The organism is Capilliphycus salinus ALCB114379 (genome assembly GCF_047276495.1).
Lineage (GTDB): Bacteria > Cyanobacteriota > Cyanobacteriia > Cyanobacteriales > Microcoleaceae > Capilliphycus > Capilliphycus salinus.
Window position 1 is genome coordinate 4,078,328 of record NZ_CP178543.1, and the last position, 57,671, is coordinate 4,135,998.

The window sequence follows — 57,671 nt, forward strand, 5'->3', positions numbered from 1 at the left end:
CGGCGGCGACATGGGAACCAATTTTCCCCAAACCGACAATTCCCAAGGTTTTTTTATAGACTTCAACCCCGATAAATTTTTTGCGATCCCATTTACCGCTTTTCACCGATTCGTTGGCTTCGGGAATGTGACGAGACATCGATAGCATCATCGCCAAGGCGTGTTCGGCGGCGGCAATGGTATTCCCCTCAGGAGAGTTTACCACGACGATTCCGGCCCGTGTAGCGGCGGCTACATCGACGTTATCAACTCCTACACCGGCTCTGCCGATTATTTTAAGCTGAACGCCCGCTTCGATGATTTCTTGGGTGACGCGAGTCCCGGAACGAATCATTAAAGCATCATATTCTGAAATGATTTTAACTAATTCCTCTGCGGGCAAACCTGTTTTCACATCGACTTGCGCCACTTGGGAAAGGATATCAATTCCAGCTTGATCGATTGAATCGGAAACAAGAACCTTAGGCATAATTATGCAAATAAGTAGCAACAGTAGAGCGGGAGATGCTACCCCGTTCAGGATTGGGGTCTTAACCGTTTGGAGTATCTGTAGAATCAGATCTCGATTTCGGTTTTGATACCGCAGTACGTTATTCTACCTGCTTTTGGGGACTCTATTGGGCTGATTGTTGGAAAAAATTAAGCTTTCTGCTGACCCAAAAATAGGTCTAATACCATTTCTTTCTAATCATGCAACTTTTGATGATCCCCCCCAGCCCCCCTTGTTAAGGGGGGTGGCGTTCGCGGGGGGGATCAATTAGATAGATGCGGCTTCATAAAAAATCGGTCTAACCCCATGCCCACCTCCCGCCCCATGATTGTACTCGGGCCGATCGCCAAAAATCTGACAATGCTATCGAAAAACTTTAATTAAAGAATTCCCCGACAAAATTCTCTCGTTTGAGGGTTGAAATTACCGCTTCTATTCTCCCGGTGATGGCCTGAAATCTGGCGGTTCAACATCATTAATCTTCTGGCTCCTCAATCGGAGAAAATCAGGTAAAATATCACCAGCCTCTATTGTGGCAAGCTGTTTTTTAATCCACAAAACCTAATTTAAATTTTTTTCTGGCATCTATGAACTATCTTGTAGCCGTTTTAAGCGATCGCATCCAAGCTGAAGCCGCCTATGTTGCTTTAGAAAAAGAAGGTTTACCCACCGAGAAAGTTACCATTTTGGGTCAAGGATACAAAAGCGCCGATGAATACGGTTTAATTGACCCCAAAGATGAAGCTTGGAAACAGGTTAAATTTATGGCGTTTTGGCTGATTCCTTTCGGATTTGTGGCGGGTTATGTGTTTAATTTAATTACGGGTTTAGATACTTTTTCTTGGGCGGGAGAATTCGGAAATCATGTGATTGGCGGAATTCTTGGCGCGATTTCCGGTGGTTTGGGAAGTGTGGTCGCCGGCGGAGGTGTTGGTTTGGTTTTGGGCGGCGGCGATGCTTTACCTTATCGCAACCGATTAAATGCCGGAAAATATCTGATTGTTGTTGAAGGTTCGGAAACTTTAACTCGCAAAGCCACCAGTATTTTACGTCAGTTTGAACCCGAAAATATTCAGGGTTATGCCGCACCGAATTAAAACAGTCTTTTACAGTCACCAGTCACCCTCCGGGTTCGCAGTCGCTCCTTGATGGAAGCCACCAAGACCGCGCTGCTCACCAGTCACCAGCGCGTTCCTTGCGACCCGGCGGAATAGTCGGTAGCAAAGTTTGTAAGAGAGTCACCAGTTTTTTCAGTTTACAGTTTACAGTTTTTTCCCAATTACGGGGCGGGTTTAGATTAGTTGTCTGTGGGAGATGATCAATCAAGACCGAACCTGCTTCTACAAGACCGGGGCGGGTTTAGATTAGTTGTCTGTAGGAGATGATAAATCAAGGCAGAACCCGCCCCTACAGCGACCCTTGCCTGTTGCCTTTTCCCTTTTCCCTTTTCCCTTTTTCCTTATAGGATCGGTCAATGCGTTTGCAAACTAAACGGTTAGAATTAATTCCCTATTCTCCTGAAATTATCGAAGCGGCGATTAACGATAAATCTCGGATTGAATCGTTATTAAATCTCAAAGTTCCCGAAGATTGGCCTTGGGAAGAAGTGCTGGATGCTTTCCCGGTTTTTGCGGAATTAGCAAGCGATCCAACTCAACAAAATTGGGGCGCTTGGTTGATTATTCACAGCCTCGATAAAACTATTATTGGAGATTTGGGATTTGGCGGAAAACCCGACGAACAGGGTAAGGTTGAAATGGGTTATAATATTATTCCAAACTATCGCAATCAAGGCTATGGTTTTGAAGCGGTACAAGCCTTAGTGAATTGGGCGATAACACAGCCAAATTTAAAGAAAATCGTTGCGACTTGTCCGGCGGATAATCTTCCCTCAATTCGGATTTTAGAAAAATTGGGAATGCACTGTGTAGAAAAAACACCCGCACTGTTAACTTGGGAAAAAGGAGTTTAATCCGGGAAATTATCCTATTTTTGAGACAAAGTTCGCCGATTTATGCTATCATTAAGATGAAAGGAAAAATTTCAAAACACTAAAAAATTAACCTGTAAAATTAACGAATGCTACCCAGAGAAGAACTTTTAAACAGTGTTGAAAATCGAGATTGTATTGCTCGGGTGATCGATCAAGCCGAACAAGCAATTAAAACCTGGGAAATCACCTACACAGACTTTCTTTCGCCCCCCGAACTTGCAGAAGCACAGCGCATTTTTAGCCGTCTGACTGAGGTACAATTGGTAACAGGAGGCGGTTATCCCCAAGCCGAACGTCAGCGCATTGCGATCGCCCGTTCAGAACTTCCTTTAGATGATTCTAGCGTAGCTGTGGCAGCTATTGATATTTCCGGTAATTTTCTTTTCGATCCCGCCACCCATCGAGACTTTTTGGGGGCGATGTTAGGGACGGGAATAGTTAGGGAAAAAACGGGCGATATTATTGTTTTGGGAGAACGGGGCGCCCAGGCGGTTGTAGTTCCCGAATTAGTCGAATTTTTACAAATGAATTTGACTCAAGTTCGTTCAGTTCCCGTCAAAACTCAACCCATAGAATTAAGCGAGTTAAAGATACGTCCACCCAAGAAAAAAGAAATGACAACCGTTGAAGCTTCCATGCGGTTGGATGCGGTGGCGTCTGCGGGTTTTGGAATGTCTCGCAGCAAAATGGTTAGTTTAATTGATGGCGGAGATGTGCGGGTAAATTGGAAAGAAATTAGCCAAGCAAGCTATCAGGTGAAGTCGGGAGATTTAATTGCAATACGCGGAAAAGGGCGCCTAGAAGTTGGGGAAGTTGCAGTTACCAAAAAAGAACGTTATCGAGTCCAATTAACCCGATATCAATAAAAAAACCCGTTCCCCGTTGGGGCGCAAGGCTTGCGCCCCAATCATGGCTGTGTAAATCTAAAAAAACGCCGATATAAATTAATCTATTTTTATCATAAATACCGAATAACTGTTATTGAAAATTTCAATAAAAACGCCAATATACAGACATCTATTGTTATTGTAAATTCCCGTTGGGCGCAACCAAGGGCGCATGGCAATGCGCCCCTACAAATGTTATTGAAATTTTCAATAAAAACGCCAACATACAGACATCTATTGTTATTGTAAATCAGATTCAAGCTGTCGAAGTTTATCAAGAGGAGATTGGTATTCGTTGGGTTCGTCGGGAGAGAATTCTAAACTAACTTGAATGTCTGTTTTAAGATAATCCCGTTGTTGAACATGGTTATATGATTTGCCAATATATTCATCAGGAAAAAAAGTAACTTTTGTTCTAATTCTCAAATTTCCATTCTTCCAACCTATAGAACCAATTTTTAGAAGTTGACATTCAATATTACCACTACATGAAACCCAGTAACTCTCAGAGATGGAAATTTCCACCTTATTTTCAATACTGTATGCTTCATTGAGTTGTTGAATAACTAAATAATGTCTAGAATTAGAATATCTAGACTCAGAATAACCGGATATGGAATAATAGACTTTACCATTAACTTGTCCTAAAACTAACTCCTTAAACCTTCCCACTGTGTATGTATCCTTCCCAAACAACAAAACATCCTCATCACAGGTGAGAAGTTGAAACCCATCATTAAAATTACCATCCATAACCCGTAATTCCCGAATAACAATTTTGTTGGAAACAGAAACAAAACTGCAACCGTCTCGCTTGGTGGATAATTCTTTCAGCTAAAAAGTGTTCAATCATTTATTAATAAGATTACCACATTAACCCGGTAAATAATCAATTCTGTAGGGGCGGGTTTTTACAGTCACCAGTCACCAGTCACCAGTCACCAGTGATGTAGGGGCGGGTTCCGCAAAAATCTAGATTTATTATCAATAATGTATCTAAACCCGCCCCATCCCCGAAATAATTTTGATGGGTCAAATTCCCAAAAATATTGATGAAATTACCCAATTAACGTTTTGACTCATCCTACTCTTGATGCGTCAATTCTGTAGGGGCGGGTTCAGCAAAAATTCCGAATTTAATCAAGAATTTACATAAACCCGCCCCATCCCCGAAATAATTTTGATGGGTCAAATTTCCAAAACTTATTGATGAAATTACCCAATTAACGTTTTGACCCATCCTACTTTTGATGCTAAACCCGCCCCACCCCCAGAAATAATTTTGATGGGTAAAATTCCCAAAAATATTGATGAAATTACCCAATTAACGTTTTGACCCATCCTACTTTTTATGCGTCAATTCTGTAGGGGCGGGTTCAGCAAAAATTCCGAATTTCATCAATAATATGATATCCGGTAGATTAATGGGTATTCTGGGGGCGGGGCGGGTTTATCTCAATCTTTGAGTAGTAATAAAGATATTGTCGAACCCGCCCCTACAGTACGCTTATTGATTAGTCAGACATGATATAATGTATCTAAACCCGCCCCCACCCCAAAACGAATTTTATTTGATAATGATCACAACAACAAATTTCGGGCGATATGTTCCCATTCTTCTCGTAAACTTCCCACAAATTCCAGTTTTTGGCTGCGTTTATACCAATATCGCGCATTAGAAATATCCCCTTCCTTGCGATGGAGATAAGCGTGAACCCACGCACTCTCAGCATCGCCTTCATCTTGTACTAAAATATGTGCTTTCTTCCAATCTCCCTGTAAGTCATACCACAGCGCTTTTAACGGAATAGATAAAGCAGACGGACATTGACTAAGTTGAGAAAATGCGATAACGTTAATCATATTTCAAAAATCCTACTAACTGGATACGATACATAAATTTACATCTTTTGCAAGTGTAGTTTGCGGAAAAGCTGTTCGCCTTCAGTCGAAAGTTCAGTTTTCGGATTTTTGATTGATCGGTGTTAAAATTAAACTTCCCTCAAAATCGTTTAACCTCTCATCTTTAGACTCATCAGTTAAACTAAACCGCCAATATTGTTCGTAGTGATTGAGAAAATTCTGACCTAAGATTCCATCCACTTCTAACAAATCTAGTACCGAAGGAGAAGATAAAATTACCGCTTCTAGATTATTCTGTTGATGCTGTTGAATTTTAACCTGTTTTAACGTCGAACGTTCGGCTATTTCCACCCCACAAAACCCGATCACTTGAATCTCTTGACGGGAAGCCTCATCGAGTTGTAAACTTAAACTGAGGGAAGGAGAAATAAAAATTGTATCTGCTCCCGTATCCAACATAAACGTAAACGGCCCTTGACCGTTAATTTCAATTTCCGCCAACATCACTCCCAAGCGACTTTTTAGGGGAATTGATTGTTGAGTTTCTGCGGAATTGAGTTGAGACGGGGAAAAGAGTTGTAACTGTTCAGTTTTGGGGTTTAATTTTAGGTCAAAATGTCGCAAAAAATCCATCCCCAATACTCCCGAAAGTTCGTCAGGAATGAGGGTATTTGTAAACTCCAAACCCCTTAATTCTTCAACCCGCACCCCATCAACGGTTAGAGTCGGAAGTTTGTGAACATTGGCGCTCATTTCGGGACAATCATCCCCCGCAACGGCTGAGGTTAACTGTTCGCTATCGATTTTTTCTCCCACTAACCCCAACTGTTGAACCATTGGCGTTGATAGCATGGTTGTAGAAGCGCCCGTATCTAATAGAAAATCACCCGATATATTTCCCAGGGTTAGTTTAACAGTAAATACTTGGCTTCCTTCTAAACGTTTTAAAGGAATTGTCGCCTGTCCTTGGATGCGAGGTATAGGAAAATTTAATCCTTTGAGTTGAACAATTGCGTTGAGTTGCTGTACAACTGTAGAGTGAGCCATCAGGCGACTAAAGCACGATTCTTTTTGAGGGAGTAAGTTGCTCCCTCTTATTTGAAAAGAATCTGAAATAATGCGACCGCCATAATCGGTTAAAAATTGTTGACCTTGCCGAATCTGAAAGTTGAGGGTATTATTATCAGCATGAACCGGTAATGTTGCTATGGAGACGACTATCGGAAGCAAAAACCGTTGTAGATTCTTTCTCACAGTTGTCGCCTCTCACAACAAAAAACCTGTATCTAAAGGATGATTTAATCGCGCAAAAAGCTTAAGAGTTCACGGTTAACCGTTTGGGGAACTTCTTGTTGAATCCAATGGCCGCAATCTTCGACCAATTGTAGCTTAAAGGGCGCAGCAATTAAACGGTCTAAACCATCTAAAATTTTATGACTAAAAAACGCATCTTCCTTACCCCATAATACCAGAGTTGGGGACTCAACTTTTTGAGGCGATCGCATTGTACTTGAAAGCCAATTCGGTGGCCACAAAAGTTGGCGATAGTAGTTCAACGCCGAGGCGATGACGCCGGGTTTTTCTAATGCAGCTTGATAAATTTTGGTTTCTTCTGCGCTAAATGCACCTTTGCGAATGGCTTGGCCACGAAGTAAATCAATGACAAAGTTATTCAAATTTTGTTGAATTAACCATTCGGGTATATTCGGAACTTGAAACGCCAAAACAAACCAACTCCGTCGCAGTTGGTCGATATTACTCATCAACTCTTGGACAAAGCGATGAGGAGGGGGTGCATTTAAAACCGCCAAACGATTAACATATTGGGGAAATTTCTGAGCCATGTGCCAACCGATGGTACCGCCCCAGTCATGTCCCACAATATGCGCTTTTACATAACCCAAACGCTCAATTAAGCCCTGAATATCGGCACTGAGCGTATCCAAATCATAACCGGTTTCCGGTTTGTCAGAATCGTTGTAGCCGCGCAAATCGGGAACAACGACCTTATAATGACGAGCGAGAGCCGGAATTTGATAACGCCAAGAATACCAAAATTCCGGAAAGCCATGCAGGAGGACAACCAGTTCCCCTTCTCCTTGAGTGACCGAATGTAAACGAATGTTGTTCGTCTCTACAAATAAATGTTGCCACTCAGACTCCAATGTTGTTGCCATATACCGCCTTGTTTCGATACTTAACACCGCTCCAAGCTCGGCCTACTTTGTCAAATAGGCATAACAATTTTTAGCAGTGTCCTTTCTTCCAGGGTAACATTTGGAGAAGTTCTACACCACCTATGAGATCCTATTGACAGTTGAGAAGTTGCAGCCGGGGTAGCTGCTTGGTCAGCCATTCACGCCAGCTTCGGTAACGTCACAGACGGCTGGACGTTATACTTGACTAAATTGGCCAGTTCTTGTAACTGACTGATGGCTTCGGCACCTTCTAACTTCATCAATTCGCGATCATCTCGCATTTCAGTCCAAGTAATTCCATAGTCGGAAACTAAGAAACGAATCAGATGATTTTCTCCCAAACTTACCATGAAGGAAGCGCTATTCATTTGGCCACCACAGGTATAGCAAGAGGCTAAATAGCCTTGACGCTCCAGCACAATGGCCAAAGCTTGGAGATTCATCACGAGATCTTGTACGAATTTACGGTGTTGTTCTGCTAGTCTGAGAAACATAAATCTGCCCTCCCATCACCACACCTAAGATTTATTCAAAAATGTAACACAATCTTAAGATTTTGGTGTTTCAATGTTGGCACAGTATAACTCTAATTGACTGAAAAGATCATCATCATTCTGAACTCTTTTTCCGGAGATCTCAAAAGTCTTCCACCTCGTCACCCCGGACAATAGACTCCTGAAAAACTTGACAGCTATGACTTTCACTTCCCTGAAAACAGAGATTTAACAGCCTGTATCAGCCCCTTTTCAAGCCAGATTAGAATAACTAATAATATAAGTATAGGTTATACTTTGTTCAATTTTTAGAAGTCTTAAACAGTTTTTAATATCAACCCCAGATTTTGCTTTTAATTAACTTATCTTTTCTTTACAAAAAGTTCAGATGAATCAAGGGAATTATCAGTCACCAGTGACTGGTGACTGGTGACTGGTGACTGATAATTCCCTATTCCTTTAAAAATCAGTTAATCAACTTGCCACCAACCAAAAGCCGGGCCAACAAATCGAATCGTTAACCAAAAGACAATCAAAAACCCAATCCCAACCCAGGCCCCTCGGGTTGTCCAGTTGACAAACTGTTCGCTTTGCTTTTTAGTAATTGGGAGCCAAGGCAAGATGTTTTCTTCCTTACCATAATTGTCTCCCATAGCTTCTTTGCGACGCTTGGCATCTCCCATAATTTCTCTGTGTGAGAATCTCACAATTGATAGCAGCTATTTTCCCATTATCGCTTAAAGGGTACTATTTGAGGGATTGGGAAACAAACGTTGACAAGTTAGACTCAAGTCTTCCTGTTGAGTCCATCGAAGTAACCCAGTTGCACTAGAATTAATTATCCCCGACAGGTTGATCGCTTCTCTGGGCGCAGAAGTTGCCAAAGCGATACCCTCGGAAACCGAACACAAACCCCATTTGACCAAATTCTCCACCCCAACCAACAGCGGATGAGTGGTACCGGCGAGGGTGCCATCGGATAAACGAGCGGTTCCGTTTTTGACTTCAATTTGTCGCTCATCCCAAGGATAAACCCCATCGGGTAAACCCAAGGGAGACAAAGCATCGCTGACGAGAAAAACACCCGAAATTTTTCCCGGTTGAGCCAGTTTTCCGCGAGCGCTTTGTAACAACACCTGAAGCATCGTCGGACAGACGTGTTGGCCATCGGCAATCAAACCACAGTAGACGTTGGGATGTGCCAGCGCCGCCCCCAAAAGTCCCGGTTGGCGGTGGTGTAAACTGGGCATGGCATTAAACGCATGAGTCACCATCGTCGCCCCTTGAGAAAAAGCTAAATTGGCTTGTTCGAGGGTGGCTTGAGAATGCCCCAAACTGACGGTAATTCCCAAGTTGCGTAAAAAGGGGATAACTTCGCCTGTGGGGTCTAATTCCGGGGCGAGGGTGATAATTTTAACGATACTGGCATAGTCGCCCAAAACCCGTTTAACGTTATCGAGAGTTAGGGGAAGTAAACAGTCTTGGGGATGGGCGCCCCGTTTTTCCGGGTTGAGAAATGGCCCTTCTAGATGAATCCCCAGAATTTGGGCGCTGTTGTCGGAAGGGGAGGTTTGCATAAATTCGGCTAAGGTCGCCAGACTTCGCCGAATTTGTTCTAAAGTTGTAGTGACAATGGTGGGTAAAAAGCCATCAACGCCTTGATGCCACAAATATTGACTTATTTCCCGCAGTTTGGGGAAATGTTGCGGAGTCACTTCGGGAAAAGCCAACCCCAAACCCCCGTTTATTTGCAGGTCTACTCCCCCAAGAGAAACCCAATCTCCCCCCACATCCAAAACCTCAAAGAACTGTTCCCCATCCCCCGATAACTGGTGACTGGTGACGGGTTCTGAGTGACTGTAAAGCCTCTTGAGCGCTTCAACCCCAACAATCTTACCCCCACGAATTAAAATTTGCTGTAGATTCTCGTCTCCGGGTAAACGAGCGTTGATAATATCTATCGATGCGGCGGTCTGTGTCGCGGTTTGAGTCATAGTAGGTTAGAGTTTCAGCTTTGAGTTCAGTATCAAACACAGAAAATCAGGAGATTGCCCAAATTGGGATTATCATGGGGAGCGATTCCGATTTACCGACGATGGCGGCGGCGATCGCAATTTGCGAAGAGTTTGGGGTAGCCCACGAAGTCGCCATTGTTTCGGCCCACCGCACCCCCGAACGCATGGTAGAGTACGCCCAAAACGCCCATCGGCGGGGGTTAAAGGTGATTATCGCCGGGGCAGGTGGGGCGGCCCATCTGCCGGGGATGGTTGCCTCTTTAACACCATTACCCGTGATTGGGGTTCCGGTGTCAAGCCGTCAGTTGCAAGGGGTGGATTCTCTCTATTCTATTGTGCAGATGCCGAGGGGAATTCCGGTGGCGACGGTGGCGATCGGAAATGCTCAAAATGCGGGGTTGTTGGCGGTGCAAATTTTGGCATCCCATCAACCGAAATTGTTGGATCGAGTGCAAGCCTATCGCCAGACGCTTAAACAGTCGGTTCTAGAGAAGCAACAGCGCCTCGAACAATTGGGCTATTCTCAGTATTTGCAAGAACAATCTGGGCAACATTCGGGATAAAAAACGCCTCCGGCTGAGTTTCTGTAGTTTGGTATACAAACTTTCTGTCCTTCTCCCGCTTTAATCGTGCCAGAGCTTGTATAGGCAGCGATACAGATAAAAATGTAGTCTGCGCTTGCAGAAGTGAACTCAAATCTGTTTGCATGATGATTAACTCTCAATGCAGGGCAAATCTTTCGGTTAAACCGCGTGGGCTTAGTCTGTAATTGTCATTGAAATTACGCCATCAGAAGTGGTATCAAAGGCAATTTTTAGACTCGCATCTCCTCCGATTCTAAACTTTAGAAAAAATTCGTGACTTTTGGGTTGCATTCAAGTAGAGATGCGCCATGTCCTGTCTGTCTGGCATTTTTTCGGCGTATTTGAGGTACGCAATTGATGTGTAGTTGAAATGTTTAAAGCGATGTTTCGTAGAAAAAAATCAACACTGAAAAGTAAGCGTTCGGCTTCTAAGGAAAGTTCTATATCGAGGTCTGTAGCGAGTCGGTTTGCTCGGCTTTATAGACCCAGATGGCTATCTTTAAGTTGGATTGCTTGTATTCCCATAGCGGCTCTGATTGTCGGACTGTGGAGTTTGGCCGCAGTTGCTCAAGAAGATGCTCAACCCCTAACCGCAGAAGATGTTCAGGGCGTTTTAAACACAATTTGGATTGTGATTGCTTCTGTTCTGGTTATTTTTATGAATGCGGGGTTCGGAATGCTCGAAACGGGCTTCTGTCGCCATAAAAATGCGGTTAATATTTTGGCCAAAAACCTGATTGTGTTTGCGATCGCCACCCTGGTTTTTTGGGCTTTTGGATTTTCGGTGATGTTTGGGGGCGAAAATCCGTTTATTGGCGGGGGCGGTTATTTCCTCTCGGGACAATCGGCCACCTACGGACTCGATCCATTTCCCGCAGGTTTACCCGTTAGTGTATTCTTCTTGTTTCAGGTGGCTTTCGCCGCAACGGGTGCAACCATTGTATCGGGTGCTGTCGCCGAACGGATTGAATTTATCGCCTTTTTACTGTTTAGCGTTTTGTTGGTGGGGATTTCCTATCCCATTACAGGACACTGGGTTTGGAGTGGTAGTGGTTGGCTAGGTAACGCGGGTTTTTCCGATTTTGCCGGTTCAACCGTTGTTCACTCGGTTGGCGGTTGGGCGGCTTTAGTGGGTGCTTATCTATTGGGGCCGCGCATGGGTAGATATGACGAAGATGGTACTCCCCGTGCGATTCCCGGTCACAATATGGGGTTTGCCACGCTTGGATGTCTAATTTTGTGGATCGGCTGGTTTGGATTTAACCCCGGTTCGGAATTGGCGGCGAATGAAGCGGTTCCCTATATTGCTGTTACCACAAATTTAGCCGGTGCCGCAGGCGGTGTTGCTGCTACGATTACCTCTTGGGTTAAAGATGGTAAACCCGACTTATCGATGATTATTAACGGGATTCTGGCGGGTTTGGTTGGAATTACCGCAGGTTGTAATGGCGTTGACTATTGGGGCGCCGTGATTATTGGTACGATTGCGGGTGTTTTGGTCGTTTATGCTGTTGGCTTCTTTGATAAGCTCCAGATTGATGACCCCGTTGGTGCGACTTCGGTTCACTTATGTTGTGGGATTTGGGGAACCTTAGCCGTAGGTTTTTTTAATACTGAAACTGGGTTACTCTATGGCGGTGGATTTGATCAACTCGCCGCCCAAATTGTAGGGGTTGTTGCGATTGGTGCGTTTACCGTGCTTCTGAGTACCATTTTCTGGCTCGCACTCAAAGCAACTGTGGGGATTCGGGTTCATCCCGAACAGGAATATGAAGGCCTCGATATCGCCGAACACGGTATGGAAGCTTACAATGGATTCCTCAAAGAAGTTGGTCCTGCCAGTATTGGGGGAACCGAAACCGGAATTCCCAGTAGCGGAACGATTTCCAGCAGTTATTAGGATAAGCTAACAGTCTTATCTGTTTCTTAATTTTCTTACTGCTAAAATTTTCCTTCGTCCTTTCTTCCCTTGATTTTTGGGGAGAGGACGATTTTTTGATCGGGTGTCACCGAGTCGTGATGTCAGGTTTGTAGGGGCGGGTTCGGCAAAAATTCATACTTCCCAGCAAGAACTCGCATAAACCCGCCCCGGAGTTGGGAGTCACCGAGTCACCGAGTCAGTGAACAGTGACCAGTGACCAAGTAGCGTGCAGTTAACAATCAAGAGTAAACACTGATAACTGGTAACTGATAACTGTAAACTGTAAACTGCCTTTTGCATGAGCGCCTCTTGCCTATTCCCCATTCCCTATTCCCTATTCCCTGAAAAGGCGGTCAGAATGTTAAATTTACAGATGAGGTGAGTAATATTCTCGGTGGCATCTCGATCCTGTGTCTATTCGCTTGAAAACGATTCCAACTTGGGTTTTGTTGTCTCTGGTTAGCAACGGAGTGCTTTTGCTTACCGTTATTTTCCTGTTGATGCGGGGTGAAAGCTTACCAGAGAATTCTCCGGCCAATGCTTCGGTGATGACTAACATGGTAGAACTAGAAACCCATCAACTCTCAGAGGTTGATTCGACTTCAACCCCTCCCCCTCAAATTAGTCCGCGTCATCGCTGGACTTACCAAGAGTGGGTCGCTCAGTTAGAACGAGAAGCCGAAGCGGTGGCGGTGAACCCCCCGAAACGCTTAACGGTTCTGGCGGGAGATTCTTTGAGTCTTTGGTTTCCTCCCGATTTATTGCCAACGGGACGAACTTGGCTCAATCAAGGGATTTCCGGCGAGACATCCTCGGGTTTACTGAAGCGACTGAAAGCTTTGGATATGACCGAACCGGAGACGGTTTTTATTATGATTGGCATTAATGACTTGATTCGGGGCATTGATGACCAAACGCTATTAAACAACTATCGGGAAATTGTTCGGGATTTGCGTTGGGTTCACCCCGATACTCAGATTGTGGTACAGTCTATTTTGCCTCACAGCGCAGAACAGGCAACTTGGGAAGGTCGCGCGCGCCTGTTAGCGATTCCCAATTCCCGCATTCGTCAACTGAACCGAGAACTGGAAGCTATTGCGATCGCGGAGGGGGCATTTTATCTCAATTTACATCCTTTATTTACCGATGATCGGGGAAATCTCCGACCCGAACTCAGCACCGATGGTCTTCATCTCAACGATCGAGGATATTTAGTTTGGAACTCGGGAATACAACTGTTCAGCCAGTTGAAATTATCAAGTCGGTGAAGGTTTGAGGGTTGTTGGGCTATTTTTGTTCGGGGTGAGAGGTTTCCGGTGTGGTTGCTCCCAAAGTATTGATGGTAGAAATCAGTTGATACAATCGACCGATATCGAGTTGATTGAAATGCAGGACTAAGCGGGGTAAATGTTCGCTTTCGTCTCCGGCTTCTGGGGCTAGGGCGGGGGATTTCTCGATTTTGCCTTGAACGAGGATATCACCGAACTCGTCATTGAGTTTTTCGACATCCTCATCGGAAAGTTCGGATTTGAGGCGAATCACCAGCAGTTCTTTAACATAGCGACTGGAGTGATAAACGCGATAAAAATCCGAGATGGCTTTACAGGCGGTTTCGATGTTATCGGTAATGGTGTAAATACTGCGATCGTCGGCCGAAATTAACCGTCTTCGCAGCAATTGCTTTTCGATAAAGGCGTGCCAATCATGCCAATAATCCCCGCCGGGATGATCGATTAAAACCAGCGGTGCCGGGCCGAATTTTCCGGTTTGAGCTAACGTTAAGCACTCGAAGGTTTCATCGAGGGTTCCAAATCCCCCCGGAAACATGGCTAGGGCGTCGCTTTCTCGCAGAAAAAACAGTTTGCGGGTAAAAAAGTATTTGAAGTTAATCAGCTTGCGATCGCCTTCGATAAAGGGATTTGAGGTTTGCTCAAAGGGAAGCTGAATATTTAAACCAAAGGAGCGCTCGGGACCGGCCCCTTCATTTCCCGCCTGCATAATTCCGCCCCCGGCTCCGGTTAGGACCATAAAGCCTTGTTGACAGACGCTCCGGGCAAAATTCGCCGCCATTTGATATTCTTCGGCTTCGGGTGAGGTTCGCGCCGATCCAAAGATACAAATTTTGCGAACATGGCGATAGGGATAAAAGATTTGAAACCCTCGCTCCATATCGAGCAGGGAGGCGGAAAGAATTTTCCAGTCGAGGGTGTCAAATTCTTCTGCTGCCATGCGAACCAGGCTAGAGAGCGCGCGCGAAATCCATTTTTCGTGTTTTAAGCCCGGAAGCTGGTCAATTAACCCCTGCATTTCGGCTTGCAGAGAATCAACCTGTGGGTTAGTTCCAGAGGAATCCATACAGTTTTCCAAACAAACAACGATAACGCGCCTTAAACCTATTGTTCCAAGGCGCGACCCCTGTAGCTGTTAAGACTTAGACTTGCTACACCTGAGTGCTACGCGGCTACGAAGCGTAACCCATAGCGTTGAGAAGCCCTCTACCCTGGCTCATGTGCCGTGAGGAGAGGGACTTCTAGGTCTATCAAGTTAAAGGTATTTTTCTATAGTGTTTGCCAATGTCGTTTTCGGAACCGCACCAACCACCATATCCACTCTCTGACCTTCTTTGAAAATCATTAAGGTGGGGATACTGCGAATTCCGTACTGGTTGGCCACGTTTGGATTCTCGTCTGTATTGAGTTTCACCACTTTGACTTTCCCCGCATATTGTTCGGCGATTTCATCAACTACGGGTGCAACCATGCGACAAGGACCGCACCAAGGGGCCCAAAAATCGACTAAAACAGGGACGTCGCTTTCTAGCACATCCTGCTGGAAACTAGCATCTGTAACTTGTGGGGCTGCTGACATGCCTTGCTATCCTTATACACGTCGTATACTCTTGAGACTTTCCTTGCGCGAACACAAGGCGGAGTCGAACAAAAAGATCTGCTGAAATGAGATTAACATTCTCACGGTGCAGTTGTCGTTGTTCTCTCCGAATCGCTGAGGGCGCTTTTTGAGGGAGGATGGGCGAACGGGCCTGAAATCCTAAGCGGACTCACCCCCAACTAACCCTTACCCTAAGCGGGGGAGTACAAAGACTGTATTCCTCCCGATCGCCCTGCAAGTCTTTGATGAGACTTGGGTTTTTTGCGACTTTTGAGATCTTGAGTCATGTCTATTTTACTCCAGATTGGTACCTTTAATATCTGTATATGAGTTACAGAACATCAAAAAACCGGATTAATTTCCCTCTGAGCATGGAGTAAACAGACAAGCTCCGTTTGTGGGTCTCAAGCTTATTGTAGATTTCTTGACTAAAAACTTGCATCCACCAACAGGGTGTGCTTATCTTGTATAGCAGGTTGATTGGTTTCGGCTGGACGGTTGAGAGTTGGATCTCGCTTGAGAAGGCAATAAGAAACCGCCCGAACAATTGTCCAGGCGGAGTGTGGTGTGAGGAGTGAACGGAAACATACGTCTCCGCTTTCTCTATTGTGACATTTTCTTCCAAATAATTCCAGTCGGTAAACCCTAATTTTTACGACAAATTAACAAGTTTTGTCAAGGGTTCGGGGGGCATGGGGGTTTTCAGTGACCAGTCACCAGTTTTACAGTGACCAGTCACCAGTGATAACAGTTTTCAGTGACCAGGTGTCAGGTGTCGGGTGTCAGGTAGGGGCGCGCCTCCGAAATTAATTTATGATTCCCCGCAAATAACGGATATAAACCCGCCCCGGTGTCAGGTGTCAGGTAGGGGCGGGTTGGGTTTATTTACCCATGCCGAGTTGTTGGGCTTTTTGATAGACTTTGCCTTCGGTGAGCAAGGACGGAGCAATGACCACTTCCACTTGCTGCATTTCTTTGATGCTCTTGGCGCCCAACGTTCCCATACTGGTTTTTAACGCCCCCAAGAGGTTGTGGGTGCCGTCGTCCAATTGAGCCGGCCCTCGTAAGATTTGTTCTAAGGTGCCGGTGCTGCCAACCCGAATCCGAGTTCCCCGAGGTAACACGGGACTGGGCGTGGCCATACCCCAGTGAAACCCTTGTCCGGGGGCTTCTTTGGCTCGGGCAAAGGGCGAACCAATCATTACCCCATCTGCCCCGCAAGCAATACATTTACAGATATCCCCACCTGTAATTAAACCGCCATCGGCAATTACCGGAACATAGCGCCCGGTTTCTTGATAATAATCCTCGCGAGCGGCCGCACAGTCGGCGACTGCGGTTGCTTGGGGTACGCCCACGCCCAACACGCCCCGAGAGGTACAGGCGGCACCCGGCCCAATCCCGACGAGAATACCTGCGGCGCCGGCTTTCATCAAGTTCAGCGTGACTTCGTAGGTGACGCAATTTCCCAACACCACAGGCATGGGCATTTCTTGACAAAACTGATGCAAGTCAAGAGGCGTCACCGACTCAGCCGACAAAAACGCCGTTGAGACCACCGTTGCTTGCACAAAAAATAAATCCGCCCCCGCCTCGGCGACGGTTTTACCATATTTGAGCGCCCCGGCCGGCGTCGCACTGACTGCGGCAATACCGCCTTGGGATTTAATTTGTTCTATCCGAGTTTTAATCAATTCGGGCTGAATGGGTTGAGCATAGAGTTTCTGCATCAGCGGCACAAACTCGGTTTTGTCAACCGATGCAATTTGCTTTAAAACCGGTTCGGGGTCTTCATAGCGGGTTTGAACGCCCTCTAAGTTCAACACGCCCATCGCTCCCAACTGACTGAGGAGAACCGCCATTTTGACATCCACCACGCCATCCATTGCACTGGCAATAATGGGGATTTCTCGTTCGATGCCACCAATTGTCCAACGGGTATCGGCTAAACTCGGGTCAAGCGTCCGTGTTCCCGGAACTAGGGCGATTTCATCAATACCGTAGGCTCTGCGGGCTGTTTTGCCTCGTCCAATGTTAATATCCACTTGAACTCTTCCCACCAACTGTAGTATACTTCCTGAACTTTAATGACTCCAAGCTCTCAAGTGGCTAACTGATTTCAACTGAAATTACGGGTAGATAAGTTCTCTGTATCAAAACTTGCCAGTAATTCGCGCTTTCCTCCTCCTCGACCCTGTATTACGCGATGTCTCATTCAGCATTTTCTACCCCTTACAGTTTGCTCGGCTTTCACCCCTTGAGAGTTTTGTCAACTTGAGACAACGTAAAAATATCTCTTTATTCTAATAGATCTTCGATCCAATTATCTTTTGATTATTTTAAGGCAAGTCTGTCACTTTGATGATCCCTTCTGCTTCTAAAACCTTTGCGACTCGTAAAATTAAAGCTTCGGTGTGCGGCGCCGCGATAATTTGCACCCCCAACGGTAGACCCGAACCCGTGACTGGAACCGACAAAACGGGTAAACCAATAAACGATAAGGGTTGAGTATATAATCCCAAATTGGGACGCACCAATATTTCTTCGCCGCCAACCTTGAGGGTTTGTTGACCAATTTTCGGCGCAACACAGGGCGTTGTCGGTGCTAACAGAATATCGACTTTCTGAAAGATTTCCCGCACCTGCTGTTGATACCAACGGCGAAATCGTTGGGCTTGATTATACCACGTTGCCGGAATTAATGCACCTGCTAAAAACCGATCTCGGGTTGCCGGATCGAAGTCTTGCGATCGCGATCGCAAATTTGATAAATGTAAATTGCTGCCTTCACAAGCGGTAATAATATATGCTGCGGCTTTCGCCCGAGACGCTTCGGGTATTGTGAAGCGCTGAGTCGCGTTTAAGGCGTTGGCAACTTTGGTCACGGCTTCTAATATTTCCGGTTCCCAAGCTTCGGCAAAGTATCCTTCTAAAACCCCTATTTTAACCCCTTCTATTCCTTTGTCTAACTGCGGTAAACTGAGTGAGGGCGCTCGTTTTGTACAGACCGGATCGCGCTCGTCTTCCCCCTGTAATATATCATAAATTGTGGCAATATCTCGCACGGATTTCCCAAACGGGCCGATATGATCTAAGCTACTTGAAAATAAGGCAACTCCCGCCCTCGATAAGCGTCCGTAGGTGGGTTTTAAGCCAAAAACTCCGCACAAAGATGCTGGAACTCTAATCGAACCATTGGTATCGCTTCCGAGGGTAAAGGGTACTAAACCTGCGGCGACAGAAGCGGCTGAACCTCCCGAAGAACCTCCCGAAATTCGAGTTATATCGTGGGGGTTTGGTGTCGCACCATAGTGATAATTTTCGGTAACAAAACCGTAGGCGTATTCATCCATATTTAACGCCCCTATAAGAATTGCACCCGCTTGTTTGAGGCGTTTTATTGCGGTAGAATATTCTGTGGCGGGAGGATTTTCTTGGTTGATTTTTGCTCCGGCTAATGTGGGGATTCCGGCGATATCAAATAGGTTTTTGACGGCAAAAGGAACGCCTGTTAACGGGCCAGGGTCTTGTCCTTGGGCGATGGCTTTATCGACGGTTTTAGCCTGGGCGATCGCCTGTTCGGATAGAATTGTTGTAAAACAGTTTAACTTGGGATTTTGTTGGTTAATTTTGTCGAGGGTTTGGGTACAAATTTCTTGGGCGGATACTTCACCGGAACGCACGGCGTGGGAGATTTTTACAGCATCGGCTTGTTTGAGGTTGAAAGACATTTTTCGGAGTTAAACTTAAGAATAATTATTGGGATTTTTGGCTTGTTTCTGGCTCAAAACAGGGGTCGAATACGGGGGCTATTTCTATTTTATCATCTAAGGGAAATTCGGCAATCAGTTTTGCGATCGCCGCAATTCGTTCCAAGTTGGAAATTACACCTTCTCGGTATTCGGGGTCAATGGGTAAATCGATTAATTTAGCGGTTTGATCGACGTATTCTGAAATATTATTCACGCTTATAAATTTAATAACAAATGGGTATCAATCGATTTTACCCTATATCGGTCAACATTTAACCCATTTTATTATAAAAAATTTTCTCAACTAGACGATTGCTATTATCGATCTCTGTGACAAAATTATATGATGTCCGGTTGATTAATTTTGTTAGGGGGGAGGGGCGGGTTTATCTCAATCTCTCAGTAGTAGTAAAGATCTTGCAGAACCCGCCCCTACGAAGCGGATTATTAATTAGTAGAATATCATATCACAAATTCCTGACAGCCAACACCCATCTCCAGATTAAATCACAACAGCTTATTCGAGTACCTCATTCTAAAAATAGATGAGAGAGTGTGTAAACTTCTGTATACTGGAGTCAATAGGAAAGATTTTTTCATGGGGTTAATCCTCCAAATCTTCTGAAAAACAACCAAAATCAAAATTTTTTTTAATTTCCAATGACAACTGAATTAACACAAAAACACTCCGCTTTTCAACCGTTAAGTTTGGGAGTTGGCTTTGGTTCATCTGTTCCCAAAGGTTGGGTTTCTTTAGCCAAACAACCTTTATTGATTATTGTCGGTTTAACTGGGGTGGGAAAAAGTACGGTTATTTCTAATTTAACCGAGGAAAGTTTGGATTTTACGTTACTTCCAAACCGACGCACACTAACCGATGAGATTATTATTCCCGAAATGGCGGAAGATGAACGGAATTTATCCTATTTTTGTCGGGTTCAACGGTTTAATTATACTCGTTTGTATCGCCAAAAGTTTCCCGGTGGAATGGCTCATGTTTTGAGTCAACTTTGGATAAATCCTCAGCAGGTTAAGACTAAACTAATTTTTGATGGTTTGCGGGGAAAGGATGAGGTTAATTATGCAGTTACAGTGTTTACTGAGGCGAAGTTTATTGTTTTAGATGCTCCCAATAAAGTTCGTTTGCAGCGAATTATCAAGCGAAATGATGCTTTTGATGCTGTCAGTGTTGTTAATGATAAATCTCAAAATAAAGCTATTGAATCAGACAATATGAGCAGTTTTGCAGCGTTGGGAATGTCGGAAGCAAGTTCTATTTTCAATTCAACGGAAGAACAGGAAATTTTGGGTTGGGTTCGTGAGGGAAGTGTGACGGTGAAAGAGTTACAACAAAAGTTAAAAATTGTGGTTGAAGAACAGCAAAATTATGATTCTCTATCCACTCGGTTAACGTTAGAAGAAATGGCTCCTAAACGAACGTTGGTGATTGATACAACGGTTTATAATCCTCAACAGGCGGCTTCTCAAATCTTATCTTACTTAAAGATTAATCAACCGATGTTATCTGTAAGTTAAGTTAGTTAATTCCTAGAAACCCGGTTTCTCTAAGAAACCGGGTTTCTGTTTTTTCTGTTCCTCACATTTCGTTGAGTTGATTGAATTTTGCTCTCAAGTCGTCTAATCTTTCTTCGTTTGTAGATTCTTCTGTAAGATTAGTTAAATCAGGAGAAAATTCTAATTCAAGATTGATATCAGCCGAATGTAAACCCTTAATTTTTAAATCACTAACAACTCTAATTTTTCCTACTATCCATTTTCGTGATTCTAAGTCAAGTAATTGACAGTCTATACCCGTTGGAGGAATAACTAATCTAATATCTGAAAGATCAAATGAAATTGACTTATCGGTTATGGCTAGCCTGCAAAATCGATAAAACAAGTAACTAATAGAAGCTAGATGATTAGTACCTGCCATAATTAAACTACATTTAATTCCATCTCGATCTATTTGTTGTCCAGTTTTCTCAACTAATTCTTTTAAGTTGTTAGTCAATAACTCTTTCAGTCTAGCAACAGTAAACGTATCCTTTTCAAGCATAACAATATCATCATCGCAGTCTAAGCGGCGAAAATTTTCTTCACGCATGGGGAAACTTGAACTATAATTAACTTCTATCCGATACAATTATAAAACGTGAGTGAACGGAAGCAAAAATGAAGCGAATTTTAGGACTGGCGGCGTTTGGATGTATGATAGTATCACCAGCTTGGGCGGAACAACCCCTCTATATTGCTTATCCGCCGGCTGAACACGAAACCACCTCAAACCGGATTTTTTTCATCGGAAGTGCCTCTCCCGATGCAGAAGTAACCGTTAACGGAACAGTAATAGAACGTTCTCCTGCGGGTCATTTTGCACCCTCTTTTCCCTTAGAAATGGGCGAGAATATTTTCAGGCTGCGACACAAAGACGAACAAATCACATTAAAAATTAATCGCATTTCAAACTTACCCGAAATTCCCGAAGGAGTTGCATTTGTAGAAGATTCTCTCGAACCCAAAGTTAATCTATCCAGACTTCCGGGGGAGTTGGTTTGTTTTAGTGCAATTGCACCGCCTAACGGACGAGTTTCGGTTGAGTTAGGGGGGCAAACCATACGGTTATCCCGTCAAAATCAGGCTTTTGATTTGCCCAGTAATTTTGCAGTGTTAACGGGAAATAATGAACCGATAGCGTTGGAAATTAGCAAGTATCAAGGTTGTGTAGAAATTGGCAAAAGTTTTCCGGTTTCTAACCCTATAAATCCGGTAAACTTGGGTCAACCGCAATACAAACTCACCTTAAAAGGGGAAACTGTGACCCGAAAGGCACCCGGAAATATTACCATTATTTCTCCTGCTGAATTTGAAATTGCAGAAGTTACGGTTGATGAAGGGGTGGCGAGAACCGGTCCCAGTACAACCTATTCCCGTTTAACACCTTTACCAAAAGGAACTCGGGCGAGAATTACGGGTCGAGAAGGGGATTATTTACGCTTAGATTATGGCGGTTGGATAAAAGCGGATGAAACCCGAATTTTCAAAGAAAAAATGCCGCCTCAGTCGTTTATTAGAAGTGCGAGTTCCCGTCAAGTTGGAGAGTGGACGGAGGTTTATTTTCCCCTACAAATTCCGGTTCCGGTAACGGTTAAACAGGATAATCAAAGTTTAACGTTAACGCTTTATAATACTACCGCCCAAACCGATACAATTCGCTTTGATGATAGTCCGTTAATTGAACGGATGGACTGGGAACCCGTTCTTTCGCCGATGGGAGAACAACAGCAGGCGGTTCAATATACCTTTCACTTTAAAACCAAGCAACAGTGGGGGTATAAATTGCGGTATGAAGGCACAACTTTAGTGTTATCATTAAAGCATCCCCCGAAAGTAGAAGAAGAGTCTCAGTCGAGTTTTTTTGGGGATATTTTAGGCCCGAAACCGTTGGCGGGAATGTATATTTTGATTGACCCCGGACACGGTAGCGAGAACGATTTGGGGGCAAAGGGGCCGACGGGTTATCCCGAAAAAGATGTGAATTTGATCGTTTCTTATTTGTTACAAAATGAACTGATTAAACGGGGGGCGAGGGTTTATATGACTCGCAAATCAGAAGAAGATTTATTTCCCCAAGATCGGGTTAAAATGATTAATGACGAAGAACCCGATTTGGCGATTTCCGTTCATTATAACGCTTTACCGGATAACGGAGATGCGATCAATACTAAGGGAATTGGTACGTTTTGGTATCATCCCCAAGCCCACAGTTTGGCGGTGTTTTTGCATAATTATTTGGTGGAAACATTAGACCGTCCGTCCTATGGGGTATTTTGGAATAATCTGGCTTTAACTCGTCCGGCGGTGACTCCTTCTGTATTATTAGAATTGGGGTTTATGATTAATCCGGTTGAGTTTGAATGGATTGTTAACCCCCAAGAACAGAGAAAATTGGCGGTGGCGTTGGCGGATGGAATTGTAGAATGGGTGAAAACAACGCAGTAAATTTAGATATTATTGGTAATAAATTCTTCGGCTGCTTGGCTATCTAGAGGTTTGGCGAATAGATAACCTTGTCCATGTTTGCATCCTAATTTTTTTAGGTATTCTAACTGTTCAACGGTTTCAATTCCTTCGGCAATGATATTCATTTTTAAGGTTTGGGCTAAGACAATTACCGAGCGAACAATTTCTTGACTTTTCGGTTGAGTAATTAAATTTGTGACAAAAGAACGGTCGATTTTTAAAAGATCAATGGGATAGGTATGGAGATAACTTAGAGAAGAATATCCGATGCCAAAATCATCGATACACAACTTAATTTTCATGGCTTTGAGGTGATTGAGGAGGTGGGCAATTGCCGGTTCTTGTTCAAGCAAAATATTCTCGGTAATTTCGAGTTTTAAACAGTGGGGAGGGAAGTGGGTTTCCTCTAAAATTTGTTCGATTTTATCGAGTAATTGAGGATGTTTGAGTTGAATCGGTGAGAGATTGACACTAATCATCAAAGTTTCATTATTATCAAACTTTTTTTGCCATTGTTTCACCTGAGAACAAGCCTGACGCAAAATCCATAATCCAATCCCATGAATCGCCCCATTTTCTTCGGCAATCGGGATAAACTCAGCAGGAGAAATCATCCCCAGTTCCGGATGTTGCCAACGAATTAAAGCCTCAAAACCGATCAGTTTGTTATCCGTAAACGAAACAATGGGTTGATAATAAACTTGCAATTCCTGACGATTGACAATGTGAAGCAAATCCGTGTCTACTTTTAACCGCCGAGTCGCTTCTGCTTGCATTTGAGCATCAAATACATCGCATTCATTGGAACGATTAATTTTAGCCCGGTGCATCGCCGCATCAGCCGCCCTCAGCATTTCTTCCGGTTCATTATTAATCCGAGAACTCATCACTAAACCCACACTAACTGAGGTAAAAATTTCCGCCCCATTTAGATAGAAAGGTGTTCTCATAATTTGTCTACGAATCCGTTCAGCAAAGCGTTTTGCTTGATTCAAATCGGAAACATCTTCGAGTAAAATGGCAAATTCATCGGCATCGACACGGGCTAAAATTGCGGGAGGTTCTACACAAGATTCTAACCGATGGGCGACCTCAATTAAGAGACGTTCAGCCGTTTGGTGTCCCAAGGTATACTTGATAATTTTAAAACGATTAATATCGACATAAATCAGAGAAGATTCGCTTTTATTCCCTAATTTTTTAGCTTCTAAAAGATAATGAATCCGCTCAAGTAAAAGTTTATGATTGGGCAGATTCGTTAAATTATCATAATAAGCCGCACGCCACAATTGTTCCCGAGAACGCTCTCGTTCGGTGACATCTTGTACCATTGAAAGTAACCCGATAAACGTTCCATCTTCTGCCCTCAGTGGGGTATTATGCCATTCACACAAAATAAAACGTCCGTCTTTAGTCAGATTTTCATGGAGACTAGCCATCAGATCTCCTTCAACAATTCGTCGTAAAATTTGCTGAAATTTGAGTTGAAAGGAAGGAGGAATAATTAATTCATTAGGATGACAGCCCAATACTTCAGATTTACTATAACCAAAAATTCCTTCAGCCGCCGGATTCCAATCGGTAATTTCAAAGTGATTATTATGAAGAATAAAGCCAATGGGCATTCGTTCTATTTGGAGTTGAAGCTGTTCTTGGAGGTGTTTGGTTTGCTCATATAATTGGGCGTTTAAAATCGCCATAACGCACCGTTCGGCGACAACTTCTAACAGGTGAATTTCCCGTTGATTGCAAATCCGAACTTGTTGCCATTCTAACTGAAGAACTCCCACAAGCCGACCGTTTCGCCGGAAAGCAACTCCTAACAGCGTTCGCACTTTTCTTTTAGAAGCATAGAAACTCGAAAAGCGGGGATCTTTGTCTAGATCTTCAACATAAATGGGTTCGCTGCTACTAGCGACCAACCCTGAAAATCCCTGACCCATTTTACAAGCATATGCAAGGAGTTCGGATTCCGGTACACCTACGCTAGAACGGGGTTGAAGACTATTATTTTGATACAGCAATAACACCGCAGCGTCCGCAGCCGTCACCGAAACAATCCGAAGTAATAATGTTTGTAAAAGGTCGTTGAGATCGAGGGTACTAACACCATTTTCTGTAATCGCACTCAACGCTCTCAGATCGTTTGTTTGCTGCTGTAGTTCCTCAACAAGTTGCTCTTTTCGTTGAACTAATTGCTTATGTTCTGTAATATCTCTGGCAATTCCAATTAATCCTTGAATCTCACCTTTGCGACCCCGCCAAATATATTTTCTAGACCAATAAAAGCGGGTTTCTCCCCCCGTAACGACCTTTTCTTCTAGACTCTCAGATGTTCCTTTTTTAATAATTTCTTGATCGATATCCAGAATATCGCGAGCATTTTCAGGCGGGAGAAATTCGCGATCGTCATAACCGAGAATTGCATGGGGAGCATGACCTAAAATCTGAGCGGAGGTACTATTTACCATTAGATATCGCCCCTGGCAATCTTTAACAAAAATAGCATCTGTTGTTCCTTCAACAATCGCATGAAGCAAACTATAGCTATCCTGAAGCGATTGTTGACTGCGACGAATTAACTCGTAAAGCAACCCGCTAGTTAAAAATACAAATAACCATCCTTTCAAGGTTTGAAATTGAGTAATCAGTTGACTATTATTGAAAAATAAGCTATCTAAAACCCGGTCAGAAAATAGAATCCATAAACTCCCGAATAAACAGTAAATAAAAACGATATAAATAGGTTGATTCGCTTTCGGTGAGTTTCTCAAAGTCATAGTATTATGGGAGGGAAAATGATTTGAGGTCAGAATTTCTCGCAATCCAGTTATTAGTTTAACGTCAATTTTGAAGAATTTCTATCAACTTTGCATCATCTCTAAGAGCCATTTTTCCACGCGATCGCCCCAGGCTGACAAGGAATATTCGGTTTCAGCCTGTTTTCTACAGCATAAACGGTCGATTTTGTCAAGTTTTTGAATCGCATTCACCAAACCTTCGACGCTATCGGGTTCCACCAACCAACCCGTCTCCCCGTCCCGGACAATTTCCGCCGGCCCGCCCCGACGGTAGGCAATCACCGGCACCCCACAGGCTAAGGCTTCAATGGCGACATTTCCAAAGGCTTCTACCCATCGGGGAGTCATCAACAGCGCCCGACAGTCTCGCAGGTGTTTTTGTAGGTCATTTGTTGATAGAAATCCCAAATATTCTATCGGGGCATCCGGGTAATCTTGATTAATTTTTTGCCAATAGGATTCATCCTGCATTTTCCCCATAATTTTAAGAGGAATTCCGGTAATTTTTGCCGCTAAAACTGCATCTTCTAGGGCTTTTTCCGGGGCAATTCGACCCAACCAAGCCAACTGATTTTTCGGTTCGGCATCAAATTGATAGTGAGCAATTTCTATCCCGCTGCCCAAACAAACATAATTTTTTTCAGTTAAACCAAAGGTTTCCGCCTGAGTTTGGGTATAAAAACCAATGCTATTTGGAAACTGTTCAACCGTTTTTTGAACCATCAAATCGAGGGCATCTGAAAGGGAACCCATGCTAATCCAATGGGCGATTTTTATATGGAAAAAAGGCGTTAAATATAACGGCAACCAATCGTAAGCAAAATTGACAATTAAATCATAATTATTCTGCACCTGACGGGGCATAATCCCACATTTTGCCCAAGGTTGAATTCGGGGGTAAAATAATTGGAGTATCTCGCCCTTGAGACTGAGCCATAATTTGCAGATTTCCCGAAATTTCTACCAAATCAATTGACTCCAAAACCGAACCTTCCGGGGCGACAACGGTAATTTGATGACCCCTTTCTTGCAAGACTTTCGCCAAATTTAATAGCGTTAATTCCACACCGCCACCCGTTCCCGAACCCAACGGTCCGACGGGAGTTGATAATAATAATAATTTCAGCACATTACGACTCATTGTTTCAAGATAATCCTTTTTAAAATTCTCAATTTTTTACCGGGGCGGTTCATCGCGAATTGTCGGTAACGGACGCATCCGACTCAACTTATCAGCCGCCCATCTCGCCGTTTCTCGTACTTCTAAATCGGGGTCATCAGCCGCCCGTTGTAACAGTTGATTCATCTGAATAATTAAATCATAAATACGGGTTAAATCTCGAATTGCATTTTTTCTGACTTCTGCATTTTCATCCTGCAATGATAACGTTAACGCTCGACTCATGGGTTTTAACGTGCGGGTGCCAATTTCTGAAAGGGCGGCTAAAATTAAACTCCGCTGTTTTGAATCGGAATTGTAAATCAAATCAACTAGCGGTTGAATCGCCCGAGAATCCCCTTGTTGACCCAATTCCCAAATCGTTTGACTCCGTTTTGTCGGGTCGGGATTCTGTAATTCTAATATTAATTGTTCCACCCGGTCAAGTTGAGGTAGGCGGGGCTTGTCTGCGATTAAAAACGTCTCGGCTGAGTGAACTTGAGGGGGAACAGACGGTTTTTCCGGGCGTTTATTTTGGGGAAGAGGTGTGTCTATGTAGCCGTTATTTTCAGCAGGTTTATTCACCGGTTGAACGGGGGGTTGAGATGAAATTTCTGGGGGTTCGACCTCATCTTCGACTCGAAACGGAGAAGCGGGACTCGGAGGAATTAACGCCTTTTCTGACGGGGAAAAATAGGGCGAAGACTCCTCAACTTTCGCCTCGGTGGGAAGTTCTTCTTCTGCTTCCGGTTCCCCCTGATGACCGATTAATTTAATAATAATAAAAACCGCTCCCCCGGTCACAATAATTGACCCGACACCGAGTAAAATTAATCCCATCGGGAGTTGAGGGGGAAACTGAAATTTCGGCTTTTCTGCGGTAGAATTTTCTTGCGCCAAGATTAACGAACTGGTCGGTTCATCGGAGAGGACGGGAGGTTTTAGGTCGCTATAATTTTTAGACATCACGCTTGCACTCGGACCGTCGAGGAAACCCGAGCAAGTCAAGCAGGTGAGTAGGACTAGGGGAAGGCGGTAAAAAACCATGAAATGCTATTGAAAATGTTCACAAGCAGGGTGTAACCTTTGACTAGCTCCATCCTAACTTCTCTTGCACCCCAATTCCCGTTTTTCAACAGATGTAAACAAATTGATTCCCGAATGACAGGAGAGCGCACCCATAAACCGACTCAAAAGTTCATTGCTACTGAAGTTTTCAGTCAACCGGGTGAACTGGGCGAACAGCAGGTTTGGGAAATGATTCGCCAAACCTTCGCTCACCGTCATTGTATCGCATATTGGCGCTATCCGATTTTTTCTCCTCAAATGGGCGCTTTTCGCAAGGAACCCGATATTTTAATTTTAGATGCTCAACTGGGTTTAATTGTCATTGAAGTCAAATCTCTTACCCTCGACCAAATTGTTAATCTTTCCGGTCATATTTGGGAATTACAACAGTTTTATACCACTCGCATCACTCCCTATCAACAAGCAGAAAATCAACTGTTTGCGTTGCTCAATTTTTGTAATTATGAACCTCTCCTTAAACATCAAGTTTGGGGTCGGGCTATGGTTGCCTTACCTTTTATTTTAGCTCAAAATTGGCAAAAAAGAGGTTTTGATCGATTGCCAAATTCTCCCCCGATTTTATTTCAAGATTCCCTTTTAAATTCATCGGATTTAATCCAATTTATCGCTAAAATTCCGTCTGTAGTTCCCGGTAAACTTCTCACGTCCGAACAATGGGAACTCTTACAGGCGATTATTGCGGGAACCCCGTTATTTCAACCGCCAACCCGGAAATACTTCGTTCGAGAAAATCAACAAAGGCGGGGAGAAATATTAGCAAAAGTTCGAGAACATATTTCTAAACTCGACTTCAATCAAGAACGAATTGCCAAACAAATTCCTCCCGGTTTACAAAGAATTCGCGGAATAGCCGGTTCTGGAAAAACCGTATTACTCTGTCAAAAAGCCGCACAAATGCACCTCAAGCATCCCGACTGGGATATTGCTTTAGTGTTTTTTAGCCGCAGTTTATATGAACCGATTATCCAACATTTAGATAGATGGTTGCGGCGGTTTAGTTGTCATCAGGTCGGTTATGATTCTAATCATCAAAAATTGCGGGTGCTTCACGCTTGGGGTTCAAAAGAACAACCCGGACTTTATAATACAATTTGTCAGGCTGCGGGGGTTTGGAGTTTGAGTGTTCGTCGGACAAATTCTCAAAAACCCCACGAAGCTTTGGCGGAAGCTTGTTGTGATTTATTGCAAAAATCGGCTATTCCTCAACTGTTTGATGCGATTTTAATTGATGAAGGTCAAGATTTAATCGTCGAAGATGAGTTTAAGTTTGAAGGGAAACAACCCTTTTATTGGATGGCGTATCAAGCTTTACGTTCGGTTAAGTTAGAAATATCTGAAAACAGCAATATTTCCCAACGTCGGTTAATTTGGGCGGAGGATGAAATGCAGACTTTAGAAACTTTCAAAAGTGCGACTGTTAGCGAACTGTTTGGGGATAACTGGGGACATCTATTAACAGGTCAATATGAAAATTGGATTAACAAAACTGAGATTTTGTCTCGCTGTTATCGGGTTCCAACTCAAATTTTAACCGCTGCTTACAAAATCAGTTGCGGGGTGTTTAGTCCGGAAGGATTGTTAACCGCCATGACTAGAATCGAAGATTGGAAAATGTTGGGTTATCGGGTGAAAGTTGAACAGTCTGTTGAGTCTCGACCCGCTAAAATAACCCTGTGTTACGACGGGGAAAAGTTTCCTCACCCGGTTTCCCAGTTTTGGCAAAGTTCACCGATAGAATTTGAAGCCTATCATTCCCGCTACAATGAATTATCTGCCCTAACCCAACAGCTTTACCACAATTTAAGGATAGATGGGTTGCGCCCCAGTCGGGAAATCTTAGTTATTATTTTGGGGGATAGTTTTGAGGCGATAGCGTTGGAAGGTTATGTTGCTAATTTTTTGATGTCTCAGGGTTTAGATATTTATATTCCCGGTGCGGTTGACTGCAATATTGTCACCAATAATAAAGATAAACCCAATCAATTTTGGTGCGAAGGCGGAATTACCATTTCTCGCATTCATCGGGCGAAAGGACAGGAAGCGGATATGGTTTATTTGGTGGGTTTTGATCAAATTGCCAAAAATGAAACTAATCTCAGTTTTCGACAACAATTATTTATCGCTTTAACTCGGTCTAGAGGTTGGGTGAGATTAACGGGAATCGGCGCTTATCCGATGTATAATGAAATGGGGCGAGTGATTCAGTCTGGGGAGAGTTTTAGTTTCAACTTCCGACAACACCCACTGCGGGAAATTTCCTTAACAGATGTGGGGGAAATGTTACGCTGTTATCGTCGGGGAAACCGAAACTTTCGGGGGGTTAATTTAGTCGAAGTTGATTTAACCGATGTTTGTTTGCGGGAGGCGAATTTGATGGGTGCAAATTTAACGAAAGCTAATTTGAAAAATGCTAATCTTGAGGGTGCAAAGTTGTTATTGGCTAATCTTTCTCAAGCGGTAATGACAGGCGCAAATTTACACCAAGCTAAGTTAGTCGGCGCTAATCTTTCTCACGCCAAACTGAGTTATGCAAATCTGACTCAAGCTGATTTACGAGATAGTGATTTGAGTAATGCTGAGTTAATTGGTGCAACGTTAGAAGGCGCAAATTTAATCGGTGCAAATCTTACCAATGCAAATCTAACTGAAGCGAATCTCAAATGGGCTGATTTGACCGATGTGATTTTATAGGACGCAATATATTCCCATTTTACTTTAATATAATCCTAAAGTTTTTTTCTCGGCTTGTCAACCCTTTTCAAATCTCAGTAGGGTGCATCAAATAATAAATCTTCGGGTTGGGGAGAAAAAAGGGGTTTAATTTGATGCGCCCAAAAACTTTTTACCCCATTTTGGGCAAGAAGCGGTAAACTAATAGAATAATGACCCCTCTTGTAATTGTTGATAACGCCTAGCAAACCCCATGAGCGATTTATACGTTTCTTGGTCCGATTATCACCAAGCCATCGAGTCCTTAGCGGCGAAAATCTATCAATCCGGTTGGCAATTTGATCAAATTATTTGTTTGGCACGGGGAGGATTAAGAATTGGAGATTTAATTTCCCGAATTTATGACAGTCCGTTAGCGATTCTCTCCGTTTCTTCTTATGGGGGTTCAGAAGGTCGAATTCGAGGTCAAATTAAAATAGCCAATCATCTAACTATGACAACAGAAACTTTGGGAAGTCGGGTGTTGTTAGTCGATGATTTAGTTGATTCGGGGATTAGTTTAAAAGAATCTTTGTTGTGGTTAAAAAGCCAGTACGCGACGGAAATTGAGGAAATCAAAACCGCCGTTTTATGGTACAAAGCTTGTTCGGTGATTGTTCCCGATTTTTATGTCGAATATTTGGCAGATTCTCCCTGGATTCATCAACCCTTTGAACGCTATGAAAAGATGACTCCCGCAGAAGCCGCACAAAAGGGCGAACTGACCGAACCCGTTACACATTAAAAAATGTAGAGCTTTCCGGAATTTCCGGGCTTTCATCTGTTATCAAGGGGGTGAGCTACTCTGAAAAACGCTATGGGAATTCAACGCCAATACCGCAAACTTTGGAAGCGGTTGATATTAATATTTCTGTTTGTCGCGACCCTGGCCGGCTGTCGAATTTTTAGCCTGACTCCAACAGAAGAACCGTTACCAACCGTTTCCGCCCTCCCGGTTCCCCAACTTCCCGATTGGATAGAACAAATTAGTCCGACTGGGGAAGTGACGTCTCAAAGTCAAATTCGGGTTATTTTTAAACACCCGTTAATTCCGGTTGAACGCTTGGATTCCCCAGAGCAGCGTCAACTCCTCGACCAATTTGAAATTACCCCAAAACTTCCCGGACAATTTCGGTTTTTGACGCCGCGAATGGTGGGGTTTGAAGCTGACCGGGCGCTACCTTTAGCTACCCGCATTCAAGTTAAACTCAAACCCGGCTTGTCCGACTTAGAAAATCATCGCTTAGACCAAGATTTAGCCTGGACGTTCAACACCCAATCGATTGAACTGACCAATTTACCGGGAACCGAAGAAAACCCGGGTTCAGAAAACAATCCCGTCGGTTTGACTCCCGAGCTTACTTTTAACTCTAACGTAGAATTAGATCTCGACTCGTTAGCCCAACACGTCAAACTCGTTTCACAGGCGTCGAATCAAAGCGTTCCCGTCAAGGTCGAACTCACGAAAAATCAGTTCAATTCGGACGCTTTACCGCCTCAGACACAGTTCGACCCATCAAACCATATCTGGCAGTATACCATAACTCCCACGCAAAATCTACAAAAAAGTACAAAATACACCCTAGAAATCGCACCCGGACTGCATCCCCAGCGAGGAAATTTAGACAGCCAATTTATCATTTCCTCTCAAATAAAAACCTTCGATTCCCTACAATTTGAAACCCTAGAACTCTACGGTCAACCGAGTCAGGGGGGAACCTACGGACGGTTTGAAAATGGCAGTCCGCAACTGAAGTTTAACAATCAAATTTTAGAAGAATCCGCCCGAGAAAATATTAGGATTAATCCGCCCCCACCCAAAGACGCGCCTCCTTTGGTTCAAGCCTACGGAAATAGCAACATTATTAACCTCAATCCTTGGGCGTTGGAACCCCAAACCAACTATACCATTACTATTGGAAAAGACCTAAAAGATCAGTTCGGTCAAACCCTAGAAAAACCCGAGACTATCTCTTATCAAACCGGAGATGTTGCGGCTGACCTGTGGGCGCCGAGGGGATTAAATATTTTCCCCTCAACCCAGAATTTACAGTTAAATATTGCCACCACCAATTTACCCGAGTCGAAATACAGAGCCGCCTATAAAATCGTTCAACCGACGGATTTAGTTTATACCGATTTCGCTTATCCGAGAGAAGACAAAAAAAATCTGTTACCCGCAGAAAGAAACTGGACTTCTTACCCGGTAAAAAACCCCACAAAAAACGAAACAAAAGAAACCTCAATTAATTTGCGGGAAAAACTGGGAAAAGATACCGGAATGCTGGCTTACGGTGTAAAAGCCCGAACCAATCGTTATCAAGAAAACGGACAACGGGGCTGGAACGAACCGGAATTTTATGGGTTTGTACAACTGACAAATTTGGGCGTATTTTCCCAGTGGTTTCCCGAGTCTGGGATAGTGAAAGTTAACCATTTAGAAGACGGTTCCCCCGTTAACAATGCCGAAGTTGAAATCTATCAATCTCAACTGGATGCCACAAGCTTTCCTGACCCGAAACCCTGTGCAACCGGAAACACGAACGAAAGCGGAATATTGGCGTTAAATTCCGAAAATCTCCAACAGTGTATGAACGGCGATCGCTTTGACAACGCCCCGGAATTGTTGGTCATTGCCAAAGAAGGGGACGACTGGGCATTTGCAAGAACTCATTCCTATAGTGGGATGTACGGTTATGGTATTTATAGCGACTGGGAAAATAGCAAACCCCTGTCGAGAGGCGTTATCTTTTCTGACCGTCAACTCTACCAACCCGGAGAAAAAGTCGCGTTAACCGGTGCGGCTTACTATCTGCAAAATGGGGAATTAAAACAGGATAAAAACGTCAACTATACCGTTACCCTGAGAACCTCCGAAGGCACAGAAAAAACCCTCGGAACCTATCCAACCAACGAATTTGGTACATTTTCCCTCGAATTTACCCTAGATTCCGACCAAGCGCTGGGAGATTATAGTTTAAGTGCGAAAGCCGATAATGGAGTAGAAATTTATGGAGACTTGCGGGTTGCGGAATTTAAGCCGCCAAACTTTAAAGTAGAAGTCAACCTCGATAAAGAAACCGCCACTCAAGGCGAAAATCTAACCGTCAATACCGAAAGTAACTATTTATTTGGTTCCCCGGTAGTTGGTGGAAAAGCGGAATATTATGTCACCCGAACCCCAACAGAATTTACCCCCAAAGGTTGGGAAAAATACAACTTTGGCAGACAGTGGTTTTGGCCGGAAGAAAAACCCACCGTTTCCAGCGATGTATTGCAAAAAAGCGAAGTTCTCGACCAAGCGGGAACGGGTACCCAAACCGTTAAAATAGCCAAAGATTTACCCTATCCCCTGCAATATCGGGTGGATGTTCAAGTTTCCGACGTGACGAACTTGGCGGTTTCTGATTCTCAAAGTATTACCGCTTTACCGAGTGACCGTTTAATTGGGTTAAAAACCCCGTTCGTCGCCGAAGCAAACCAAGCATTTCCCGTCGAAGTGATTGTGACCGACCCCAACGGAAAACCCCTTCCCAATATTGGGGTGCGTTTGGAATTGCAAAAAATGAATTATAGCAACGTTACCCGAGTGGTTGCGGGAGGACAAACGGACAAAAACCAAATTGAATATAAAACCGTCGCGACAGCAGAAGTTAAATCAAATCAGACTCCAAAAACTGTTACTTTAACCCCTCCCGAGTCGGGTTCCTATCGCATTCGTGCCAATTTTACCAACAATTCCAACGAAGTTACCGCCACAGATATACAAATTTGGGCGACCGGAACTTCTCCCGTATTTTGGGGAGGAAATAACGACAACCGCTTACAAATTGAACTCGACAAAGACACCTACAAACCCGGAGAAACCGCCACCGCTTTAATTAAATCTCCCTATCCCGAAGGCGAGTTATATTTTGCAGTTGTCCGCGATAAACCGTTGTACGAAACGTTAACAACCGTAACCGGCGGCGCCCCGCAAATTCAATTTACCGTAACTTCGGAAATGTTACCGAATGCAGCAGTTGAAGCGGTGTTAGTTCGTAAAGGCGAACCCCTGTCAGAAGTTGAACCCGAAAACAGGGAAAATCTCTCGAAAATGGGGTTATCTCAAATTGGGTTTGTACCGTTTAAAACCGACTTGGCAGAAAAAACCCTGCAAGTAGAAATTACACCCACAAAATCGGAAGTCGAACCCGGCGCCGAACAAACCCTGCAACTGCAATTAAAAGATACAAATAACCAACCCCAACGCGGACAGTTCACCGTTATGGTTGTCAACGAAGCGGTGTTACAACTAACAGGTTATCGTCCCCCCAATTTGTTAGAAACCGTCTACGCCGAACAACCGATTTCTACTCGTTTTAGTGATAATCGCCCGGAAGTTAGGTTAGCTATGGCTACATCAGCAAAAGGTTGGGGATATGGCGGCGGTTTCTCCGCAGGAATTGGCAATACTCGCATCCGCAAAAACTTTCAACCTCTAGCCTACTATCAAGGTTCAATTGTTACCGATAATAGCGGAAAAGCCAACGTTAACTTTCAACTTCCCGACGATTTAACCACCTGGCGGGTGATGGTTGTGGCGACGGATGGTAACTTTAAATTTGGTTCGGGCGAAACCACATTTATCACCACCCAACCGCTACTTTCTAACCCGATTTTACCGCAATTTTCCCGCCCGGGCGATAAAATTTTAGCCGGAGTTTCCGTTACCAACAACACCGGAGAAAAAGGAATAATAGCGGTAAAAGCCGACGTCGAAGGCGGGGTTAAATTATCCCCCGGAAACAGCAACACCCAAACTGTGGAACGCCAACTCAAAGCCGGAACCCAAGCCTATTATTTCCCGGTATTAGTGGAAGAAGTGGGAACCTCCCTAGTGAAGTTTCAAACCGCATTTAACGGAAAAACCGATGGCTTTGAAGTTCCGTTAGAAGTCAAACCCGTGTTAGTAACCGAACAAGTTATTGAAAGCGGAACCACAACCGATTCTTTAAATATTCCCATCAACGTTACTCGCGATACCGTCAGAGATACGGGCGGTTTAAATATCTCCCTGGCGAGTACGTTAATCCCGCAAATCACCGCCCCCGCCAAACAAATTTTCAACCAAACCGATGTACCTTTCCTCGAACCTGCGGCGAGTCAATTATTAATTGCAGCCAACTTACAACAATTAAGCCAAAAATACGGCAACGTTGGCGAGTTCAACCTCAACCAACAAGCCCAAAAATCCCTCGACCAAATTTTCCAACTCCAACAAAACGACGGAGGACTCGCCCTTTATCCCGAACAAAAAATATCCAATCCTCTGCTATCTGCATACGCCGCAGAAGCGTTAGCCAAAGCCCAAAAAGCAGGATTTAACGTTGATGAAACTCGACTCAATCAACTCGAATATTACCTGAAACAAGCCCTAGCCAACCCCGGAAAAAATGAATTTTGCGGCGATGATTTGGTTTGTAAGAGTCGGGTGAGATTAAATATCTTAATGGCGTTGGCGGAAATGGGAGACCAACGCAACGATTTCATGTCCGATATTTACGGCTTGCGGGATGAATTTGATACCGTAACCCAAATTAAACTCGCCCGTTATTTATCCAACTTCCCCGAGTGGAATTCGGAATTTAACGAACTGGCGAATAAACTGGAAGAAATCGTTTATCAAACCGGACGAACCGCCACCGTTAATTTTCCCAAACAATACGCTTGGATGAGTTCGGATATTACCGCCCAGTCGGAAGCCTTGCGTTTATTTGTCAGTCAAAATAATCAGCCGGAAGTTATTGATAAACTCGTTCAAAGTTTACTCAATCTTCGCCGCGAGGGAACCTGGGGAAGCACTTACAATAACGCCGAAGCATTAACAGCGTTAGCCGAATATGCGGTTATAGAACCCACTCCCGAAAACTTCCAAGTTCAAATTAAATTGGGCGGTAAAAACTTGGGTTCAACTCAATTTAACGGGTTTCAAAACTCCAGTTTTAATCTCAATATTCCCATGTCGGAATTACCCCCCGGTAAAAATCCTCTGATGATTCAAACCTCTGGAAACGGAAAACTGAATTATTGGATATCCTACGAATATCGCCTCGAAGGAAGCCAACCCGGACGGTTAAATGGGTTAAGAGTTGAACGAAAAATTCAGCGAGTTAACGATAGCGAAGTGTTGCAAACAATGGGACTGTCAGCAGCAGAAGAACCCGTAGAAGTTAAACCGGGAGAAGTGTTTGATATCGGCTTAGAAATTATCACCGACCATCCCGTGAATAACGTGATGATTACGGACCCCCTTCCAGCCGGTTTTGAAGCCATTGATAACCGCTTTCAAACGAGTAATTCCGCCTTAAAAGCCCAAACGGATAGTTGGGAAATTAGCTACCAAACCATTTATCGCGACCGAATTTTTGCCTATGCAGACTATCTCGAACCGGGAGTTTATCAACTGCATTATTTAGTCCGTTCGGTAACGCCCGGTGAATTTTTATGGCCGGGTGCCAAAGCCTATTTACAACAAGCCCCCGAAGAATTTGGACGTAGTGCATCTTCGAGTTTGGTTATCTCCGAACAGTCCTAATTAATACCTGTCGGGTGGGTGACAGCAAAAAGTTGTTAATTTCAACAGTAGGGTGGGTGACACAAACAGTTGTTAATTTCAACAATTAAATTATTCGTTGTCACCCACCCTACAACTATTCGGATTAAAAACCGGGTTTTTCGGGTGTACCTCACCGGAACCCACACTGCTATAAATTATCCGTTGTCACCCACCAGACTCATAACATTTTTAAACCGTCGGGTGGGTGATATTATGTCCGGTTGCTTAATTTTGTGATAGCCTGGGGCGGGTTTTTCTCAATCTCGGAGTGGTGTCAAAAATCTCGTAGAACCCGCCCCCTACAGAATGATTATTGATTTGTTGGACATGATATGACAGAAAAAGTTGTTAATTTCAACAATTCAGTTATCCGTTGTCACCCACCCTACTAATTTCCCCATTTCGCGATAGGTTTATAGATAACCGATAGCCTCAACTAAGAGGCTTTTAAATTGCCTATGAGTCGCAAAATCATTCAATTTTAGAATATAAATTCCGATTTCCTGAGTTTACCTGAACTTTCCAGAGGTTTAAGTTGTACCTACGACTTTCACCTCATTTTTCTTTATTCTAACTCCAGAGATTTCCTGTAAAGACAAATTGAGAATTTCCCTGTACCTTAGAAAACAAGTCATTTTTCCCAACACTTGCGGAAAATGAACACTATCTTTTTAAGGGAGTCGGTCTGATGAAAAATTTACCTAAAATTTATCAAAAACTCGAATTATTGACCGATGAATTGACTCAATTAGAAGTGATCAGCTATCAAAATTTCAAAAAACCCAAACAACATCCTTTAGTTAAGTTCATCCAAAATGTTGCTAATTTTAGTCAAAAAACCGCTTCTGTCGTTCTCGATATTTTCTTAAATAATCTCGAAAAATTGTTTTCTCCTAACAATCAACCGACAATTTTAGAACGACGGGATAAACGGGGAAATCTCTATTGGTCGGTTTATGACCCAATCAAAGATTTTTGGCTGTATTTTGACTCTGAAAATGAGTTGATGGCGTGGTTAGAACAGCGTTACTACAGCAATATTAAGTAGTTAAATGCTTAATTTTGGGCTAGTTGAACCCGCCAGCCCCGAATGAAAAATCTCCAAAAACCGGATAACAACCTGTAGGGTGGGTGACACAAACAATTAGTTATTTCAACAGTTAAGCCCTTGGTTGTCACCCACCCTACAATTTCCAAAATCGGTAGGATTTTTTCTTAATCAAAGATAATCCGTAAAAATACGGTTGGCTAAAACCCCTATTTTTCAACCTCTCCGTAAACATACGGAGGCAGATCACAACCGAGACACCGATCTGGTCACACCCCCGACTGATAACATTCACAAAAACTCAATTAACATATCACACAACATATCAAGCGATCGCGAGATTATAGATATTGTCAAGCTAGAAATTGCAGTTGAGTCATGTTAACCGAAACCTCCACCTCCACCCTTTCCCTCGAAGCCATCATCAAGCGAGTTCTCACCTTCCGTCAAATCACCCCCCTCGACTACCAACTCCTCAAATCTGCTATCCTATCAGAAACATCCTTCTCCCCGACCACCCAACTCCATCTCGATGAACTATTTGAAAGCCTACAACGGGGGTCAATTTGGATCGCCTCTTAAGGCTTGCCGCTTCCAAAAAGACGTACAATAATAGGGTATCGTGAGAAAAGGAGCGCGAGTTAATGGCGGTCATCGCAGTAATCGACTATGACATGGGAAATCTCCACTCCGCCTGTAAAGGTTTAGAAAAAGCCGGGGCTAACCCCAAAATTACCGATTCTTCAGCCGAAATTCAACAAGCCGATGCAGTTGTTTTACCCGGAGTCGGATCGTTTGACCCCGCCATGCAGCATTTGACTTCGCGCAACCTGGTTGAACCCATTAAAAATGTGATTGCAGCGGGCGTTCCCTTCCTCGGCATCTGCCTCGGATTGCAAATTTTGTTTGAAAAGTCAGAAGAAGGCAACGAGGCTGGAATCGGCATTTTTGCGGGAACTGTGCAACGGTTTAAGTCCGAACCCGGATTAACAATTCCTCACATGGGATGGAATCAACTGCAATTGACTCAACCTCATCTCCCAGTTTGGAAAAATCTCGATGAAAATCCTTGGGTGTACTTCGTTCATTCCTATTATGTAGCCCCCGCATACCCGCAAATTAACGCCGCTACCATTACTCACGGCAGCCAAACCGTAACCGCCGCAGTCGCCCATCAAAACGTTATGGCGGTACAATTTCACCCCGAAAAATCTTCAACCGCAGGACTGCAAATGTTGAGTAATTTTGTCGAGTTTGTTAACAGTAAATCGGCTCAAAAATCCCCCGTGAGTGCAGTTTCTAACAGTTAGTTTAATCGTTTGTTTTAATCGTTAATTTATCTCAACATGAGCTTGAGAATCTACGGCAATCGTCCCCTAAAAACCCTACCCGGACAACAAACCCGCCCCACCCTCGCCAGAGTCAGGGAAGCGGTTTTTAATATTTGGCAAAACAGCATCACCGACTGTCATTGGTTGGATTTGTGTGCGGGTAGCGGTTCAATGGGGGCCGAAGCCTTGTGTCGGGGGGCATCTCGGGCCGTTGCGATCGAACAGTCGGGGCCGGCTTGTCGGATTATTCGGCAAAATTGGCAACAGGTGTTAAACTCCGATCAAACTTTTGATGTGATTCGGGGTGATGTGGTAGCCCGTCTGAAAACCTTGGAAGGACAGCAATTTCACCACATTTATTTCGATCCGCCCTATGCGAGTGATTTGTATCAACCTGTAATAGAAGCGATCGCCAATTATCAATTACTGACTTCCGATGGTGAATTAGCCGTCGAACACAATCCCAAACAGTGGACCGTTAACCCTCCGCCTCAATTAGAAGTCTGTCGCGAAAAAGTTTATGGAAATACCGCCCTAACATTTTATATCATCAATAGTAGGTTGGGTTGAACGAAATGATACCCAACAATTCATATCATGTCCGATAACCAATAATCCCAAGTGTAGGGGCGGGTTCTACCAGATTTTTACTACTACTGAGAGATTGAGATAAACCCGCCCCAGTTTCTATTAGTTCGTTTTTGCGATGCACGCGCATCAATTAGGAATTTTTGTGCTAAAGCACAACAACAAACTCTATTATAGATCGTTAGATTTCGTGACCTCAACCCAACCTACAATCAATTATCCTTTGCGTTTTTTATCTCCTTGAGTTCTCAAAAATTCCCCTAGAAACGCAACCAATCCCGAACCCATAATTAAAATCACACTCAAAGCATTAATATCCGGTTTAACCCCTGTTCTAATGCGGCTAAAAATCTCCATCGGTAACGTTGTCGCCCCACTTCCTGCGGTAAAACTAGCAATTAAAAAATCATCCATACTGAGAACAAACGCCAGCAAACACCCCGATAAAATACCCGGCATTAATTCCGGTAATAAAACCTGAATAAACGCTTCAACCGGAGTCGCCCCCAAATCCAAAGCCGCCTCCTCCAAATGGGGATTCAAATCCGCCAAACGAGTCGAAACCACCAACGCCACATAAGCCAAACAAAACACCACATGAGCCGCTACAATCGTCCAAATACTCAACGGAATCGCCATCGCCGCCAAGAAAACCAACGTTGAAACCGCGATCGCAATATCAGGAATAATTAACGGTAAATAAGAAACCCCTTGATATAAACTTTTCCCTCGAAATCGATAACGAGCCAATCCCACCGCCATCAACGTTCCAATAACCGCCGAAATTCCCACCGCCACAAACGCCACAATTAAACTATTTTGGAGAGCCGATAAAATGCGATTATCTTGAAAAAGTTTAGCATACCATTCTAATGTAAAACCCTGCCATCCCGCACTATAACGAGATTTATTAAAACTATAAAACGTTAACACAAAAATCGGCAGGTACATATAAAAAAACATCAATCCCACAAAAATGACCTGCCAAGAAACCTGAAATTTCGGTTTTGTATCTCTCATTTCTATCGGAACATCCTCATTTTTATCTGGTTGTTTTAATTGTGTTTGCATGAGAAAATTATCAAATTAGGCAAGAGGTGCTTCTAGCAATTGTTTTGTAGGGGCGGGTTCTGACTAAATGTATGTCTTCCCATCAGCAACTTTTCTAAACCCGCCCCTGACAGTGACCGACCAAACCCAGTGAATATTGATAGTTCATAAGCGATCGCTGCATAACCGTAAACTGTACAAACTGCTCACTGTTCACTGGAGAGGGGCGGGTTTACAGAAGTTTTGCATGGGAAGATCGAGATTTGTTGAGAACCCGCCCCTACATCACCACCGATCCGGTGTCCCCTATTCTCTATTTTGACGGTCTACCCTCCCCATATTTCAACAACAATGCGATCGCCAAACTCACCCCCATAATTAACACCATACTCAACGCCGAACCAAACCCCCAGTTTTGAGTTGCCCCTAAAAATTGATTGTAAATTAATCGAGAAACCGTCATACTAGAGGCACCGCCCAACAGTTCGGGATCGACAAAATCCCCCAAGGCACTGATAAAAACCAACAGCGATCCCGCCGCAATACCCGCCCTCGCTTGGGGTACAGTAACCTTCCAAAACGTTTCCGTTGGTTTGGCCCCCAAATCCGCCGACGCCTCCAATAAACGCCGATCTAGCTTTTCTAACGCCGCATACAGAACCGTAACAATATAGGGCAAATAACTGTAAGCCATCCCTATTAAAACGGCCGGAGAGCGGTTAAGCAACTCCAACGCCGGTAAACCCAAAATCCCCAAAAACGAGTTTAAAACCCCCGTCGGCCGTAAAATGGTAATCCAGGCATAAGACCGCAACAGCGAAGACGTCCACAGGGGCAAAACAAACCCCAACAGCAGCAAATTTCGCCAGCGAGAAGGAGCGTTAAGGGCGATCCAATAGGCAACCGGAAACCCCAACAGCAAACAGATAATCGTCGTTCCCGAAGCAAAAAATAGCGATCGCCCAATCACCTGTAAATTGACCGGATCGAACACCCGCAAATAGTTGGCAATTCCATCGGGAATCACCACATCACCCGGTCGAATATCTCGAACTAAACTCAGTTCAAAAATAACCAACGTCGGGAGAACCAGCAACAGCAGCAGCCACAACCCCGAAGGCCCCAACAACACCAACGGGCCGAGTAGATCCCCTAATTTTTGTTTGAAACCCGTTTTAGCCGAAGAAGGGGGAAGATTTGACGGATTTTTACTCGATACAGCCATATTAATTAAGCACTGGTAAGTTTCGTCCAATAGCGATCGTAAATTTCACTCGCCTCTGGAATGGGCGCTAAAGATTCACTTCTTTCAATCACGGACTCGGGGGGAAATAAAGTCGGATCATCCTGCAAGCTTTTCGGAAGTTTGCGATAGGCGAGTTGGGAAGGCGTCGCAAAACTGAGGCGTTCGACAATACGGGCGGCGACATCCGGTTGAAGCATAAAATTCATCCACTGATAAGCACCATCGGGGTTGGGAGCGGATTTAGGAATCACCAGCGTATCCGTCCACAGCGACGATCCGCTTTTAGGAGTAATGTAGCGCAAATCTTCGTTTTCCGGCATGATTTCCGCCGCATCCGCCGAATAACACATGGCGATTAACAAATCCCCGACAATGATTTGAGGGCGCCAAGCATCGGTGGTAAATGAAGCGATCGCCGGTTGGAGTTCGGCCAATTTTTCGTAAGCTTGGCGAATGTGTTCGGGGTTCGTCGAGTTGTAGGAGTAGCCCAACATTCGCAAGGTTGCACCAAACACCTCTCGCACATCATTCAGCAGAGTAAATCGCTTGGAAATCTCTTTTTGATGTTCCCAGAGAAATTCCCAATCTTCTGGGACTTGTTTGAGAAGGCGACTGTTGTAAATTAATCCTGTGGTTCCCCAACTGATCGGCACGCTGTAGCGGTTGGCCGGATCGTAAACCGGGTTTTGAAAGATGGGGAACATATCTTCTAAACCGACGATGAGCGAGTGATCCAACTCCATCAGTAAACCCAGATCCGCCATCTTCTGAACCATATAATCAGAAGGATAGATAATACTATAAGCTCCCGCTCCTCCGGTTTGAATGCGGGCCAACATTGATTCGTTGGAGTCAAACACATCCGCCACAACTTTTAACCCCGTTTCTTGGGTAAAGCGATCGAGTAAATCCTGATCGGTGTAACCCGTCCAAGTGTAGATATACAGGGTATCTGAGTCTATGCTGGTGTTGGGTGTGGTTTTCACCTCTGCCAGAGTCCAGCCGCAACTTGACAGTGAAGAAGCAGCAGCAGCGGCGAGAGTTGTCTGAAGAAATTGACGTCGAGTTTGAGCCACCCTGATCATATTAGGTAAGGGTTAAATTTTCCGACCAACAGTTTTTTGGTGTTGAGAAGGTGGACTAAGCAAAACAAGATTATTTTAGCGTTTATTGACTCAAGGCTAAACAGTCCGTTGGTTTCCAGCAAACATAGACGGTGGTTTCTCCTTCTGCGATCGCCTCACCGGTTTTGGACTGTTGAACGGTCAGTTGTTCGCCCGAGAGTAACTGTACGATATATTGTAGGTGAGTTCCGAGATACATGGTGTTAACGATCCGTCCTTCAAAACAGTTAACCGCACCGCCAACCGGATAAGAACCAATCGAAATTTTTTCGGGTCGGACGCTGACAACCACCGCATCTCCGACTTGAATATCCGAGTTGGGGGTTGTTTGAGTCGGTGGGGAAGGATAGGCTTCTATTTTTAAGCCGGTTTCTGTAACGATCAGTTGACTGGTGGCGTCGAGGGCTTCAACTCGTCCCGAGAATAAGTTGGTATCGCCGATAAAATCTGCTACAAAAGGAGTTTGAGGACGTTCGTAGATTTCGCTAGGGGTGCCAATTTGTTCGATACGGCCTTCGTGCATCACGGCAATGCGATCGGATAAACTCATCGCTTCTTCTTGGTCGTGAGTGACCATGATGAACGTCAGGCCGAGATTTTTGTGTAGATTCGATAATTCTACCTGCATTTGCTTCCGCAGTTTCAAATCCAAGGCGCCCAAGGGTTCATCGAGTAATAATACCGCCGGACGGTTTACCAAAGCACGGGCTAATGCGACTCGTTGCTGTTGTCCGCCTGACATTTGACCGGGAAACCGACTCGCAAAGGCTTCCATTTTTACCAATTTTAGAGCTTCTTTAACCTTTTCCTCGATTTCCGATTGATTTCGCCGCTTGACTCGTAAGCCAAACGCAATGTTATCGCGAACATTGAGATGGCTAAATAGGGCGTAACTTTGAAAAACGGTGTTGACTGGACGCAGGTAAGGCGGAACTCGGGTCATCGACTGTCCCCGAATTAAAACTTCACCGGCTGAGGGCGTTTCAAAGCCCGCTACTAAACGCAGGGTTGTAGTTTTACCGCAGCCAGAAGGCCCGAGTATACTGAAAAACTCCCCTCGACGCACCTCTAGATCGACACCGCGCACGGCTGTTTCTCCGTTAAAGACTTTGAAGACTTTACGCAGTTCGACATCGAATTGAGAGTCTGTCCCGATCGCACCTGGATTTTGGGTGGCTGTTTGAAGCATAATGGCAACATATGGCGGAGATGTCCCTACTTTAGCTTATCCGATGGTTGTAGAGGTGACAAGTTTTTCGCCTCACTCATTACCAGTGAATAGGGTAAGGGGTAAAGGGTAAGGGGTAAGGGGTAAGAGGCAATTCTGTACGCGCAGCGAGCGCGAACGCGCTTACTCGGTGACTCGGTGACTCGGTGAGGCAGTGCGGACTTGGCGGTTTCCGTTGAGGAGCAACTGCCGAACCCGAAGGGTGACTCCTGAACTTCACCATGCTACCTTGAGAACTATGACTCAATTTTATAGTGAAGATTTGGCTTATATTCACGATGTTGGTTTTGGTGAATTGGCGGAAAATTCTGCATCTTTTTTGTTGAATCTTCTGCAACAACAGGAACAAAAAAAAGGTTTAATTGTTGACCTCGGTTGTGGAAGTGGTATTCTGGCTCAACAGCTTTATCGTGCGGGTTATGAGGTTTTTGGGATTGATATTTCGGGGGATTTGATTGCGATCGCCTGTCAACGAGTTCCCCGAGCAAAATTTCACGTAGAATCTATATTTACCGCTAATATTCCCGCTTGTATTGCGGTGACGGCTATCGGGGAATGTTTGAATTATTTATTTGATGAAAACAACACAAAAACTCAACGGTTCAACTTGTTTCAGCGAGTTTATGAGGCTTTGGATGTTGGGGGTTTATTTCTATTTGATATTGCCGAACCCGGACGAGTGTTCGGAGAAGAAAGTTATCGAAATTTTAGACAAACGGAAGATTGGGCGGTGTTAGTTTATGGAGAGGAAAATCAACAACAAAAACGTTTAACCCGATGGATTACAACTTTTCGTAAGGTTTGGAGAACTTTATCAATGGATAATTGACAATTGATAATTGCTCATTAATTAATGAGGTTTAAAACCTCTCCTTTCAAGGAGAAAAAAGAGAAATTATTTCCTCTGTATCAATCCTATTCATAAAGGATCGAGGTAATTATCCATTATCCATTATCCATTATCCATTATCAATTATTGAAGGTTAATTCCAATTTTCACCCGGACACATCGGTTTGTTTGCACAAAAACTCTAGCGATCGGTCGATGAGGAGGAAATCCAGGAGTTTCAAGTCTACATGGTAGAATAGAGATATAAGTAGCTAGAGGTTTGCAACGTTCCGCAGGTGTTGTACGACTCGTACATCCCTAGATAGAGAATTCGCTCAATCTTCTAGCTTCTTTCAATAGAATCTCGCTGTCGTTCACGCAATTATATCAATGGGATGAGCAAAAATCCGTGAGCGATCGAGATAGGATAGTTAAATTCACTGTGTTTGTATAACAAATTTTATTGAGCCGAAACTATGACATCGTATGCAACCTCCACAGCCCGAGCCGAGATGAGCGAACTCCGGCGACTCAAAGGCTTGTTACCCCCGGAGTTACAGAGTTGGGTAACGGTTGAGAAAACCATAGAAGTCAATCCCTTATTAATTCGTAGTGAAGAAATTGGCAAAGATCAAGTCGAAATTCAGATTGACTTAGTTCGCTGGGAACAACTGGCAATGGATCAGCGCAATCTGCTGTTTTGGCACGAAGTCGCCCGCATCCAAAATGATACCATTCCCCGAGATGGTTGGGAAATGGCAGCCTTAGCCATCGGTTTGGGGGGAGCAGTGGGCGAACTTTGGGTACAAGATGGACTATTATTATTGTTAGCCTTAGCCTTGTGTGGGGTTTCCGGTTATCGCCTGTACCAGAAGAATAACGGCGAGAAAACCCTACAAGAATCAATCGATGCAGACGAAAAAGCGATCGCCATAGCAACACGATTTGGTTATACGCTACCCAATGCCTACAAGAGCTTGGGAAGTGCTTTAAAAATGTTAATTGAGCAAACTCCCAAAAAGCGGCAACGCGCCCGTTATGAAGCCCGTTTGCAAGCGCTCAAACGCAGTGCGTCCAAAGCCAAAGCTCGGGTGAAAGGCTCTCGCGAACCGGCATCAGACGCGGAAAGCATTTATAACAACAACTACTAAAGATGAGGGGCGAGTGAATGTAAGCTGTTGTCGGTCAACATCAACCTACAGAACACCCGCCCCGACTTCAGTTGCTAGAGGTTAAACCCAGTCAGGTTAAACCCGTTAATGTTTATTTCTCTTGGACTTTAGAGAGAGCTTCACGGATTTTCTCGGCGGCGATATCTCGTCCACCCAAGCCAAAGGAAATCGCTACAGCAACCGCAATGGCTCCGAGGAGGAGTCCAAACGCCAAGTTAACAATATCGCTACCAATACCCATTTGTTGGAGAGCGAGCGCACCAACAAAAATGATAATCGCAACCCGAGCCGCTTGAGCCAACAATTTAGAATTACCCGTACCGGAACTCAGCACAAAGCGATGGGCTAAGTTGGCAAAATACAAGCCAATGGCAAAGATAACAGCACCAATTAAGACGCGACCGGAAATCAGAATAATCTGCTCAATGATCAGCGTCAGCGAGGTTAATTGTAGGATATCTGTTGCGGTGACCACAGCAAACAACATGATTCCCACAAAGGCGATAATCCCGACAATTTCCGAAGGGGTGCGAGTGTGGCTGGTGGGTTTAGAAGTCGAGTCAACCACGCGAACTTCATCGGTTTCAACGCTACCGGCCGGAGGAGTCGATTGCAAGCCCAACCAATAGAATAACCGGTTGAATCCCAGGCCGGTTAAAATGCTGGTGACCAGATCGGATACAAAGCGTCCAATCACATAGGCTGCAACCAAAATCACCGCCGCCGCAAACAACTGAGGAATGATGGTCAGAATGTCCTCAAGCATGGCAATTGCCGGAACAGAAATCGCCTCAATTTGCAGAGCATTCAGAGCAGCAATGGCAATGGGAATTAAAATCAGAACGTAAACAACCGTTCCAATAATTGAAGATAAACTTTGACCGCCTGCGGTTTCACTCAAACCAAAACGATTCCCCAAGCGATCGGTACCGACTGCGATCAGCAAATTGGTAACAATACGACGGACAATTTGAGCAATCACCCAACCGGCACCAGCAATCAGAATCGCAGCTAAAATATTGGGCAGGATAAACAGCACCTGATTGAGCATCTGCTGGACGGGTGCGAGTAATCCCTGCAAGCCGAGAGTATCGAGAATCGGCAGTAAGAACAGCAGGAAAATAAACCAATAGATGGCATTTCCAAAGGTTTCACTCAGAGAAAACTGAGGTTGGGCGGTGCCATCATTGACTTGTTGATTGAGGCGTTCATCAATTCTAAACGCATTCAAGACCCTTACTGTTATCGCTTTACAGAGCGTTGCCACTATCCAAGCAATTCCCAATAAAATCAGCGCACCTAAAATTCGGGGAAGGAAGGTGGTAATCTCATTGAGTAAAGTGGTCAGCGGAGTAGAGACAGTGGACAGTTGTAGTCTCTCTAGAAAAGCAATAATCGCAAATAGGAAAATAATCCAAAATACGATGCTTCCCGCCCAGTTTTCAACGGGAATATTCTCGGCTGTATCCGAACGGCCTGTGACCCAAGATGCCACCTTGTTATCGAGTTGGGTCTTCTTTAACAGACTCTTGACTAGAAATTGAGCAAATAGGGCGATCAGATACCCCGCTAACAAGATGACTAAAGCAACGATTAGATCCAGTAGGGTGATTGCACCTAAAGAGTAGTTGCTCAGATTTAAAGGGTTAGATGTGGTCTCCTGAGCAAGTGTCAGATGAGAAAGGGTGGGTATTGTTATCCCGAAGGTTGATGATGTGAATTCGTGCCAAGTTTCATTCATAGTTTCTCTGGGAGATAATCTGGATGAAGTCTAGAATTGTGAGGGGGAAAATAATCCCTTTACATCTGGCGAAAGATAGAAATCCTGGGGATTTCATGTCATGCTTTCTCAGATGTTGAAGATAGAGAACGGTCATTTCAAACCTTGAGTTTGAGATTGCCATCTCCATCTCAACCCATAAAATACCTCAGAATTGGATAAAACCCCATACATTTTTGGAAAAAGCAGGATTTCAGAGGCGAACTTTTCGCTTTCTGTTGTCCTTTTCGACTAAGAGTCTGTTTAACACGGTTTATAATCCGTTATATTGAGTGATAATCTGCCTATAGCTTGCAGGGTAAATGGGATCTAGTCAAGTTTTTGAACAATCGATTAAAATTTCGGCCAGCGCCACGACGGTTGAACGCTGCATCATCGATCGCGATTTGATGCACCGCTGGCTTAATCCGGCTCTCCGCTGCGATCCGGTGGGGGGATGGAACACTGATGTCGGCGGAAAGTTTCGGTTTGTCCTCAAGATTCCCCTAATTACACCCACTTTGAAGGCTGTGGTGATCGAGCGGGAACCGGGGATGATTGTCTGGGGTATGAATGGCTTTTTTCAGGGTAGCGATCGCTGGGAATGCCAGCCCACCTCTAAGGGGACGTTGCTCGTCAATCGGTTTGAATTTAAGATTCCGAACCCAATGGTGGAGTTTGGGTTTAATCAGTTTGCGGCCCAGTGGACAAGAGCCGATATGCAAGCCCAACTCCGCCGTCTCAAACGAGTGGCGGAAGAACAATATCGGGGCTTGCGATAGGGGATAAAGTTGTTCAAAATTGGGCAATCGGTGAAGGCTCTAGAAGGGCCTAAAATTGTCCAGTGTTAATTACACAGCAGTTCTTGGACTTCAGGCTGCGCTCTGAGAAAGGCGATCGCTTGTTCTCCGAGTGCGACCATATCGTTATACAGCCCAATGAGATCTTCAATATCAACGGTGATCACTTCGAGTCCTTCATAGCTCAAGATGGCTTCCACTAAGGTGATATTGCCATCACGGGCGGCCGTTTGTAAACCGCTAATCAGGTTATCGACGATATTACCAATCTCGCTATCGGGAGCAATAAACAAATTTAACGCTCCTACGGCTAATCGGCCATAGCTAGAATTCAATAACGTGTCTACCAGATCGGGAGGAACGTTTACTCCGTAATTCAATGCTGTGCGAAAATCAGCGACTTGTTCCGGGGTGAGTTCGGCTAAAGTAAATAGCGATCGCAATTGATTGGACTGTTCGCCTGTTTCGGCAAAAGTCTGCAATTCTTCAAAGGATATGGGAATATTGGCGGCACCGTATCTTAATTGAAATTCATCGACTGCCGGGGCCGGTTGGCTAAACAGGGCTAAACTTGCCGTTAAGCCTATTATCAATGCTAATCCCAAAGCGATGGATTTGGAAATTCCTCGACTGAAAACTTTAAACAAACCGTTAATGCCCGGAAACTGACACCCAAATTTAAAATTCATCATTTCATTCCTCACAATTGGTTTGACCCTATATTAGTCATTTCGATCATACCCTTTATGGGTCTGTTTATATTTGATAAAAGTTCCCCAAAACTGATTTTTTTTAAGGTCATCTGTCCGCATTCATCCGAGATAGCAATTGTCGGATTATCATCGCATCCTGTGCCTGGGGCTGATTTTTTAGATAGATTTCTAAATCTTGACGGGCTTCTGTCCAACGTTCAAGCTGGTAATAGAGAATTCCGCGATCGCGCCGTTCATTTTGAGCCTCGGGAAACAGCAGTAAAATCCGTTCAATTGCCGAGACTGCTTTTAAAATCTCCCCGGTATTCATATAAATAACTTTCAGATTTGTTAACATTCTGGCCAGAATTTGCCGGGAAGTTACCGGGGTCAGAAATTGCGGACGCAGTTTCACCTGCTGGCCGTAAACTTCTGTTAATTTCACTTGACAATCTTCGGGAAATAGAATCTCTCCTTGATTAAAAACATCCACATAAATTCCGGCGCCTTCAAAATCAGGGCGAACCAAAAAATGTCCCGGCATTCCGATTCCCACCATCGGAAAATCAATCAGTTTGGTAATTTCCAAATACACCACCGATAGGGTGATCGGAATTCCGGTGCGCCGGTCGATCACCTGATTTAAAAAACTATTATTTGGATCGTAATAATTGCTGCGATTTCCCTCAAATCCTAAATCTTCAAATAAATATTGATTTAAAATTTTAATCACCTTCAACGGATATCGCTGTTCATCCAACCGTTCTAACACCTCTGCTGCCATTTCATCTAGGGCGTTCAGGTATTCTTCCGGGTCGAGAGAAAGAAACTGTTCTTGAGCGATATAGAGGGCGGCTTTCGCCAGATTAATCTGTTCATCTGGCCGATTTATTTCTTGATAAAATCGTTGTCTGGCGTGAGAGAATTTCATAGGTGTTTGGGGGATTTTACTAAGGTTTTATTCTTAATGTTATACTCATTTTATTCCGGCGTTATCTAACTAAGAACTGATTTTTTCGGTCGAATCAAGGGCGTGAATAATTTTGGCTTCAAGTTGATCGATAGCCGCCATTATTCCCGTTTCGGGATTGTCTAAAATCGAGGCTTTGACCTGTTCCAAATATTCGGCTATGGTTTCTTTTAAGATGGGCTTTTCAATATTCGCGGTGTGGTAAGTATCCCAAATATCCCAGAGTAAAATCCCGACTCCTACGGTACAATCTAATAATCCGGCCGCCATTTTTCCGGTTAAACTCGCGCCGGTTTTTAAGGCTATTTTTGCACCGGCTTTTCCAGCTAAATTCGCGGCGACTTTACTTCCGACTTTCAACACCAACGGTGCAACTAAAGGTTTCATGGCTAAATAAGCACTTCCTCCCACTAAAACCTTGAGAGATAAGTTAGAAACCTCTCCCTCCGTATCATAAATACTAATCGCAATATCGCTCAAATAACGATTCCAATCGGCCTGAGGAATTTGATAGGATACGGGAATCTGATTGAGATTTCCCGATAACTCCTGTAAATATTGCTTGACTGTCTGTTGAGTCAATCGTTCCAGTTGCAGTTGGGCAATTTGAGGACGAAGAACCCGCTTGGCAAATTCTTCTTGAAAATCTCGAGTAATCACCTCAGCAACTTTCTCCGACGGACTCGGTAAATCCGGATTCAGTAGATTAGCAACCCCCGAACTCAATTGCACAAAAACGCTTTTGAATTCGATCTGTTTTTGATTAAAATAACCAAAATACCAGCTAAGAAAATTATCCTCTACTCTCCCCATTAAGTCATCTATCCAAAGATCGAGTTGTTGAGAGGCGTAATTTTCGGCTTGATTGTGAGCGGTTGTTAACGCTGTCGCGACTGCTGTATCAACTTCTTGCCAATTCACACTCGGTTGAACAATTACCGTTTTTGTAGGCTGAGATTTGCCGTTAACCGAACCCGAATCAAAGGCTTGATGAATAAAAAACTGCCCCCCCAAAGGAATAATCACCAAAAGAATTACCACCAGCCAAATCAACGGAGAAATCGAACGAATTACCTGCACCCAAGCCAAAATTCGATGGGTTTTCTCGGCATAACTTCCCGAACTATCCGCAGGGGGAGAAGGCGGAGGAGATTCATTGCTCGGACGGGGAACTGGGGAGGACTGCGGCTCTGAATTCACGGCAAGAAGTAAAATGAATTTCTAGTTAAATTTTACCAAACCTTGTTAAATCCCGTGACTTTTTCCGATCACCCAATGACGGCGAAAAAATCGCGATAACGAAGATTCATCTAGACGTAAAAAAATCGGTCGTCCGTGGGGACAAGTGCGGGGGTTACGAGTTCTCACCCACTGTTCGAGTAAGGTTTGCATTTCGGGTAAACTTAAAGGGGTACCGTTGCGAATCGCACTCCGACAGGCGGTCGCCACTAGAGCGGCTTCTAAATCTTTTCCCAAACTCAGTTCGATTAACGCCTCTCGACAATCTTCTCGCTGTGATAACATTTCGGGTACGGTACGCACCGCCCACAATTGTTCGCCAAAGGGATCGACTTGTAAACCCAAACGCTGTAACTGTTCTAACTGGGGGGTTGAAAGCTGTTGCAACAGGATCGGGGGTTCGATATTAACCTGTTTCCAAGCCTCACAAAGCTGTTCATATAAGACTCGTTCGTGGGCGATATGTTGTTCAACTAACCATAAACCATTGGGATGTTCGGCGACAATATAAGTATTATGAACTTGGGCGATCGCTTTGAGTTCAATCAAGCTTAATTCTTCACCCCTTAAGCGCTCTTTTTGAGTTGAAATTGAACGATGAGTTTGATAGCGTCCTTGTTCTTCGGAGACTTTTAATAATTTATCGACGCGATCGAGTTTGGCGACGGCGGTTGTGGGATTTAAACGCAAAGCATTTTCAATACAAGTTTGGATTTGTTGTTGCCAAATGTCGAGATGATGCAGGTAAACTTCTTCTTTGGCGGGGTGCCGGTTCCAGTCGATATAAGCCGGATTAATTTGTAAATGGATAAAACACACCGGAAAGCGATCGCGGGGGACTGTGCGGCTGAATGCGGTTAGGATGGTTTGTTGAATTTCTGGCGATCGCACCATGCGACCGTTGAGGGCTATTTTAACCCAGTCCGGGCGATGGCGGTGACAGCGGTCGGGTAAACCCAGAACCCCCTGCAAACTGTTGGCGGAGGTTGTATCGGGTGTTGGGGTGGTCAGTTGAAGCTTCAGAGGTTGTAAGTCCGATCTCCGCACACCCCGCAGGATTTGAGGTAAAATCGAGTCAGCCCCGACACCGGAACTAATTTGCAACCCGCAAGTTGAACCATTGCGGACTTCCCAGTGGACGTGAGGATAACAGAGGGCGATTTGACCGACGATCCGATGAATGCTTCGCAGTTGTTGGGCTGAGGGTAAGGCTTGGCGGCGTCCCTGCCAGTTGTCAAATAAGTCCGAGACGGTGACAACGGTACCGGGGGCGATGGCGACGGCTTCGGGTTCAAAGGGTTCTCCCTGGCGGTTGTAAGCGACTCGCCATCCGATTTCGCCGACGGGACGGCTGAGAATTTCCAGTTGGGCTAACTGGGCTAAACTGTGAAGGGCTTCTCCGCGAAATCCTAAACTGGTAATCTGGCAAAGATCGGCAATGGTGCGAATTTTGCTGGTGCTGTGGGCGGTGGCGGCCTGTTTGAGGTTGGTTAGATCCATGCCTGCACCGTTATCGGCGACTTGAATGCGCCACTGTTCCGGCCATACGGAGATGGTGATGCGGGTGGCTTGGGCGTCGAGGGCGTTTTCAACTAATTCTCGGACAACGGCTTCTAGAGAGTCAATGACTTCTCCGGCGGCGATTAAGTAGATGAGATCTTCGGGTAAGGGTTGAATTTGAGATGCCATACTGCACAGAGAAGGAGTCACGTTTTTTTCCACCGAATTGAGTTCAGTTATTGATCGTAACTTTTGCAGATGATTTTTGAGGTTATACCGCATTGGAAATGAGTTTACTGTATAATTTCCTATTTTCTCGATATTTTTTCGTGAGAATCTACTGCGGTGGAAAAACCGATTATAATAGAATTGTGTCCGGCGCGATCGAGGGGTTTCACTAATGAGTGATTTAGATTTGAATGAGGCGACTTCTCATCCTTTGGCGAAGTATCGCAATCATCTTGAATTTTATGGCTATCGGGTTGAGGAAATAGAAGATCGGCTGTATTGTCGTCATACTCGCAAGTCGAACTTGATTTTAAATCCGATTTCTGACCGGGGGGTTTTGATCAGTATTGTTTATTCGTTTGAGCCAGATTTGGATCGCTTAGAAATTTTAGAATATGTCAACGAGTTAAACGGGTATTTTACCTTTATGAAAGCCTATATTGACGAAGATAATGATTTAATTATAGAAACCTTTTTTGAGGGCGAATATGACCGCACGAATTTTTCAATTTTGCTGGATAATATTGAGTATGACACGGAGATTTTACTACAAAATGAGTGGACGCAAGACTATTTAAAATAGGGAAAAACTCTGCAAGTGTGGGGGATTAGAACTCTAGGACGCTTAGATTTTAGCTTAACCGACAGAAGCCCCACGACTGACCCGAAGGGCAGCGTGGGATGAATGGCGTGTGAATTAACGACGGTTTTTCGACCAAAGCGACAGCGAGGGAGAAAAAACATGAAAGTAATTCACAAATCCTGTGTTATACTTTTTTATAGTAAATGCTTTTCACTCTAATATGTTAAAAGTAGTCAAAGTCAGATTATATCCAGGTATCCAGCAACAGCAATAATGAGCAACGAGCTTTTGGTGGTTGTCGTTGGCTATGGAATTATTTTTTGAATTTGATGAACGAAACTTATAAAGAGACAGGTAAAGGATTGTCTGGGTACGAAGTTAAAAAGATAATTCCTCAGTTAAAGAAAGAACATGAGTGGTTATCACTAACTTATTCTCAATGCTTACAACAAGTCTGCTTAAATCTGGGAGTTGCATTTAATAATTTCTTTGAAAAAAGAGCTAAATATCCCAGGTTTAAATCTAAGCACGGTAAGCAGTCTATTCAGTATCCTCAAAATGTCAAAATTACTGATAATCAATTAATCCTGCCGAAGATAGGGAAAGTATCAGCAATTATTCATCGAGAGATTGAAGGGAAAATTAAAACCGTAACCATCACCAAAAATTGTAGTGAACAATATTTTGCTGCAATTTTATTTGAAGATGACAAAGAGAAGCCAGAATCAATTGCAGAAGGCAAAGCAATAGGTATTGATTTGGGATTAACTCACTTCGCTGTTACTAGCGATGGGTCAAAATTTGATAACCCTCGGATACTGAATAAACATGAGAAGAACTTAAAAATAAAACAACAGCAATTATCTAGAAAACAAAAAAGCTCTAACAACCGAAATAAAGCTAGAAAGAAAGTTGCTAGAGTCCATAGAAAGATAACTAATTGCAGAGAAGATTTTCTCCATAAACTATCTCGTAGGATAGTTAACGAAAACCAAGTTATTGTGGTGGAAAATCTTAATGTTAAAGGCATGATGCAAAATTACTGTCTAGCTAAATCTATTCAACAAGTTGGCTGGGGAATGTTTTGTACTATGCTAAAATACAAAGCAGAAAACGAAGGTAAGATTTATCAAGAAGTTGATAGATTTTTCCCGTCATCAAAAACTTGCCATGTATGCCTTAATCAAGTGGGTAGTTTGCCACTGGATATAAGATTTTGGACTTGCGAGAAGTGCCAAACCAAACATGACAGAGACATTAATGCAGCGATAAACCTCAGAGATGAGGGACTACGAATTTTGACCTCTGGAACGGGGGATAAAGCCTGTCGCCCAGAAGTAAGTCGCAGTAATAGAGGACGCAAGAAATCTACTACTGTGCTTTCTGTTGGGCAGGAAGCCGACACTGTACCGTCAGGTCAGTGTGGGTAGTTCACCCAGAACATCCTGTAACCGCGAAGGAAGACGGCGCATAATTTTACCGGTTTCTCGACTGAGAGGAACCAGAGTCACCTGGGCGCTAACATAAAGCTGTTGGCTGTCTTCAGAAACAATTTGGTATTCCCAAAGCATCCGCACCCCTTTGATGGGGAGAATTTGTCCTTTAATCAAAATCGTCATCCCCATTTTCACCGATTGATGATAGCGCACCTTCAACTCTACCACAGGAAGATCGCAACCTTCGGCCACCAAATCAGTATAATCTAACCCAAGTAAGCGAAAACTCTCAACCCGCAATTCTTCCATCCAAGTCACATAGGTACCGTGCCAGACAATGCCCGCATAATCGGTATGATGGGGAAATACCCGCACGGGCCAGATAAACCAACCCTCGGAGAAGGTAACGGAAGAAAAAAGGGGTTGAGGTTGAGGATGTTGAGTGAAGGACACGTTACAAATTGTTCTAAAACGCTACATTTCTACAAATTCTCAGCCGGTCATCGGGCTTATGCTGAAGTATAGACCCGTTATCGGTCAACAAATGGATGTTAGATCTGATGTCTCTCAAGTTAGCAGTTATCAGTGTAATTGATAACGGGTACTGAAATCACATCCAATCGAAATTAGTCTTAGCAATACCGAGAGAGGAAAAGCCATGAATATCAACAAAATTCTAGTCGCGGTTGCGGGGCGGGGACTTTGTGAGGAGATGCTGAATATGTTGATGGATGTTCCGTCCATTCAGCAGGCATCTGTAACGGTTTTACACGTTGTTCCTTCACTGGCTTCGGCGGAGGCGATGTCAGAAAAATTAGAACAGGGGGGTAAAATTTTAGCCCAAGCGGTACAATCGATTAAGGTCGATCCGAGCAAAGTAAATCCCCGTTTGAAGCAGGGAGATCCCAAAGATATTGTTTGTCAAGTCGCCGATGAAGAAAATTCCGACTTGATTATTATCGGATCGCGAGGGTTACAAGGACTGCGGGCGATTTTGGAAAATTCCGTCAGTCAGTACGTTTTTCAGTTGACTTCCCGACCGATGTTGTTGGTTAAAGACGGGATTTACGTTAAGAAGCTCAAGCATATTATGGTAGCGCTCGATGCGAGTGATTCTTCTAAAGAATATCTGGACTTGGCGCTATCTTTGGTGAAGGATGTTCAAGGCGGACAGTTGATTTTAGCCCACGTTAACAAAGATATTAGCGGAAAATCCGGCGAAGATTTCTCCGATAAGGCTGAAACCGATCCGGTGATTGCGGCGGCGCTTGAATCGGTGAAGAGGATGGGTGTAAATTATCGTTGTGTCAGTGCGATCGGTAAACCGGGGCCGGAAATTTGTCGGATCGCCGATGAAGTGGGGGCGGATTTGTTGATTTTAGG

46 protein-coding genes and 2 pseudogenes (2 of these 48 running past the window's edge) are annotated in these 57,671 nt (G+C 44.1%); 21 read left to right on the forward strand and 27 right to left on the reverse strand.

Features of this window, described 5'->3' with window-relative positions; translation table 11 throughout:
* On the reverse strand, nucleotides 1-469 hold the start of the coding sequence (gene serA / locus ACL6C3_RS16940; RefSeq protein WP_413160104.1) for a phosphoglycerate dehydrogenase. It extends 1,115 nt beyond the left edge of the window; 469 of the gene's 1,584 nt are visible here — the first part of the coding sequence; it begins with the start codon at nucleotides 467-469; its stop codon lies off the left edge, out of view.
* A 608-nt stretch (nucleotides 470-1,077) separates the two neighbouring features.
* Here serA and ACL6C3_RS16945 point away from each other — a divergent pair.
* The 3 genes from ACL6C3_RS16945 (at nucleotide 1,078) to ACL6C3_RS16955 (ending at nucleotide 3,349) form a co-directional block, all read left to right on the forward strand.
* Entirely contained in the window at nucleotides 1,078-1,587 is a 510-nt protein-coding gene (locus ACL6C3_RS16945; protein WP_413160105.1) for a hypothetical protein, read from the forward strand.
* Between the two features lie 377 nt (nucleotides 1,588-1,964).
* Nucleotides 1,965-2,462 carry a GNAT family N-acetyltransferase gene (locus ACL6C3_RS16950; protein WP_413160106.1) on the forward strand — a complete coding sequence of 166 codons (498 nt, stop codon included), beginning with the start codon at nucleotides 1,965-1,967 and terminating at the stop codon, nucleotides 2,460-2,462.
* Between the two features lie 107 nt (nucleotides 2,463-2,569).
* Nucleotides 2,570-3,349 (forward strand): photosystem II S4 domain protein, encoded by a 780-nt coding sequence (locus tag ACL6C3_RS16955; protein ID WP_413160107.1) that lies wholly within the window; start codon nucleotides 2,570-2,572, stop codon nucleotides 3,347-3,349.
* Between the two features lie 261 nt (nucleotides 3,350-3,610).
* Here ACL6C3_RS16955 and ACL6C3_RS16960 read toward each other — a convergent pair whose 3' ends face one another.
* The 7 genes from ACL6C3_RS16960 to nagA form a co-directional block, all read right to left on the reverse strand.
* Complete coding sequence (locus ACL6C3_RS16960) at nucleotides 3,611-4,123, reverse strand: KGK domain-containing protein (protein WP_413160108.1); 513 nt, start codon at nucleotides 4,121-4,123, stop codon at nucleotides 3,611-3,613.
* Between the two features lie 828 nt (nucleotides 4,124-4,951).
* Complete coding sequence (locus ACL6C3_RS16965) at nucleotides 4,952-5,233, reverse strand: hypothetical protein (protein WP_413160109.1); 282 nt, start codon at nucleotides 5,231-5,233, stop codon at nucleotides 4,952-4,954.
* A 93-nt stretch (nucleotides 5,234-5,326) separates the two neighbouring features.
* On the reverse strand, nucleotides 5,327-6,487 hold the full coding sequence (locus ACL6C3_RS16970; protein ID WP_413160110.1) for a retroviral-like aspartic protease family protein: 1,161 nt from the start codon (nucleotides 6,485-6,487) through the stop codon (nucleotides 5,327-5,329).
* Between the two features lie 44 nt (nucleotides 6,488-6,531).
* On the reverse strand, nucleotides 6,532-7,410 hold the full coding sequence (locus ACL6C3_RS16975) for an alpha/beta fold hydrolase (protein ID WP_413160111.1): 879 nt from the start codon (nucleotides 7,408-7,410) through the stop codon (nucleotides 6,532-6,534).
* A 179-nt stretch (nucleotides 7,411-7,589) separates the two neighbouring features.
* Nucleotides 7,590-7,925 carry a DUF1815 family protein gene (locus tag ACL6C3_RS16980; RefSeq protein WP_413160112.1) on the reverse strand — a complete coding sequence of 112 codons (336 nt, stop codon included), beginning with the start codon at nucleotides 7,923-7,925 and terminating at the stop codon, nucleotides 7,590-7,592.
* Nucleotides 7,926-8,395: 470 nt separating this feature from the next.
* Nucleotides 8,396-8,608, reverse strand: coding sequence for a DUF2839 domain-containing protein (locus ACL6C3_RS16985; RefSeq protein WP_413168351.1), 213 nt, complete (start codon nucleotides 8,606-8,608; stop codon nucleotides 8,396-8,398).
* 54 nt (nucleotides 8,609-8,662) lie between these two features.
* Nucleotides 8,663-9,919: an N-acetylglucosamine-6-phosphate deacetylase gene (nagA, locus tag ACL6C3_RS16990; RefSeq protein ID WP_413160113.1), complete on the reverse strand. Its 1,257-nt coding sequence runs from the start codon at nucleotides 9,917-9,919 to the stop codon at nucleotides 8,663-8,665.
* Between the two features lie 74 nt (nucleotides 9,920-9,993).
* On the opposite strand from nagA, the gene purE reads away from it, so the two are divergent.
* The 3 genes from purE (at nucleotide 9,994) to ACL6C3_RS17005 (ending at nucleotide 13,713) form a co-directional block, all read left to right on the forward strand.
* Nucleotides 9,994-10,503, forward strand: a complete 510-nt coding sequence (gene purE, locus ACL6C3_RS16995) for a 5-(carboxyamino)imidazole ribonucleotide mutase (protein ID WP_413168352.1) — start codon at nucleotides 9,994-9,996, stop codon at nucleotides 10,501-10,503.
* Nucleotides 10,504-10,906: 403 nt separating this feature from the next.
* The gene (locus ACL6C3_RS17000; protein ID WP_413160114.1) at nucleotides 10,907-12,424 is read left to right on the forward strand and encodes an ammonium transporter; all 1,518 of its coding nucleotides are present in this window, start codon (nucleotides 10,907-10,909) and stop codon (nucleotides 12,422-12,424) included.
* A 431-nt stretch (nucleotides 12,425-12,855) separates the two neighbouring features.
* Nucleotides 12,856-13,713: a GDSL-type esterase/lipase family protein gene (locus ACL6C3_RS17005; protein WP_413160115.1), complete on the forward strand. Its 858-nt coding sequence runs from the start codon at nucleotides 12,856-12,858 to the stop codon at nucleotides 13,711-13,713.
* A gap of 19 nt (nucleotides 13,714-13,732) precedes the next feature.
* On the opposite strand, the gene ACL6C3_RS17010 is transcribed toward ACL6C3_RS17005, so the two are convergent.
* From ACL6C3_RS17010 to ACL6C3_RS17030, 5 genes are all read right to left on the reverse strand, one after another.
* Nucleotides 13,733-14,800, reverse strand: coding sequence for an LOG family protein (locus tag ACL6C3_RS17010; RefSeq protein WP_413160116.1), 1,068 nt, complete (start codon nucleotides 14,798-14,800; stop codon nucleotides 13,733-13,735).
* 189 nt (nucleotides 14,801-14,989) lie between these two features.
* Nucleotides 14,990-15,313: a thioredoxin gene (gene trxA, locus ACL6C3_RS17015; protein ID WP_413160117.1), complete on the reverse strand. Its 324-nt coding sequence runs from the start codon at nucleotides 15,311-15,313 to the stop codon at nucleotides 14,990-14,992.
* Between the two features lie 902 nt (nucleotides 15,314-16,215).
* The gene (locus ACL6C3_RS17020) at nucleotides 16,216-17,379 is read right to left on the reverse strand and encodes a GuaB3 family IMP dehydrogenase-related protein (RefSeq protein WP_413160118.1); all 1,164 of its coding nucleotides are present in this window, start codon (nucleotides 17,377-17,379) and stop codon (nucleotides 16,216-16,218) included.
* Nucleotides 17,380-17,673: 294 nt separating this feature from the next.
* The gene (locus ACL6C3_RS17025; protein ID WP_413160119.1) at nucleotides 17,674-19,065 is read right to left on the reverse strand and encodes an AtzE family amidohydrolase; all 1,392 of its coding nucleotides are present in this window, start codon (nucleotides 19,063-19,065) and stop codon (nucleotides 17,674-17,676) included.
* Between the two features lie 25 nt (nucleotides 19,066-19,090).
* Nucleotides 19,091-19,300, reverse strand: a complete 210-nt coding sequence (locus tag ACL6C3_RS17030; protein WP_413160120.1) for a DUF4089 domain-containing protein — start codon at nucleotides 19,298-19,300, stop codon at nucleotides 19,091-19,093.
* A 446-nt stretch (nucleotides 19,301-19,746) separates the two neighbouring features.
* Between ACL6C3_RS17030 and ACL6C3_RS17035 the strand changes: the two genes are divergently transcribed.
* The gene (locus ACL6C3_RS17035) at nucleotides 19,747-20,622 is read left to right on the forward strand and encodes an AAA family ATPase (protein ID WP_413160121.1); all 876 of its coding nucleotides are present in this window, start codon (nucleotides 19,747-19,749) and stop codon (nucleotides 20,620-20,622) included.
* A 61-nt stretch (nucleotides 20,623-20,683) separates the two neighbouring features.
* Here ACL6C3_RS17035 and ACL6C3_RS17040 read toward each other — a convergent pair whose 3' ends face one another.
* A complete protein-coding gene (locus ACL6C3_RS17040) occupies nucleotides 20,684-21,193 on the reverse strand; it encodes a KGK domain-containing protein (protein ID WP_413160122.1) in 510 nt (169 codons plus the stop codon).
* A gap of 68 nt (nucleotides 21,194-21,261) precedes the next feature.
* On the opposite strand from ACL6C3_RS17040, the gene ACL6C3_RS17045 reads away from it, so the two are divergent.
* Nucleotides 21,262-23,088 (forward strand): N-acetylmuramoyl-L-alanine amidase, encoded by a 1,827-nt coding sequence (locus ACL6C3_RS17045; protein ID WP_413160123.1) that lies wholly within the window; start codon nucleotides 21,262-21,264, stop codon nucleotides 23,086-23,088.
* 2 nt (nucleotides 23,089-23,090) lie between these two features.
* Here ACL6C3_RS17045 and ACL6C3_RS17050 read toward each other — a convergent pair whose 3' ends face one another.
* The 3 genes and pseudogenes from ACL6C3_RS17050 to ACL6C3_RS17060 form a co-directional block, all read right to left on the reverse strand.
* On the reverse strand, nucleotides 23,091-25,889 hold the full coding sequence (locus ACL6C3_RS17050) for an EAL domain-containing protein (protein WP_413160124.1): 2,799 nt from the start codon (nucleotides 25,887-25,889) through the stop codon (nucleotides 23,091-23,093).
* A gap of 84 nt (nucleotides 25,890-25,973) precedes the next feature.
* A pseudogene (locus tag ACL6C3_RS17055) lies at nucleotides 25,974-27,051 on the reverse strand (glycosyltransferase family 4 protein).
* Nucleotides 27,052-27,087: 36 nt separating this feature from the next.
* Nucleotides 27,088-28,035, reverse strand: coding sequence for a HEAT repeat domain-containing protein (locus tag ACL6C3_RS17060; RefSeq protein WP_413160125.1), 948 nt, complete (start codon nucleotides 28,033-28,035; stop codon nucleotides 27,088-27,090).
* Between the two features lie 195 nt (nucleotides 28,036-28,230).
* Here ACL6C3_RS17060 and ACL6C3_RS17065 point away from each other — a divergent pair, with 195 nt between their 5' ends.
* The 7 genes from ACL6C3_RS17065 (at nucleotide 28,231) to rsmD (ending at nucleotide 40,414) form a co-directional block, all read left to right on the forward strand.
* Entirely contained in the window at nucleotides 28,231-30,849 is a 2,619-nt protein-coding gene (locus tag ACL6C3_RS17065; RefSeq protein ID WP_413160126.1) for a pentapeptide repeat-containing protein, read from the forward strand.
* Nucleotides 30,850-31,081: 232 nt separating this feature from the next.
* The gene (locus ACL6C3_RS17070; protein ID WP_413160127.1) at nucleotides 31,082-31,612 is read left to right on the forward strand and encodes a phosphoribosyltransferase; all 531 of its coding nucleotides are present in this window, start codon (nucleotides 31,082-31,084) and stop codon (nucleotides 31,610-31,612) included.
* A gap of 72 nt (nucleotides 31,613-31,684) precedes the next feature.
* Entirely contained in the window at nucleotides 31,685-37,444 is a 5,760-nt protein-coding gene (locus tag ACL6C3_RS17075) for an Ig-like domain-containing protein (protein WP_413160128.1), read from the forward strand.
* Nucleotides 37,445-38,153: 709 nt separating this feature from the next.
* The gene (locus tag ACL6C3_RS17080) at nucleotides 38,154-38,513 is read left to right on the forward strand and encodes a hypothetical protein (RefSeq protein WP_413160129.1); all 360 of its coding nucleotides are present in this window, start codon (nucleotides 38,154-38,156) and stop codon (nucleotides 38,511-38,513) included.
* 378 nt (nucleotides 38,514-38,891) lie between these two features.
* Nucleotides 38,892-39,095: a hypothetical protein gene (locus ACL6C3_RS17085; RefSeq protein ID WP_413160130.1), complete on the forward strand. Its 204-nt coding sequence runs from the start codon at nucleotides 38,892-38,894 to the stop codon at nucleotides 39,093-39,095.
* A gap of 62 nt (nucleotides 39,096-39,157) precedes the next feature.
* Nucleotides 39,158-39,823 carry an imidazole glycerol phosphate synthase subunit HisH gene (gene hisH, locus ACL6C3_RS17090; protein ID WP_413160131.1) on the forward strand — a complete coding sequence of 222 codons (666 nt, stop codon included), beginning with the start codon at nucleotides 39,158-39,160 and terminating at the stop codon, nucleotides 39,821-39,823.
* Nucleotides 39,824-39,859: 36 nt separating this feature from the next.
* Entirely contained in the window at nucleotides 39,860-40,414 is a 555-nt protein-coding gene (rsmD, locus tag ACL6C3_RS17095; protein WP_413160132.1) for a 16S rRNA (guanine(966)-N(2))-methyltransferase RsmD, read from the forward strand.
* Nucleotides 40,415-40,648: 234 nt separating this feature from the next.
* Here rsmD and ACL6C3_RS17100 read toward each other — a convergent pair whose 3' ends face one another.
* The 4 genes from ACL6C3_RS17100 to ACL6C3_RS17115 all read right to left on the reverse strand — a co-directional run bounded on the left by ACL6C3_RS17100 (nucleotide 40,649) and on the right by ACL6C3_RS17115 (nucleotide 45,041).
* Complete coding sequence (locus tag ACL6C3_RS17100; RefSeq protein WP_413160133.1) at nucleotides 40,649-41,503, reverse strand: ABC transporter permease; 855 nt, start codon at nucleotides 41,501-41,503, stop codon at nucleotides 40,649-40,651.
* A 292-nt stretch (nucleotides 41,504-41,795) separates the two neighbouring features.
* The gene (locus tag ACL6C3_RS17105; protein ID WP_413160134.1) at nucleotides 41,796-42,707 is read right to left on the reverse strand and encodes an ABC transporter permease; all 912 of its coding nucleotides are present in this window, start codon (nucleotides 42,705-42,707) and stop codon (nucleotides 41,796-41,798) included.
* A gap of 5 nt (nucleotides 42,708-42,712) precedes the next feature.
* The gene (locus tag ACL6C3_RS17110; protein WP_413160135.1) at nucleotides 42,713-43,813 is read right to left on the reverse strand and encodes a spermidine/putrescine ABC transporter substrate-binding protein; all 1,101 of its coding nucleotides are present in this window, start codon (nucleotides 43,811-43,813) and stop codon (nucleotides 42,713-42,715) included.
* A gap of 82 nt (nucleotides 43,814-43,895) precedes the next feature.
* Complete coding sequence (locus ACL6C3_RS17115) at nucleotides 43,896-45,041, reverse strand: ABC transporter ATP-binding protein (protein ID WP_413160136.1); 1,146 nt, start codon at nucleotides 45,039-45,041, stop codon at nucleotides 43,896-43,898.
* A gap of 277 nt (nucleotides 45,042-45,318) precedes the next feature.
* Between ACL6C3_RS17115 and ACL6C3_RS17120 the strand changes: the two genes are divergently transcribed.
* Both ACL6C3_RS17120 and ACL6C3_RS17125 read left to right on the forward strand, forming a co-directional pair.
* Nucleotides 45,319-45,909: a class I SAM-dependent methyltransferase gene (locus ACL6C3_RS17120; RefSeq protein ID WP_413160137.1), complete on the forward strand. Its 591-nt coding sequence runs from the start codon at nucleotides 45,319-45,321 to the stop codon at nucleotides 45,907-45,909.
* A gap of 476 nt (nucleotides 45,910-46,385) precedes the next feature.
* Complete coding sequence (locus tag ACL6C3_RS17125; protein ID WP_413160138.1) at nucleotides 46,386-47,060, forward strand: DUF3318 domain-containing protein; 675 nt, start codon at nucleotides 46,386-46,388, stop codon at nucleotides 47,058-47,060.
* A 112-nt stretch (nucleotides 47,061-47,172) separates the two neighbouring features.
* Here ACL6C3_RS17125 and ACL6C3_RS17130 read toward each other — a convergent pair whose 3' ends face one another.
* The gene (locus ACL6C3_RS17130; RefSeq protein ID WP_413160139.1) at nucleotides 47,173-48,822 is read right to left on the reverse strand and encodes a mechanosensitive ion channel; all 1,650 of its coding nucleotides are present in this window, start codon (nucleotides 48,820-48,822) and stop codon (nucleotides 47,173-47,175) included.
* A gap of 341 nt (nucleotides 48,823-49,163) precedes the next feature.
* Here ACL6C3_RS17130 and ACL6C3_RS17135 point away from each other — a divergent pair, with 341 nt between their 5' ends.
* Complete coding sequence (locus ACL6C3_RS17135) at nucleotides 49,164-49,622, forward strand: SRPBCC family protein (protein WP_413160140.1); 459 nt, start codon at nucleotides 49,164-49,166, stop codon at nucleotides 49,620-49,622.
* 65 nt (nucleotides 49,623-49,687) lie between these two features.
* Here the strand turns inward: ACL6C3_RS17135 and ACL6C3_RS17140 are convergent, their stop codons facing one another.
* From ACL6C3_RS17140 to mutL, 4 genes are all read right to left on the reverse strand, one after another.
* Entirely contained in the window at nucleotides 49,688-50,332 is a 645-nt protein-coding gene (locus ACL6C3_RS17140) for an alpha/beta hydrolase (RefSeq protein WP_413160141.1), read from the reverse strand.
* A gap of 106 nt (nucleotides 50,333-50,438) precedes the next feature.
* Complete coding sequence (locus ACL6C3_RS17145; RefSeq protein ID WP_413160142.1) at nucleotides 50,439-51,263, reverse strand: SirB1 family protein; 825 nt, start codon at nucleotides 51,261-51,263, stop codon at nucleotides 50,439-50,441.
* Nucleotides 51,264-51,332: 69 nt separating this feature from the next.
* Complete coding sequence (locus ACL6C3_RS17150; RefSeq protein ID WP_413160143.1) at nucleotides 51,333-52,502, reverse strand: hypothetical protein; 1,170 nt, start codon at nucleotides 52,500-52,502, stop codon at nucleotides 51,333-51,335.
* A 45-nt stretch (nucleotides 52,503-52,547) separates the two neighbouring features.
* A complete protein-coding gene (mutL, locus tag ACL6C3_RS17155; protein WP_413168354.1) occupies nucleotides 52,548-54,230 on the reverse strand; it encodes a DNA mismatch repair endonuclease MutL in 1,683 nt (560 codons plus the stop codon).
* A 211-nt stretch (nucleotides 54,231-54,441) separates the two neighbouring features.
* Here mutL and ACL6C3_RS17160 point away from each other — a divergent pair, with 211 nt between their 5' ends.
* Together ACL6C3_RS17160 and ACL6C3_RS17165 are read left to right on the forward strand one after the other, a co-directional pair.
* Nucleotides 54,442-54,852, forward strand: a complete 411-nt coding sequence (locus tag ACL6C3_RS17160; protein ID WP_413160144.1) for a DNA mismatch repair protein — start codon at nucleotides 54,442-54,444, stop codon at nucleotides 54,850-54,852.
* Nucleotides 54,853-55,072: 220 nt separating this feature from the next.
* A pseudogene (locus tag ACL6C3_RS17165) lies at nucleotides 55,073-56,282 on the forward strand (RNA-guided endonuclease InsQ/TnpB family protein).
* On the opposite strand, the gene ACL6C3_RS17170 reads toward ACL6C3_RS17165, so the two are convergent.
* Nucleotides 56,265-56,741 carry an acyl-CoA thioesterase gene (locus ACL6C3_RS17170; RefSeq protein WP_413160145.1) on the reverse strand — a complete coding sequence of 159 codons (477 nt, stop codon included), beginning with the start codon at nucleotides 56,739-56,741 and terminating at the stop codon, nucleotides 56,265-56,267. The pseudogene ACL6C3_RS17165 and the gene ACL6C3_RS17170 overlap by 18 nt on opposite strands.
* Nucleotides 56,742-56,946: 205 nt before the next feature.
* Here ACL6C3_RS17170 and ACL6C3_RS17175 point away from each other — a divergent pair, with 205 nt between their 5' ends.
* Nucleotides 56,947-57,671 carry the 5' portion of a universal stress protein gene (locus tag ACL6C3_RS17175; protein WP_413160146.1) on the forward strand. The gene runs 133 nt beyond the window's last position, so the window shows 725 of its 858 coding nt (coding positions 1-725); the start codon lies at nucleotides 56,947-56,949; its stop codon lies off the right edge, out of view.

Bases quoted from the DNA above. Each gene is read 5' to 3' on its own strand.
- ACL6C3_RS17080 (WP_413160129.1), top strand. From the start codon at position 38,154: ATGAAAAATTTACCTAAAATTTATCAAAAACTCGAATTATTGACCGAT.
- ACL6C3_RS16955 (WP_413160107.1), top strand. From the start codon at position 2,570: ATGCTACCCAGAGAAGAACTTTTAAACAGTGTTGAAAATCGAGATTGT.
- ACL6C3_RS16975 (WP_413160111.1), bottom strand. From the start codon at position 7,410: ATGGCAACAACATTGGAGTCTGAGTGGCAACATTTATTTGTAGAGACG.
- ACL6C3_RS16965 (WP_413160109.1), bottom strand. From the start codon at position 5,233: ATGATTAACGTTATCGCATTTTCTCAACTTAGTCAATGTCCGTCTGCT.
- nagA (WP_413160113.1), bottom strand. From the start codon at position 9,919: ATGACTCAAACCGCGACACAGACCGCCGCATCGATAGATATTATCAAC.
- hisH (WP_413160131.1), top strand. From the start codon at position 39,158: ATGGCGGTCATCGCAGTAATCGACTATGACATGGGAAATCTCCACTCC.
- mutL (WP_413168354.1), bottom strand. From the start codon at position 54,230: ATGGCATCTCAAATTCAACCCTTACCCGAAGATCTCATCTACTTAATC.
- ACL6C3_RS17110 (WP_413160135.1), bottom strand. From the start codon at position 43,813: ATGATCAGGGTGGCTCAAACTCGACGTCAATTTCTTCAGACAACTCTC.
- ACL6C3_RS17125 (WP_413160138.1), top strand. From the start codon at position 46,386: ATGACATCGTATGCAACCTCCACAGCCCGAGCCGAGATGAGCGAACTC.
- ACL6C3_RS16950 (WP_413160106.1), top strand. From the start codon at position 1,965: ATGCGTTTGCAAACTAAACGGTTAGAATTAATTCCCTATTCTCCTGAA.
- ACL6C3_RS16945 (WP_413160105.1), top strand. From the start codon at position 1,078: ATGAACTATCTTGTAGCCGTTTTAAGCGATCGCATCCAAGCTGAAGCC.
- ACL6C3_RS17120 (WP_413160137.1), top strand. From the start codon at position 45,319: ATGACTCAATTTTATAGTGAAGATTTGGCTTATATTCACGATGTTGGT.
- ACL6C3_RS17145 (WP_413160142.1), bottom strand. From the start codon at position 51,263: ATGAAATTCTCTCACGCCAGACAACGATTTTATCAAGAAATAAATCGG.
- ACL6C3_RS17040 (WP_413160122.1), bottom strand. From the start codon at position 21,193: ATGCGTGAAGAAAATTTTCGCCGCTTAGACTGCGATGATGATATTGTT.
- ACL6C3_RS17025 (WP_413160119.1), bottom strand. From the start codon at position 19,065: ATGTCTTTCAACCTCAAACAAGCCGATGCTGTAAAAATCTCCCACGCC.
- ACL6C3_RS17135 (WP_413160140.1), top strand. From the start codon at position 49,164: ATGGGATCTAGTCAAGTTTTTGAACAATCGATTAAAATTTCGGCCAGC.
- ACL6C3_RS16985 (WP_413168351.1), bottom strand. From the start codon at position 8,608: ATGGGAGATGCCAAGCGTCGCAAAGAAGCTATGGGAGACAATTATGGT.
- ACL6C3_RS17160 (WP_413160144.1), top strand. From the start codon at position 54,442: ATGAGTGATTTAGATTTGAATGAGGCGACTTCTCATCCTTTGGCGAAG.
- ACL6C3_RS17105 (WP_413160134.1), bottom strand. From the start codon at position 42,707: ATGGCTGTATCGAGTAAAAATCCGTCAAATCTTCCCCCTTCTTCGGCT.
- ACL6C3_RS17075 (WP_413160128.1), top strand. From the start codon at position 31,685: ATGGGAATTCAACGCCAATACCGCAAACTTTGGAAGCGGTTGATATTA.
- ACL6C3_RS16960 (WP_413160108.1), bottom strand. From the start codon at position 4,123: ATGGATGGTAATTTTAATGATGGGTTTCAACTTCTCACCTGTGATGAG.
- rsmD (WP_413160132.1), top strand. From the start codon at position 39,860: ATGAGCTTGAGAATCTACGGCAATCGTCCCCTAAAAACCCTACCCGGA.
- ACL6C3_RS17010 (WP_413160116.1), bottom strand. From the start codon at position 14,800: ATGGATTCCTCTGGAACTAACCCACAGGTTGATTCTCTGCAAGCCGAA.
- ACL6C3_RS17100 (WP_413160133.1), bottom strand. From the start codon at position 41,503: ATGCAAACACAATTAAAACAACCAGATAAAAATGAGGATGTTCCGATA.
- ACL6C3_RS17000 (WP_413160114.1), top strand. From the start codon at position 10,907: ATGTTTCGTAGAAAAAAATCAACACTGAAAAGTAAGCGTTCGGCTTCT.
- ACL6C3_RS17130 (WP_413160139.1), bottom strand. From the start codon at position 48,822: ATGAATGAAACTTGGCACGAATTCACATCATCAACCTTCGGGATAACA.
- ACL6C3_RS16980 (WP_413160112.1), bottom strand. From the start codon at position 7,925: ATGTTTCTCAGACTAGCAGAACAACACCGTAAATTCGTACAAGATCTC.
- ACL6C3_RS17050 (WP_413160124.1), bottom strand. From the start codon at position 25,889: ATGACTTTGAGAAACTCACCGAAAGCGAATCAACCTATTTATATCGTT.
- ACL6C3_RS17140 (WP_413160141.1), bottom strand. From the start codon at position 50,332: ATGATGAATTTTAAATTTGGGTGTCAGTTTCCGGGCATTAACGGTTTG.
- ACL6C3_RS17085 (WP_413160130.1), top strand. From the start codon at position 38,892: ATGTTAACCGAAACCTCCACCTCCACCCTTTCCCTCGAAGCCATCATC.
- ACL6C3_RS17115 (WP_413160136.1), bottom strand. From the start codon at position 45,041: ATGCTTCAAACAGCCACCCAAAATCCAGGTGCGATCGGGACAGACTCT.
- purE (WP_413168352.1), top strand. From the start codon at position 9,994: ATGGGGAGCGATTCCGATTTACCGACGATGGCGGCGGCGATCGCAATT.
- ACL6C3_RS17045 (WP_413160123.1), top strand. From the start codon at position 21,262: ATGAAGCGAATTTTAGGACTGGCGGCGTTTGGATGTATGATAGTATCA.
- ACL6C3_RS17070 (WP_413160127.1), top strand. From the start codon at position 31,082: ATGAGCGATTTATACGTTTCTTGGTCCGATTATCACCAAGCCATCGAG.
- ACL6C3_RS17060 (WP_413160125.1), bottom strand. From the start codon at position 28,035: ATGTCTAAAAATTATAGCGACCTAAAACCTCCCGTCCTCTCCGATGAA.
- trxA (WP_413160117.1), bottom strand. From the start codon at position 15,313: ATGTCAGCAGCCCCACAAGTTACAGATGCTAGTTTCCAGCAGGATGTG.
- ACL6C3_RS17065 (WP_413160126.1), top strand. From the start codon at position 28,231: ATGACAGGAGAGCGCACCCATAAACCGACTCAAAAGTTCATTGCTACT.
- ACL6C3_RS17035 (WP_413160121.1), top strand. From the start codon at position 19,747: ATGACAACTGAATTAACACAAAAACACTCCGCTTTTCAACCGTTAAGT.